Here is a 57,671-nt window from a genome sequence, read left to right on the forward strand (position 1 = left end):
AGCCGGGATGGCGGAACAGGCAGACGCAGCGGACTCAAAATCGTCCAAGACAGCGTCTGAGACCTACTCAAATTATTCAAAATAAACGTCTTATAGTGATTAGCGAAGCGCCATTTCCGTTACACAACTCTTCCACACTTTTGTAGTATTTTGGAAGTCGGGAGGTGCTACTGCATGTCCGAACATCACACCATCCTCGGTGGTAAGGTTCACGTCTACAAACGTCCGAACAGTTCTAGCTGGCAGTGCGCGACCTATTTGGCAGGCAAGAACCGGCGCACAACGACCAAAGAAGACAGCCTCTCGAAAGCGAAGGAATTCGCGGAAGACTGGTACTTGCAGTTGCGGGGCAAGCTGCGCGACGGCGAGCTAAAGAGCGGCAAGCCATTCCGGGACGCGGCCAAGTTGTATCTGCGCGAGTTCGACATCATGACGCAGGGACAACGGAACGCAACCTACGCGCGCGGCCAGCACGCGCGTACGAATGGCCATCTCGTTCCTTTCTTTGGCAGCATGGTTCTCCCTGAGATCACTGCGGGCACGATTAACGAGTACCGCATCCATCGCCTTGAGGAGTCGAAGGCGCTACGCGGCAAGCCGCCCGCGCATAACACCATGCACCAAGAGATCGTGACGTTGCGCCAGATATTCAAGACGGCGTTGCGTCACGGATGGATTGAACATCTCCCTGATATGTCCGCGCCCTATCGGGCGTCGGCCAAGATTTCTCACAGAGCATGGTTTTCGCCGGAAGAATACAAGCAGCTTTACGAAGCGACTCGCAAGCGGGCGCAGCACCCGAAGCAGCCGCGCTTTCGCTGGGAAGCGGAACAGCTTCACGACTATGTTCTGTTCTCCGCGAATACAGGGCTTCGCCCCGATGAAGCGATGCGTCTCCAGTTCCGCGATGTGAAGATCGTTGAAGACGAAGGCAGCGGCCAAACAATCCTAGAGATCGAAGTCCGAGGTAAGAGAGGCATTGGCTTCTGCAAGAGCACGGTCGGAGCTGTGCGACCGTTCCAGCGTCTGAAGGCTCGTCTGCGTCCTGATGGCGGTCCGGGGCGTGCGGGCAGTCGCAAGGATTCGTTAGAGAGCGGAGAGTGGCAGCAGCCGGGAACAACCGAGTTGCTGTTTCCAAAGTGGTCGCGCGATCTGTTCAACGCGATTCTTGAGGAAGAGAAGCTTCGGGTTGACCGCGATGGCAGACCGCGCACTGCCTATAGCCTTCGTCACACGTACATCTGTTTGCGGCTTCTCGAAGGGGCTGACATCTACCAGATCGCAAAGAATTGCCGGACCAGTGTGGAGATGATCGAGAAATACTACGCTGCCCACCTGAAGACTCAGCTCGATGCTTCTGCGATCAATGTGATGAAACCTCGTCCCAAGAAGGACTTAGCCAAGAAGGAGCCTCGTAGAGTTGAGTCTCATTCGCTGGCGGAGGCGATGTAAGCTGCTCTGCCCGGATGGAAGCATCCGGGTTTCTTTGGCACCGGATCAGGGCCGCTCCGGCCCGCTTTGATCCGGTGCTGCCTCTGCACACGAGCGTGTGCTTGAAGTCAAAGCCGCCACAGCCTTATATACTAGGCAACATGCTTGCTTTTCACTGCCATTGCCTTGTATATTAGGCAATCATGCTGCCTATATCCGCCATCGCAGAGCAGATAGCCCACAAGCGTAAAGCGTTGGGACTAAGCCAGGCCGCGCTTGCGAAGAAAGCACACATTGGTCGTTCCACATTGGATGCTCTCGAAAATGGCCGCATGGGAGAGTTGGGATACACCAAGATCAGCAACATTCTTTCCGCGCTGGGCCTTGAGATGAGGATTCAGCAGGCCAGCTCCAGCAGGCCGACCCTAGAAGAGCTGATGAGTGAGCAAAGCCATGATTAAGGTCTGGACCGATTCGCAGGAAGCTGGAATGCTTGATCGATCAGGAGACCGGGGCAGCAGCTTCGCCTACGCTCCAGATGCTCTTGCCTCGCGCGCTGTCTCGGCGACGATGCCGGTTCGCCTTTCATCCTGGGACATTCGTTTCGGATTGCTGCCAATCTTCGAAATGAATCTTCCCGAAGGCGTGCTTCGTGAGCGTTTGCGCTTATCGTTTGCTAAAGCTACAGGAAGCTTCGACGAGTTTGATCTCTTAGGTGTTGTGGGGCGTTCGCAAGTGGGACGCATTCGATACACCGGTCAGCGTGAGCAGCTTCAGGAAGACGTTCCCTTCCAATCGGTAGACGAAATTCTGGAGCATCGACGCGGTGGCGATCTCTTTCGTTATCTCATTGAGAAGTTCGCGGCCTTCTCCGGTATTAGTGGAGTCCAGCCTAAGGTCCTCGTGAGAGACGAAGCCGCATTCTCTGCGCTCGACGGTTCCGGCCAACGCTTTTCTGAAAGCTACCGAGGTGCAACGCACATTGTGAAGTTCTGGGAGCCGAACGAGTATCCACAGCTCGCGGCGAATGAATACTTCTGCCTCGAAGTTGCCAAAGCGTGCGGGCTCGAGGTGCCTTCCTATCGGCTTTCGGAAGACGCGAATGCCCTGGTGATCGATCGCTTCGATTTACGTCAAGATGGCGCGTATAGAGGTTTCGAGGATTTTTGCGTGCTGAACGCCAGACGCACCGATGAGAAGTATCGCGGCAGCTACGAAACGTCGATCATGAAGCGTTTTACGCAGTTTGCGAATTCATCGCATCTCGTCGAGGATACGGAGCGTCTCTTCACTCTTATCGCTCTCAACTGCGCCTTGCGGAATGGAGATGCGCACCTGAAAAACTTCGGCATTGTCTATGACGATGTTCAAGGCGAGGCACGACTCGCTCCTGTCTATGATCTGGTGACAACGGCAGTCTATCTGCCGAAAGACAGCATGGCGCTCACCTTGAACGGATCGACCCGCTGGCCAAGCGTCAAAGACCTTCAGCGTCTTGGTGAAACTCGCATGGGTGGCTCACCCGCCAGGATCACCGCGATCCTCGAACGCATCAATGATGCGATGTCCGAAGTTGTGTCGACAATGAAGCGATACATTAGGGCCAATCCCAAATTCGAGCAGATAGGCTCTCAGATGCTGTTGCAGTGGCAGGTCGGAGTTAAGTTCTCGCTGAGATCGAGTGATTAGGATGTTTAGCTAAGAATGTCATCGAGGCAGATACGCGTAGGACGAGGCAAAGATATACTCGACTCTTCCCAATCGTATAGTTGCTCATAAACCATTACTTGACGCGGAGTACGTGAAAGCATGACGAGCGGTCTCAATCTGACAGGTTCCTTCTTCCCGAGCTATAAGACTGCCAACCCAGGCTTCAGCTCCGACACGTTTCATTGCGCCGAAGAGACAGTAGCGGAGCTCTTGCAAAAAGCAACCAGCTCTGATCATCCCGGAATGCTGCTAGGTAAGGTTCAGAGTGGCAAGACTCGAACGTTCATTAGCATCTTGGCGTTCGCGTTCGATAACGGCTTCGATATCGCAATCGTTCTCAGCAAAAACTCCAAGGCTTTGATCGAGCAAACTGCAAAACGTTTGAATAGCGAATTCAAAATGTTCGTGGATGATGGCGAATTGGACATCTACGACATCATGCACGCGCCAGATTCCTTCGGCGTCTTCGAGCTAGATTCCAAGCTCATCTTCGTTGCCAAGAAACAAGACGACAACTTGCGTCGACTCATTGATCTTTTCAAAAAGAACAAGCTGATGGCCGAGAAGCGCACGCTCATCATTGATGATGAGGCCGATAATGCATCTATCGGTTACACAAAGAAGGCAGGACTCATCGAGGCGAACAAGATTGCCAGCAAGATCAATGATCTTCGTTCCGTCATTCAAAGCTCTTCATTCCTGCAAGTCACGGCGACACCCTATTCGCTTTACTTGCAGCCGAATGAGATTGAGGTAGCCAACGTCCTCACGTTCAAACCGACCCGTCCGGCTTTCACGAAGTTGGTTCCGGTACCGGCCGAGTATGTCGGCGGTGAAACCTACTTTGGCGAGTCGGCCAAGAGCGAAGCTGACACCCTCGAAAGCCTCATCCACCACACCGTCGATCACCGAGAGTTTGAACGACTGAAGAAGCCAGACGCCCGATCTCTGAAGATCGATCAGGTTCTCACGTCGCCCGCCATCAACGGTTTTCGGACAGCGATCATCAACTTCATCGTCGGGGGATGCATACAACGGATCAACCGAACGAACGCTGGCGAAAAGAGCAAGAAGCTTCGGTTTTCATTCCTTCTACATTCCGAGGCCGGAAAGGAAGCTCATTCCTGGCAAGAGAAGCTCACGAAGGCGATCATCAAGAAGTTGCAGGAAGCTGCCGAGTCCAAGCACGATGAGTTCATCAGCCTGGTTACAGAGGCACATGGTGACTTCGCAAGATCGTTAGCGCTCGCACTGGAGCCGATTCCCGAAGTGGACGCAGTGATTGCCGCAGTCTCGGAGGCTCTTGAGGACGAGCACATAACCGTAGCGAAAGTGAACTCTGATGATGACGTGGCCGCGCTGCTCGACAGCTCAGGTCAGCTCAAGCTGAGAAGTCCACTGAACATCTTTATCGGTGGTCAGGTGCTTGATCGTGGAGTTACTCTTGCGGGTCTGATTGGGTTCTACTATGGCCGCCGTCCAAACAAATATCAGCAAGACACGGTCTTGCAGCACTCGCGTATGTATGGCTACCGTCGTATGGACTTGGCAGTCACGCGCTTTTACACCTCAAACGTGATCCGGTATGCCATGAGCCAGATGGAGGAATTTGACTCTTCCTTACGGGCTGCTATTGAGTCAGGCGGGGATCACGCCGTTCAGTTCATCCGAAAGGCTGCCGACGGAACTGTGGTGCCTTGCAGCCCGAATAAGATTCTGGTGGCCACGACACAGACACTTCGCCCTTATAAACGCATCCTGCCTATCGGATTTCAGACGGGATACCGGACCGGAGCGAATGGCATTGGTCAAGCGATCAAAGTTCTGGACGAGCAGATCACCGCCCTTTGTGGGTTCAATGCGGCGGCTCCCAAACTCATTCCTGTTAGCGATGCGATTGATCTGATTCGAGCCATTGCGCCGACCATGGAGTTCCCGGAGGACGATGCGCCTGACTTTGACTGGGACGGGGCTGTTGCAGCTCTCGCTCATCTTTGCCAACAGCACCCGGTTCCCGCCGAACGGGGTCATGTCTTGATCTGGGCCGCCGATGGCCGCGATTCAGCGCGGCTCGCGAGCGCCGGTTCTCACGCCACCTATATTGAGACGCCAGACTCGGAACGAACCGAAGGCAAGCTGGCGAAACAGTATGCGATCAATCATCCGATCCTGTTTTTGCTTCGCCAGGAGGGCTCGGAGGCGAAAGGTTGGCGTGGAACGCCGTTCTATTGGCCGGTCATTCGTGCTCAGGCGAATACGCCTACGGCCATTTATACGGCAGAGATTATCGATTGAGCGCGGCCAGAGCAAAAGCGCAAATCGCTTGCTCCATCCGTGCTCGGATGCACAGCAACAAAATACCCTAAAATGCCCCATACCCCAAATGAGATTCAAGATGGGACTTTAGATGGCTGGAAAGAAGAAACAGGCTAATAATCACGTCAGCGGGGCTCAGGGCGGCCTCGGCAATGTAACCGATTATCGGCACGACGAAGCGACCCGAAAGAATAATCCGCCCGCAAAGATCGCTGCGGAGGGCACGGTGCCGCTTATGCCGAAGATTCGGTACGAGTACAGCCCGCGCCTCGCCCCGGCGCTGCGGTTCGATTCCGCAGGCGCAGCGGATCAGCTCCCGGAGTTGCTACAAAAGGCTCAAAGACAGCCGCTGACTGCCGCCGAGGCGGAACAACTAGGCGCGGCGCTTCGCAATCAAGAACCGTGGCTGGAGTGGGCGAATAAGCGCGAAAAGCGTTGGTTTGATGTGGACCCGGTTGCGCTACACATACACGAGCGCGTTAGTCCCCAGGCAATACTTCGTGTCGCCGCACGCCAGGACATTGAGCCGTCGCTCTTTGGCGACCCTCAGCAGTCTTACCAAGAGGCCGTTCAGTTCTACCGGCATGAGATCCCGTGGACGAACCGGTTGATTCTTGGCGATAGCCTCCAAGTGATGACTTCACTCTCGCGTCGTGAAGATCTGGCTGCGAAGGTTCAAATGATTTACATGGACCCGCCGTACGGAATTCGCTTTGGAAGCAATTTTCAAGTCTCTATAGATAACAGGGACATGACGGACCGCGAGAGCGACCTGACCCGTGAACCGGAAATGATAAAGGCCTTCCGAGACACATGGTCGCTTGGTCTGCACTCCTACCTGTCATATCTTCGCGACCGCCTCCAAGTCGCGAAGGAGCTGCTCTGTGATTCGGGGAGCATTTTTTTACAGATTGGGGATGAAAATTTGCCCGCCGTTTCTCTGGTTATGGATGAAGTATTCGGCGGCTCGAATCGAGTCCAAGTGATCACCGTAAAGAAGAAGTCGAGCACTCAAAAGGGGCAGTCAGTTGTTGACTACTTGCTGTGGTACGCACGAGACAAGAGCAAGGTAAAAATGCCGAATCTGTACACTGATCCGGGATTGCCAGAAGACGCAGAGAAATACAGACGAGTGGAGTTGCCCTCTGGAGAGAGACGCAGCGGGTCGCTTCTGTCTGCGAAAGAATTGGAGCAGTTCGCGCCTTTTTTCGTGCGCGATGATTACCCCGTAGTGAGTCAGCATTTCAGCCCGACCCGTACCAAGAAGATCAGCGTCGAGGGTAAGACTGTTTTCTGTGGCTCCGATAAGCAGTGGCGATATGACATTGAAACTGGTATGCGTCGACTTGAGCTTGCAGGGCGCTTACGTGCAGGCGACAAATCCGCCTTCGGTGTGGTCTTTTGGGGTGACAGTCGGTTGGCAGCGATCCATAACGTGTGGACGGACATGCACGGTGAATCAGACCCGGTATATGTCGTCCAGACAAACCGAAAGATTGTAGAACGGTGCATCCTGATGAGTACCGAACCAGGTGATCTTGTCCTCGATCCAACTTGCGGAAGCGGGACCACTGCGTTTGTTGCGGAGGAATGGGCACGTCGATGGATTACGACAGATACGAGTCGAGTCGCCATTGCGATCGCCCGTCAACGTCTGATGACCGCAAAATACTCGTTCTTCCGGTTTAAGAATCCTAGTCTTGGGCCGAAGGGCGGGTTTATCTGCAAGTCTGTTGGACACATCACTCTCAAGTCTATTGCCCACAACGAGAACTTAGATCCTATCTTCGCTCGACACCAGCCCGTCCTAGATGAAGCTCTCCAACTCTGTAACCAAGCGCTCAAGAAAGTCCCGAGTCTCACAGCGGGAAAGCTGTACTCCAAATACATCATCAAGCAGAAAACTGAAGGTCGCAGTGCAATGACAGAGGGGGATCGCCGTCGCTGGCTGCTTCCCGAAGCTGGTGAACCTTGGGAACATTGGCAGGTACCGTTTGATACAGACTCTGACTGGCCCCCAGAGCTCGCCGATACCGTGAAACGCTATAGAGATGTTTGGCGATCCAAGATGGATGAGGTGAACGCATGCATTGCGGCGAATGCAGAGCAAGAAGAGCTAATTGACCAGCCGAAGATAGAAAGCGGAGTTGTACGCGTGAGCGGCCCCTTTACTGTCGAAGCTGTGCAGCCCCCAGAAATGTCGCTTGGCGATGCGGAGGTATTAACGGTTGGCGAGTTCGCAGGCGCTCCCAATGAATTGGAGACGTTCGAAATACGCATGGTCGAGAGCCGCGTAGATCAGGAGGCACAGAATCTGGATGCGTACCTGGACCAAATGATCCGCTATCTCAAGTTGGATGGCGTTATGTTCCCCAACAACAGAACTATGAAGTTTCATCGACTCGAACAAGTGATGGATGGAACCGTCATCCACGCCGAGGGGCGTTGGCAAAACGGCGGTCCGGACGCAGACCCTGAGGGCAAATCCAACATCGGTGTCGTTTTCGGGCCGCAGTACGGACCCATCACTGCAATGCAGGTCGAGGAAGCTATTCGACAATCGAGCCGTCGGGGCTATGACCATCTCGTGCTTGCGGGATTCAGCTTTGATGGTACGGCGCAGGCTGTTATTGCAGAAGGTTCGCATCCAAAATTGAAAGTTCACTCAGCGCACATTCGACCGGACGTAAATCCTGCCATGGCTGGACTACTGAAAGAGCAGCCCGGAAGCCAGCTCTTTAGTGTATTCGGACAGCCAAGAACTCGGCTCGACGGACCGGACGCTCAAGGTGAGTACACCGTCACGATGGAAGGCGTCGATATCTACAATCCCGTGAATAACACGGTGACGCCAACCAAGTCGGATAAGGTTGCAGCATGGTTCGTGGACGGCGACTACGACGGGCGCACCTTCTGCATTACCCAGGCATTCTTTCCTGATAAGAGTGCATGGGAGAAGTTGAGTAAGGCGTTAAACGGTGTTGTAGATGCCGAGCGTTTTGATGCACTTAGTGGAACGAAGTCGCTACCGTTTCCAGCCGGAAAACATAGCTGCGTTGGAATCAAAGTTATTGATCCGCGCGGTAATGAGGTGATGCGGATTCACAAGCTGGAGGCCGGTCGTGGCCGATAAGTCCGGACAAGTTCCGATCCAGCCGGTAAAACGCCCCATCCTGTGCAGTCCTTATGAGGTGCCGGACGCGCATTGGCTGTATGACACCAAGACCGGCGAGCCAAGGGAGCAACCTGGCCGACGCGATGCGGGCTACTGGTACAAGACCGACAAGGTGGGCAGCGCTCAGGGGAAGATGTTCGTCGAAGAAGAGCGAGACGACATCGAGCTGGTGAATGCTCTGCGGAAAGACGTTGATCGTTGGCGTGAGTCCAAATACAGAGGTGCGTCCAACGTCACAAAGGATCTCCTGAGCCATTGGACGAGCAAAGACCGTGGTCGCCGCTTGTTTTTCTGTCAGTTGGAAGCAGTCGAGACGCTCATTTATTTGGCTGAGATTCGGATTCCGGGTCGGAGCAGCCGGACGCAATTCAAAGACTTTGCCGTTACAGACGGGGACATTCAGCAACTGCTAAAGGGAGACCGGCCAAGCTTTTATCAGACTCCCACGGACTACTTCCCGACATTGGTGGATCGTTCGACTGACCCCGATATACTGCCGTTGCAACGACTGGGCTGCAAGATGGCAACGGGCTCAGGCAAAACGGTTGTGATGTCGATGCTGATCTCGTGGGCCTTCTGCAATCGAGGCGTCAATCCAAACAGCATTGAATATCCCAATGCTGTTCTCGTTGTATGTCCGAACCTGACGGTGAAGGAACGCTTGGAGGTGCTGCGTCCCGAGAATGCTAACAACTACTATGTTGAGTTCGACATTGTTCCGACAAAGTACCGCCCTTTGATGCAACGAGGGAAGGTGCTCGTGACGAACTGGCATTCATTCAGCCCACAATCAGAGCACGAAGAAGGCGGCAAGACATACGCCGTCGTCAATAAGGGTCCAGACACTCCTGAGACATTCGCTCGGCACCTACTCGGTGACGACCTCTATGACCGAATGCCGATCATGGTTCTGAACGACGAAGGTCATCATTGCTGGCGTCCCTTGGCCGATGGCAATAGAGATGCCCCTAATCCCGGCGAGGCCAAAGAGCTTGAGGAAGAGGAGGAAGAGGCCACAGTCTGGGTCGGTGGGTTGGACAAACTCAATAACTCCAATCCTCAGGGTCCGAACGTCAAGGGTATCGCGCTGTGTGTGGATCTGTCGGCGACCCCCTTCTATATCAAAGGAAGCGGCCATCCGGAGGGTCGTCCGTTTCCGTGGCTGGTTAGTGATTTTGGTCTTGTCGATGCAATCGAGAGCGGCATCGTGAAGATTCCGCGTATGCCGGTCATGGATGTGACAGGCCTCCCCGACCCTAAATACTTCAAGCTCTGGGAAACGATTCGAGAAAACCTTCAACCGGCAGACTTTCAGCCCGGGAAAGCTCGAAAGCCTAAACCACAGGTCGTGTATCGCGATGCTGAGGGCGCACTGCAACAACTCGCAGGTCAGTGGAAGGAACGGTTCGAGTATGTCGAGCAAGCCACGCCAGGACAGGAACACGTTCCCCCTGTGATGATTGTTGTCTGCGATAACACGGACCTTGCAGAAGTTGTGTACCAGAAGATCAGCGGAGAGACCCAGGTTGAAGTCGTAACGCAAGCCGACGTTGAGGCAGATGAGGACGAAGAGGACAGGCCTACTAAGGCTAAGTCAAAGATCAAATGGGCGACCAGCTATGGTCAAAGTGAAGTCCTGCCGCAATTCCAAAACACCGCTGAGAGAAAATACACCATCCGAATCGATTCGAAGCTGTTAGCCGAAGCCGAGAGCGGCGATCCTAAAAAGGGAAAGAAGGACTTCGCCGAAGATCTTCGGCAGGTTGTCGCAACGGTGGGAAAAGTTGGGCAACCAGGAGAACATGTCCGCTGCGTGGTGTCAGTGGGGATGTTGACGGAGGGCTGGGATGCGAACAACGTGACCCATATCCTCGGTATCCGTGCATTCGGGAGTCAGCTACTTTGCGAGCAGGTGGTTGGACGAGGTCTTCGCAGGATGAACTACACTCCGACCATTGCCGAGAACGGCAAGGAGCTTTTGACTGAAGAGTACGTTGATGTTTACGGTATCCCGTTCTCTGTCATCCCATTCAAAGGCAGGCCTCTAACTGCGAGCGCTGCCGAGGATAAACCGAAGCAACTTGTCATGGCGTTGCCGGAGCGGAAAGCTATGGAGATTCAATTTCCAGTTGTCGACGGCTACGCATTTGCCCTTCGGAAAAACCTTATCAAGTGCGACGTTGCCTCCATGGAGACGCTTGTTGTGGAGCCTCACAAGGAACCTACAGCGACGTTTCTCACGGCGACCGTTGGCTACAAAGAAGGCCACGCGGCCTCGGGTTCACTCGTGCTCCCCTTAATCCAACAGGACCGGCACACCTATTACGAACAGAATCACATAGAAACAATCAAGTTCAACTTGGCCCGGATCATAGTTGAGCTGTTGTCCGACGCGTCACACCAGGGTAGCGACAGGAAGGCGCGAGTGTTCCGCCTACAATCCAAGCATCAACTGTTCCCACAAGTGTTTGCGGTTGTGGACGAGTACGTTCGGACCAAGGTCAACTTTCAAGACGAACATCACTCTGAACTTGGCCTGGGTATCTATGTCCAGCGCATCATCGAACGATTGCTATCTCGGATTGAGCCGGATGACAACAGCGGAGAAATGCCGCTCATGCCAATCCTTGACCGCTACAAGTCCATAGGGTCTACCGCCGACGTTAAGTTCCCAACAACCAAGCCGTGCTTCGCCACAGCGATGAGCCACATCAATCAGGTTGTTGCGGACACACTACAGTGGGAGCAGAGCGCGGCATTCAGACTGGAAATGGCGGCTAAGCATGGCATCGTCCAGTACTACGCAAAAAACGACCACCTCGACCTGATGATTCCATATGAATATCTTGGAGTTGAGCACAACTATCTCCCAGACTATCTTGTGAGACTTGTGAATGGTGTCACCCTACTGCTGGAGATCAAGGGGTATGAAGACAACCAAGCAAAGGCAAAACATGATTCCGCGAGAAGGTGGGTTTCCGCAGTCAACAATTGGGGGAAGCTAGGAACATGGGATCTGCACGTCTGCCGTAATCCTCAGGTTCTAGAACGAGAGCTTAGGCACCTAATTACGAGTAGAAATAGCGCAACGATGTAATTGCGATTGACGGACAGACAGAAGGCATTTGATGGATGGATTGGCGATATTACTTGAATCCCGAAGTACCGAAGGAGAAGTGCGTTTTGTGAGACGCGTTCGACCAAACTACTCTGGGACGCTAGTGACTGTATTGAACTGGAACTCTTTCGTTTCCACGTCAGACCTAAAGTGGAACGTATATCATCACTGAAATGAACGAGATCTTAGACCTGGCAACGCAACGCTTTTCCAACTTATCTGAAGCAGAGAAGCGCGTACTGCGGGCTGCGGCAACAGGTGATGCTGCCATCTGCGGATCGAATGGCAATGACAATGACTCTACGAACGAACCGCGTGACAGTGATGGCTGGCATTCCGAAAGAACGATTCAAGCGGAATTCCTGGAATGGCTCTGTACGACGGAAAGTATTTCGGGAAAGGTCAACAGGCAAGGTATTCACATTTATGCGGCAAGAATTGCTGGAGTTCTGAGTTTTTCCTATAGCTCTATACCCTTCCCCTTAATGTTCCAGTTGTGCGCTTTTACGCAAGACGTTTCATTCAAAAATGCACGCCTTCCATCGCTAATTTTCACATCATGCGTTATGCACTCCATCCTTGCGGATGGCGTGGATGTAGCGAACAACGTGCTCATGAATGGCCGATTTGAAGCAGTCGGACAAGTCCTATTTCGCAACGCAAAGGTAGGTGGTGATTTTCGCACAGACGGCGCGACTTTTAGGTACGCGCCAGCAACATCGTTCAATCTCCAAACCGGTAACGCGCTTGGATGCGACAGAATAAAAATCAGCGGCAGCGTATTCCTCTCTCAGTCAGCATGCCAGAGTAGTTTTTACGGGGAAGTTGGGTTTGCTAGTGCATGGATTGGGAGCAATTTCGAGTGCGATGGCGGGACTTTTAGCAATTCGGGTAAAGATAAATTTGCCATCAGAGCGGACCGGATCACGGTAGCAGGAAGTGTATTTTTGCGTAAGGGATTTTCAGCGGTAGGCGCCGTCCGTCTCCTGAACGCAAATATCGGGGTGCTTGACTGTACACGCGGAAATTTTTCCGGGAACGGCCTTACGGCACTGAATGCAGAGGGCGCAAGAGTTGCGGGGGCCGCTGTGCTCGATTTGACCAAGACATCTTCGGGCGGCACACAGCTCCGAGGTTTGGAGGCAATGGATGTGAGCTGTCTCCACGGAGAATTCGATTCAGTGGACCTTCGCCATGCGACTATCCGCCGAGTCTTTCGGTGGAAGGAAGTCATTGGAGCAAATGAAACCCAGCTGGACTTGAGAGATGCAACGATTGGCGGTATTGAAGATGACCAAGCAAGCTGGCCAGATTCTGGATTCCTTCTATTGGAGGGGCTCTCATTCGAGGGATTTACCAATTGCACTAGAGACATTGATGCACGCCTGAAGTGGATTCAACGCGACGCGTCGCCTTCCCCCAGAATTTATAAGCAGTTGGCAGGTGTCTATTCGAAGACTGGAGAAACGCGGAATTCGCGCGAAGCGCTTTTCTATCTTGAGGAACTGCTCCACCGAAAGCAAGAGATGGCCGCTCGGCCCAGGATGCTGAAGCCGTTCGTATATCTCTGGAGGCAATGTCTGAAATGGACAATTGGTTATGGCTACAAATTGGATAGAGCTTTCATCGGGATGCTTCTTCTGACGTCAATCGGCATTGTGGCTTCAGCTTGGGGTTACCAGGAGCGAGTAATCGTTCCGACTGATAAGGATGCCTACGTCTATTTCGAGGCGCATCAGCAGCCACCAGGTTCATATCAACGGTTCAGCTCGATCATGTTTTCCATCGAGCACTCTTTACCGGCAATCAACCTTGGGGTTTCCGGCAGCTGGACATCGAATCCGTCGTTTGAACTTCCGGGTCGAGCACCGTATTCCTATCAACTACGTTGGTGGTTTTGGATCCAAACAATGCTTGGTTGGGGCCTGTCGATATTTTTCATTGCGGGACTCACAGGGCTCGTGAAAAGCGACAAGTAGCAGACTCTAAGTCGTCTGCCAGATTCTGCAGAGGTTCTCGGAGGTCGACTTGTCTTCACTAAACACCTTATGGATTGGTGATAACAGGCGAATGCCTTCATTTCGGGCATACATGATGGTTTTGCACGCTTGTATAGCGAATATCCCTAGGCGGCGCGGTTCGCTGCAACCATGCCCCGTTTGTTTTGTAAAGCATGTCCCCAGGACACTCAGGGGTGAGTGTACCGGGACATGCGTTACGCTGTGGACCTGAGACATCCGTTACAAGCCCCTTGCGGTGTCGATAATTCGGGATTTCGGGGGGGCGCGAGAATAATATCCAGTCTTCGTGGCCGTGGGAATGTGGGAATCCCGAAGGGATTTCCAAAGAGTGTGGGAAGGGTGGGAAGCTGGCATCATGGCTTTCCAAGCTTTCCATACTCTGTCATTTCCATGGCCTTGTTTCCGTGCGCAAGATGCCAGATAAACCGATATGCTGCCACCCAGCGCAACGTGCTGCACTTGCCGTGAGGGGCTCATCGGTCTTCATCGATCGTAATTGATTGGATCTGCGATTACGCAAGCGCTGAGAATCGGTAGGCCTGACGCGCGAATACTCCGATCATTCATGCGCACGAGATTATTTAGGGCAGTATTGGAGAACGAGCCACTCTAGAAGCTGTGCACCCAGCTACAGGTCGCACAAGAACCTCAGCACAACGAAGCTCTACAACAGCCCCGTCTGACGGGAAGGTCAACCTGTTTTTTGTGCGCTATTGGCGGAGAATGTGGCAATAGGTGAGCGAGTGGCAACCGTGACTCATTACGAGTGATGACGGAAGTGTAAATAAGCCGATCAAAAGTGCTTAGACACGCGGTCCTCCGGAGGTCAACAATGCGAGCAGTTCGACCTGCCTGTAGTACAGGTCGTCAACCAATAAGCGGAGCGAATCTATGGTAGAAGAAGTCGACGAGCAGTTCGTGGCTCGGAGAACTCTCTGATGTCGGCTTAACGGAGCTAAAGTGATCGGTATCGCGGAGAGCTACCGGTGCGCCAAAATATCGACCCGCACTCTCAGCAGTTACGACTTGAGACAAAGGTGGCAGCAGCTTACGCTTAATTATGAAATGTGATTCATAAGCTTCTATTCCCGTGAATCGTTTAATAGTCCTGCTATCCACTAAGTCTTTAAATCGCGCATCAAGGTCTCGTACACTCCAATGCCCCCATTGCAATTGTTTGCCGACGCTATGATTAAAAAATGCAGTCAGCAGGCTGAGATGGTCTGCGTATCGAGACCCATAACTCGGGGAAGCTATAAGTATCAGGCCGACATTCTTATTCTTTAATTCAGTCTTATGGCTCTCGATTAAATAACGTGCAACAATGCCTCCCGTACTGTGGCCAAGAAAGATGATGTTTTCATACTTCAGTGGAGCTGGGGAGCCATCAGCCTGCGGTCTCACGAGTGCACTGTAAAGCTCTTCGGCGCAATTTCTGATTTCATAGTCATTACTCTCTAGTTCCGTATAGTATCCTCCCAGATAGACTGATAAGGCCGCAAGGCGCCGATCTTGCGCTATTAGTTCTGGCCAGTATGCTATTGGTTTGTCATCACTATCTGTGGCCAACCAGCATCCCCGGCTGTCGGATAGCACTCCATGAACCATCACTAAGACCGTGTTGCCGTGCCCCTTGTGGTACCAAAGATTGTTGGTACCAGGTTCGGGAAGTCTGGCAAGCCAATTGCTTTCTGGATGCGAGCTTGTAGTCTCATTGTCGGTGAACGAGGCGGCAAGTCCGTCGGAAGTAGCTTCTTTCAGTAGCTCTGCGTCAAAGTCCTGTTCTGCAAGAACTATGCGCAAGTTCCGAGAGCCAGGCACCGAGATAATTTCGGGAACTAAGAACGGGAATCCTGAGCTGCTTTCAAATATTTCTATATCCGAGTTGTCCTTTATAAGCCTTCCACGTTGTCCAGCTGCCACAAACAGGGATATCAAGAGGTTGGTTCTACGGCCGCATGGAAGAATGTCACAGTTCAAGTTTCGCGCGAGCAGCAAAAGCCGAACGGCATAACCAAGCAGTTCTTCTGTCGACCTCGTAGGTGATGCGTCACATTCGGCAAGCGCTTTTATGATAATCGGAATTTTCGCGGCCCGCTGCACACTTGCGACTAAAGCGTTTTGTTCTTCTTCAGACTCAACCAGGTCAGGGGCGGCCGGCAGGCTGACCAGTTTGGTGCCGGACACTCGCCGCGATAGAACTCTCGTGAGTTCGCTCATCCCCCCAGCCTCATAGTAAATTCTGTTATAGCTCGCAAAGAGGAGTGGTAGATCGTACCGATACCCGAGATCGCCACTATCCACGGCGATTCGTATAATTGCTGCTCGGTCTAGGAATAGATTTCGTTTCATTTGGTCGCGTCGTCAATCAAACCCCAGGTCTTGTATGTTTCCTCTACTGTGCCTAGACATTTCCAGTCGACAGAGCCATTATTATTTTGCGCATGTTTCACAAATGCACCTACTTGTTCTAACTCCTTGGTCAGCGAATATAGATGAGCATCATTGCGCTCGATTGATTGCTTCTCGACGTGCTGCTCCCATTGAGCGACCTCGAAGGCAAAACTGGTACAAAGGGTATACAAACAGCGATACTGCTGCATTGATACTGCGGTTGCAGCAACTTCGAGGTTCCTAGTATCGTCTCTACTGTGACGGGCATTGGCGAAATGCTTCAGGGTAATTAGCGAGCGCCGATTGATCGTCATTGCCCTCCAAAGCCAAGTCCATAACGTGTTGGAGGCATTTTCGGCGGCAGATTTTGCAAACGCATTGTGATAAATGCTTGCAATCGAATTTTGTAGGCCGATCATTTGTAAAGAACCCGAAAGCTCCCCTCCTTCAACTCCTGGATCTAATTGTGGCACTCTCCAACCCATAGCGTAATCATCTGCAGCAATCGTAAGGCAAAGACTTTCATCACTTTGTGACGTCAAGCCGATCAATGCTTTACGGAGTAGAACGGAAAATTGTAATAGCTGACACGAAAATGTTTCATCGCTCACCACTGACTTGTGGTTCGCTGCCAGAAAAGCGAGCCCGTCGCAGAACAATTCGATGAAGCGTCTGGCTTGGACATTGTCGCCCGGATTCGGAATGGTCGCGCGAAGACATGACAGCGACTCCGCGGTCAAACCTCTTTCTTCAGTTCGCAATCCCCGCAGTGCCTGTCCGAGGGATATGGTGAAACCAACAAGAACTGAGATTTCATCTGGATTGCTTCGAGCCTTATTATTTGGCGCCAGGCTGATCGTTGGATCGCAACCGCAGAACGCGATTGCGGCAGGAAGAACTGCGGCCTCCGGAGTAGAGGGAGCCAAGTGTTTGCCGCGTGGTCCGAATTCAACATCAATGCCTTTGAGGTGAGGTCGAATCGTTGCATCAATCTCATCGACAGCCGCGATCCAAAGATCTGGTCGTCTGCTAATGGGAGGCAGATGAAGTCGGCCACCCAACTGTCTGAGCAGATCAGCGGTGAATCCCGGAACGATCTTGTCGATCGTCAGTCGTGAGTACTGTATATATCCACAAAGCAGCGAGATGAACTCAGGACGATCGAAACTGAGGAAAGGGGTAAGAAAATCCTCGCTCATTCGCTGTGCAGAGATATCACCCATCGTGCCACTGGCAAAGTCTATAAATTGAGTTTTACCTGACGCAAAGTTGAAGAAAACATGATCTGGGTGGAGATCCAAATGCACGAAGCCCAAGCCATGCATTTTCCCCAGAGTCCATCCAGCTGAACACTTGGCAAACGCGTCGGGATGTAGGTCGAGCTCGCTTAAGCTGTAGATCTCGTCGGCTGCGAAGAGCCGACGGTGTTCGATGTTTGACGGGACATCCCAGGGATTAGGCATGTTGGCCAGGATTATAAATCAGGTAGAGAGGCTTCGTGCATTTAAATAGGAACGACGCGTTACGACCCTGCTTGGCAAACTTAAACCACTCGCCTTGCGGCTCTAAAGCGAAGCTCTTCCACGTTGAGTTCTCCGAGCTCCATGTCTCAAAAGAAGACTCTATAGAGCCCGGGTGTGATCAGCTCGAAAGGCAGTCTGTTCAAATCGAAACACTTCACTGATGAAGACTCTGCTTTTGTGCCAGCTGATATCCTCGCTGTTGTTCACTCGTCTCAGAACGAGTCCCTTGGGGTGCGTGAACTCCGGCAACGTGCGTGGTAGTGGGGTAGAGCTGGGGATGTAGAGACTTGCGGGAACTTGGTTGTTCAGGCCTTCGTGCGGGCGCTCGTTGTTGAATACTTGGCGAAAGTTATCGAAGCGGCTCTGCTGTGCGCGAAGGGTGGGCGCAGGCGGTTTCGTCGTGTCCTCCTTCAGCGTGCGATGCATCCGCTCATGGCGACCGTTTTGTTGCGGTCGGCCTGCTTGAATGCGCTCATGCACGATCCCGAGCTTCATCCAGCCGAGTGAGAGCTTGGACAGCCCCAGTAGCCCCGTACCAGCAAATGGTGCGCCGTTGTCTGTCCTGATCCGTGCTGGCACTCCGTACTCCCGCATGGCTGCTTCGCAGATTGCTCGGACTTGGCTGAGATCCATACGCGAGACAATCTGGCAACGAATCAAATAACGGCTATGCGCGTCGGTGATCGTGAACGGATCGCAGCGTTTACCGTCACCGGTGACAAAGTAGCCCTTAAAATCCATGCACCATAGCTGATTCGGACCCGTGACCATAGAGAACGGCTCTGAGCATGGCATAGTGCGTTTTCTCTTCCTCTGCGGACTAGTTAAGCCCGCACGGCTCAGGATGTTGCCAAAAGTACTAGCTGCAGGCCACACCATGTCTGGCTGTAGCATCTCCAGCCTCGCCTTGAGCTTCCGTGCGCCCCAGGACGGATGCTTGGCCCGAAGCGCAAAGATTGCGTTCTCGACCGGCTCTAGCGTCGCGTGGGAACAACCATGCGGGCGGCGACTGCGATCTACGAGTCCTTCCGGCCCCGTTTCGTTGTAGCGGTTGATCCAACGGTAGCCCGTTGGGCGGGAGATCCCGTATTCACGGCATAGGTCCGCTACTGACATCTCCTCTTTCTGATAACTCGATAAAAACTGAAGACGTTGATCCATGATCCGACTCTCTTTCCAGGGCATACAACATCGTCGTGCGTAGCCCAAAGCTGAGGAATTGTCGCCGTCGCGCTCCGCTGTAAACCATGTCTCCGGTCTGTTTTGTAACGGAAGTGCTAAGTACGCTCAGTCTGTATGTCTCTGCTCGAGTCGAAGCCCGGCTTCGGTTCTCCTGTAGAGAGGAGGACTTGAGACATGCAGACAGTCAGATCATTCGTTGGGATGGACGTCCATAAGGAGACCATCTCGATCAGCGTCGCCGAAGACGGGCGGAACGGCCCCGTGCGGTTCATCGGCGTCATCCCGAACCAGCCGGACGACATCGCGAAGATGGCCAAGCGGCTTGCGAAGCACGGCGAGCTCGACTTCTGCTATGAGGCCGGCGGTTGCGGGTACAACATCTACCGCCAGCTCACAGCGCTAGGCCATAGTTGCACAGTGGCGGCGACCTCGCTCATTCCTCGCAAGCCAGGTGAGCGGATCAAGACCGACCGGCGGGACTCGCAGAAGTTGGCTATCCTGCACCGATCCGGCGATCTGACGAAGGTATGGGTGCCGGATGCGACGCACGAAGCTCTTCGCGATCTGGTTCGTGCGCGTGTGGATGCATCCATGCACCTGATGCGGGCTCGCCAGCAGTTGCTCGCCTTCCTCTTGCGGCATGGCCGCTCCTACGCGGTCACGAGCCATAGCAGCCAGGGCCAAACAGCGGACCGTGTTCTGATCCATGTGGACTCGGCAGAGGGGCACGGCGAATTGCTCAACAGCCGCATGGCTTATGTTTCGGTTTCGCGTGCTCAGTACGACGTAAAAATGTATACAAACGATGCGAAGACCCTTGGGTTTGAATTGAGTCGAGATGTCACGAAGACGACAGCCCTTGATCATCCCGAGGCGGGAGAAAGGATCAAACCGCAATCTGTAGGTTTGGACATTTCATTGGGCTTAAGCCTCGGATGAAGCCTTCACCGTACTGCCCATACTGGGATACAATCTAGGTAATGGCCGAGTGGTGAAATTGGCAGACACAGCAGACTCAAAATCTGCCGAGGGCAACCTCATGTCGGTTCAAGTCCGACCTCGGCCACCATATCTACACCTCATCCCAAGAGCATTTCCCTCACAATTGATGATGTATTTCTCGCTTGGGATACTGAGCAAGTGGAAATACTTCGGCTTTCATGCGGTGCTTGGCTTGCGTGAATCTGCATCAGGTAAGCAATGCGACTTGTAGTTCTTTCCGACACACACGGTCAACACGACAAGATCACAGATGTCCCTGAAGGGGACATCTTGATCCATGCCGGGGATTTCATGAACTCTGGCACAGACCTGTTGGAGATCATCTCTTTTAATCGTTGGTTAGGAGAGCAGCCGTTCAGGCATCGTGTGGTGTGCGCGGGAAATCACGACAAGTATTTCGAGTCTGATCCGGGAACGGCGAGAGCGCTGCTCATGAATGCGCACTATTTGGAGAACTCGGAAATCACGATTGAGGGGATCCGACTCTGGGGTTCACCGTACACTCCAGAGTTCTTTCATTGGGCCTTCATGTATCCTCGCGGAACTGCTGCTGCGAGGTATTGGGACAGCATTCCCGAACATCTCGACGTGCTGATAACCCACGGGCCGCCGTTAGGAATTCTCGATCAGACCGCGCCTCAAACGTTACATCTCGGATGCGCCGAGCTGCTCGATGCCGTTTGGAGCAAGAAGCCAAAGGTCCACCTATTTGGGCATATTCATGGTGGCGCAGGCGAGTTAGAACGCGATGGCATCCGTTTCGTAAACGCGGCATACCTGAATGAGCGCTATAAGCCCAGTCATCCCGGGGGCAAGATTCACTTGATCGACCTTTAGCCCAAGCGGAACCAGCGGAAGCGGCATCAGTACCAGTTTGGGTGCGGGTTGGTACTTCTGATCTAGGCGTCTAAGCGAAGGGGTGGCGTATGAGGCAGTGTGTAAGACCTCCCGGTTTGTCTCGGCACTGCTGAGAAAATTGCAATGGATCGATCTGTCGCCTGATCACCCTCGGCCATTGCAAGCGGTTGGAAGAGCACGCTTGGTTGAGGATTTTGGGCGAAAAACGTCGCCGGGGACCGTGCTTGCCCAGCACTTTTGTCTCCTGACTGATCTAGTGACGTGTTGAAGGTAGAAAAATGACGGCACGTTCTGTCGGGTGGAGAGATCGCCCGAAGACCTGGATAAGGACTTGGGGGCAATCCATCGAAAGATTCCAGGTGGCGGGACTCGTCGCTATGAAAGGCTGCCGTTAGCCGCCTTTTAGTATAACAAGCAATATCGCAAGCAAAATCAGTATATTTTGTGTATTATATTGCTTGTTATGGGGAAGACGACACCATCGCTTGTACCACGGGTTGCCCGCTTGCTTGATGGGGTCGGCGCTCATCTAAAGCTCGCGCGGCTCCGACGCAAATACTCGGCGGAGATCGTAGCGCAACGCGCAGGAATCACTAGGCGCACCCTATCCAAAGTAGAGCAGGGAGACCCGGCGGTTGCGCTGGGGGTCTATGCGCGGGTGATGCAGGTGTTGAGGTTGGAAGACGATTTGGCACTGCTGGCCAAGGACGATGAACTGGGTCGAAAACTGCAAGATGCCGGAATCACCGCCAAACTTAGAGCCCCTAAACGCCTCGCCGCTGCGAAGAATGAGATCGCACTAAATCAAGCAGAAGGACGTGGCTGATGGCGGCTATAGAGACGGTCGAGGTCTATCTGGATGCCGACCAAACAGCCGAGCCAAATCTTATGGGAACGCTCCACTGTCAGCGGAGCGGTAAGGGGGAACTCTTTTCTTTCAAGTACGCTAAGGCCTGGCTTGATCAGGCGGAGGCCTTTGCCTTTGACCCTGACCTCACACTAGGCGAAGGTCATCAGTATCCGTCTGCGGATCGATCGAACTTCGGCATCTTCACCGATTCGTCCCCGGACCGCTGGGGACGCGTACTTATGCAGCGCCGGGAAAATGCCCGTGCGCGTCATGAAGGAGTTCGTCCACGGACGCTGACGGAGTGGGATTTCCTGTTGGGCGTCCACGACGAAACGCGACTCGGCGCACTGCGATTCAAACGGCCAGGCGGGCCTTACGTGGATAGCGATACAAGATTCGCCGCGCCGCCTCTGACATCGTTGCGGGAGTTGCAAGCGGCGAGCCTTCAGTTTGAGCGGCACTTGAACGACGAGGAACATCCCGACTACGCGAAGTGGCTCGCTCAGCTTATAGCCCCTGGCAGCTCTCTCGGAGGAGCGCGTCCCAAAGCTTCCGTCCGAGATGAAAAGGGAGCCCTCTGCATAGCCAAGTTCCCGAGCCGCCAAGACACGCGAGATATCGGAGCTTGGGAGCTGGTGGCCCATTCACTTGCGCGTAAATCAGGTATCCAAGTTCCAGACGCCAGAGCACTCCATTACGCAGAGAGTGCATTCACGACCTTTCTTGTTGAACGGTTTGATCGCACGGCGAGAGGGGGGCGTATTGCTTTCGTTTCAGCGATGACTCTCACACAGCGCAAGGATGGAGAAGCAGGAGCGAGCTATCTTGAGCTCGTTGATCTTCTCCAATCCAGAGGTGCCGATACCCTGGCTGATTGCGAGCAACTGTTCCGTCGAGTTCTGCTGAACATACGCATTCACAATACAGACGACCATCTACGCAATCACGGCTTTTTCGTTGATGCGCAGGGGATTCGTCTTTCGCCGGCTTACGACATCAATCCTTCGGTCGATCGCAATCAGCTTTCACTTGCCATTGACGAAACAGAGAGCGTATGTGAAACTTCCGTGGCTATGGCTGCCTACAAGGCCTACGGAATCTCCTCCGCACAAGCGAATGCAGCGCTAGAGTCTGTCGAAGCGGCTGTGGCGGAATGGAGAACAGAGGCGACCAGGTTCCGAATCCCTAGAGCCGAGCAGGAGCTTATGGCAGCCGCGTTCGAATAGAGCTGCTTTCGCGCCACGTGATCTCATAGGGTTGTTCCATCTGCCGTGGGGGTAGCTCATCACGTTCGCAGGTTGGAAGCTGGAAAGAAAAACTTAAATTTACACATTTTCTTACACACTATTTCGCCGATGCAGGCCAAATAATTGATTATAAGAGCGTTATTGGTGTCCCGGAAGGACTCAAATCTGGGGGTTCGGCCGATGGCGGTTGAAGGTTGGTTGAAAAAGCTCGATATGGCTCCCAAGTCCAAGGCCCATATCGCGGTGTCATGCATTTGCTCTTTGAGTGCGTGGCACTGGCGAACTAGGAGGATTCTCAGCAAAATGGTGAGTCATTCAATCCAACTCAGCCAGTTCAATGAGGAGTTCGACCAGCACATGGACGCGAGTTGATGGATTTTCCCGCTCGGGGGATGGACAGTTCGTCTCGTTCCAGTACCGCTCCAATTTCTTGGCGTTTCTGATCGCGATCTCTTGACGGTTTTTAATCTTTTCGTAGAAAGCTCCATCAGCTTTTTCGTAGACAAGACCTCGATCTGCGAGCATTTTTGCATAGTCTTTTCGGCTGATTGCTGCGTCGATGTAATCGAAGTGAAGAAGATACCAGAGTTCGAATGCTTCGTTTGTCCAAGCAAGCTCAATATTATTGGCTTTGGCAAGGGAGAATGCGGCAGCATAATTTTTGAGAGGAAAACTATCTCGGTCAAAGACACACCACACTTCGCTATAGGATTCTTTGGCGGTAATGGCTTTTTGTTTTGCCTTGACGGCAGCTTTGATCAAGCTGTCGGTATTCATTCCCGTTCCAACGACTTTAACTTCTACGCGCTGACCGTTCGTTGGAAAACAATTCAGATAATCCGCCGAACTCTTACTGTCTTCGCAATAAATGAGCACACGACGCCGCTTTCGCGTGCCTTCTGCAGCCCGCTTCTTAGGGCCACGTGTCCATGGCTTACTTTTCGCCATTGAAAATGACCTTCGGAAATCCGGCGAGATTCGGAACGCCTCCGAATTGCCCGAGCAGATATTCCTTCTCAAAATTGGAATCTTTCCTAACGCCCGGTATTTGCGCTAGGCTGAACAGCTCAGAAGCTCCCAGAGAATTCTTCTCAGCAAACCATATCTGGTCCCGCCGGATTCTTCGTTGATTGAGAAGCCCCTGGTCGTGCGTCGCAAAGATTAGCTGAGCATTCTTCTGATTCGCGGAACTGTTAAATAAACTGACGAGGCGTTTGGTTAAATTGGGGTGCAGACGTGCATCGAGTTCGTCTACTACCAGTACGGAACCTTCGCGGAGGGTATGCAAGAACGGACCAGCTAATGCGAGGAATTGACGAGTACCGGCAGACTCTTCCTCCCCGGCGAAATCAAATTCAACTGTCCCGACAGCCTTTCCTTTCGCATTGAACTTCTGATGCACAGCGAGGATGGTGGTCGCACCTGAAGAGTCATGTGCGAGCATATCGCGGACGGGTTGCGGCAGACTCTTGGGGATCGATGCCAGATATGTTTCACGATCTATATCCTGCCGCTTCACGTTCTCTATACCGAAATCTGCATTCCGAACGAGGTCACGAATCTGCCTACCATATACGTTGTCATCGAGTAACCCTGCTGTGAAGCTCATGTACCCGGCATCCTCGAGCCCCGTAATTACTCGACAGTTCGCTATGTGCTCAACAACTTCGCCAGAGATTTCCCCGTTGAATTGAGCCACTACGGATAGAAAGAGCGCATTCGAACGAGTCCGTTGTTCTAGACCCTTTCCTTCTCGAAATGCCTCTTTAGAAGTAATTGTCTTTGCTTCACGCGTAAACAAGCAAGTTTCACGTATGGAATCCTTCTGCCGAAATAACCATTCGGAGATCACTGCGTTCGCTGTCGCCTCAAAGCCGTACCGGTAGCGTGTTTCATCTTTCAGAAAGATGGCTTCAAAGAAGGTCGGCTCCTTCTCAGTTTTTGCGCTAAGGCGGAATGGCACGACTGGGAGAGATTCGCCTTGCTGCGAGTCCTTTGATGACCCGAGCACTAAACTACGGAACGTCGTAAGGGCGTCGATGAGATTCGATTTTCCACCAGCGTTTGGGCCGTAGATGGCTGCAGCTCGAACGAGTCGAAGATCTGGCTTCTTGAGATGGACAACATTGTCTTCTTCCAGCCAGTCGTCGCTCGTAGCCTCAAGGGAGAGCGTTGTCCGCTCCATAAAAGACTTGAAATTCGCCACAGTGAACTGCAGAAGCATGAGATTCCCTCTAAGAATCAGATTCTACGGTCGAAAGCGAGGATTTTGCAAATTTTCTTCAAAACACCGCTTTTCCGGAATGATATGGAGTCGTCTTGACGGTCATCACGCACTTTTGGAAGGCAGAACGGATCGCTGGACAGCTTGAAGTGCTTTGTGCGGTGACCCGGCGTTGCGCTGGTGGTAACCACGGCTTCTTTGTTGATAAGCCGGGGATTGGTCGTTCGCCGGCTTACGACATCAACCCTCCGGTTGATCGCAATGAGCTTTCACTTGCCATCGACGAAACAGAAACCACATGTGATATTCCGGTGGCCATGAACGCCTACAAGACCTACGGTATCTCCTCCGCTCAAGCGGACGCAGCGCTAGAGTCTGTTCAAGCAGCCGTGGCGGGATGGAGAACAGAGGCGACCAGGTTCCGAATCCCCAAAGCCGAGCAGGAGCTTATGGCAGCCGCGTTCGAATAGAGCGACTCTCTCGCCATGTGCTCTCACAGCTTGAACCCCGTAATTCTGCCCCGACAAGGCAGAATTACAGGCTTGTTCATCGTCGGGCGGGGGCATCTCACCACGTTGCCACGTCCGGGGGATGGAGTGAAAAAAGTGGAAATTTACACATTTTCTTACACACTCACACGTTAGCGATCGGTAACTATAACATTACAAATCGCTTACTTTCTGTCATGAAGGACTCAAAATCCGCCGACCGCAAGGTCGTGGGGGTTCGACCCCCCCTCCCGGCACCATAAATCAACAACTTAAATCGTCGCCGGCTCTATGCCAAGCGTCGGCTTGGTCTATTGTTTGTCCAAGCTTTCGAACCGAGCTGAACGGCCCACGGGACCACCCATCGTTCGCCCCTCACTTCGGAAGTGTCTTCGATGATAGACGCATCGGATGAACTCTGTGGCGACGCGATTTCAGCGGACACACCGAACGGCAGTTCTGTTACGGCGTGGTTAATAGGTCGGGGAGTCTTTTCAGCATGCGTTCGAAGCATGCCGTATCTCCCAGGACCCTCGCGAGGATGAGGGAACCTTCAAGGCGAACGATGGCGTCCTCAGCTTTCGACCGCGCCGCCGCCAAACCGTGTCCGCTCTCCTTTGCGATCTGCGTAAAAGCGTTCCCCAAAGCTTGCATCGCCTCCTTGAGAGCGAGCTGCAACTCCTCGGAACCTCCCCGAATCGAAAGAGCTTCCATCACACAGGACTTTGATCCCCCAACATAAAACTCTCGCAGTCTCTCCGCGACGAACGACACGCGCTTGCGTGGTGATCCGCTTCCAACCAGTGGGTCGAAGACGTTGACCTGAAGCCACGTCACGACGCCACCCGCGATCGCCATCGCGATCGCATCCTTACCGCCGGGATAGCGGTAGTACAGGCTCGCCTTCTCCAGCCCGGTCGCGTCCGCAAGTTGCTTCAGGCTCACGCCTTCAAATCCGTAGGTGCGAAACAGATCTAGCGCCGTTGCAAGAAAGACTTCGTCACTGACGATACGGTGTGCCATGGGACCCTCTACACCTAATAACCTAATATATGCCGAACATTCGGTTGGGAAACAGCATTTAAATTTCGGAAAGATACGTGAATATTTACCGAACGGTCGGCAGTCATATGAGGGCAGCAAGGGAGCCGAGCTCAGACGGGCCGGTCGAAAGCTCAAAGGAGAAACAACATGTCACGTTTGAAATCGATAGACCCCGCAGCCGCTACCGGCAAAGCCAAGAAACTGCTGGACGCAGTGAAAGGCAAACTCGGCATGGTGCCGAACATGACCAGAGTCATGGCCAGCTCGCCGGCAGTGTTGGAATCGTACCTCAACTTCAGCGGAGCGCTCGCCGGTGGACTCCTGGACGCCAAAACGCGCGAGAAGCTTGCGTTGCTGACGGCACAGGAAAACAGTTGCGACTACTGCTTGTCCGCGCATACGGCTATCGGCAAGATGATCGGACTCAAGGCTGAAGAGATCGTCGCCAGCCGCCAGGGAAAGAGCAGCGATCCCAAGACGACTGCCGCGCTGACCTTCGCAACGCAGGTCCTGGACGCGAAGGGCCAGATCAACGACGCCGAGCTCGCCGCGGTGCGTGACGCAGGTCTCACTGACGGTGAGATCGCCGAGATCATTGCCCATGTCGCACTCAACGTCTTCACCAACTACTTCAACATCGCGGCTGGTGTGGACATCGACTTCCCGAAGGTATCGCACGCGGAAGCCGCCTGATACGAACTCGAAAGCAACGGGGCGGCGGTTCGATGCGCCCCGGCTAAGGCTTGTTCAATATCCGGCGTGGTCTGCGTAGTTCTGCCCGTCGCTCAGGACTCTATGACGGTAGCGATTCCATATGGGCGCGCATGGAACGCGCCACGTGCTCATAGGGCACCTCCAATGATGATGAATGGGATGATCCACCCGGAGTTCGTACTCATGAGGCTCTCCCTTGTGTTTAGTGCTGTCCAACCAGCATGTTCATCAGGATCGCTCCGCCCAGAGCCGCAAATAGAGCCACAGGCATTGCGACTGCACCCATTTTCAAAAACTTCCAAAAGCTCACATCGACCTTCTCCACGCTTGCGTCTTCGGCAGAGTCTCCGCGAAGTGCAAGCAGCCAGAGAATCGTAGCCAGCGACCCGGTGACCGAAAGGTTTGGTCCCAGATCCACGCCGATCAGAACGGCATTGGCCATCAATCCCTTCGTATGAGCGGCATCGATCGTACCGCCCGCAATCAGCCCCAGGGGCAGGTTGTTCACCAGGTTGTTCGCTACGCCCACTACGAACCCGACGACCAATGCACCGACGTTCTGTTCCAGGTGTGACGCCCAGGTAAGCCAATGTTGGGTCAGGATCAATGCTCCCTGACTCTCGACAGCATCGACCATGACAAACAGGCCAGCGACAAGGAGTAAGGTAGCCCAGCTAATCTCGCTTGCCAGCTTGAGGGGGTTGCTTCTTGCCTTCATGGAGACCACTGCAGCAATCACAAACGCTGCGAGGCAAGTGGGCAGTCCCAGATCTCTTTTGAACGCGGACGCAGTCAAGAGGACGCAGATCATAACGGCCAGGCCCGCAAGAACCAGCTTGCCGTTGCCGCTCAGTTCCACATCCTCAACTTCGCAATCGATGCTCTTGCAAAGGTCATCTCGAAAGAGAACACGCATGACGAAAAACGTTGCAACGATCGAGAGCAGCGATGGGACTGCAAAATCGGCCAACCAAGTGCCAAGCGCGGGCATGCCGGTATGAAAGACCACCAGATTTGCAGGGTTTGAGATCGGCAGTACAAAGCTCGCGGCGTTCGCAATCAACGCACATACAAACAGGTAAGGAAGTGGAGAAACCTTTGCCTTTCGCACCGCCGTCAGAATCGCAGGAGTCAGGACGACTGCGGTGGCATCGTTCGACATGAATATGGTCACCAGCGTTCCCGCTCCATAGACAAGCAGGAACAGACGCGAGCAGCTACCGTTGGCCCCGCGGACCGCTGCGGATGCGACCCAGTCGAAGACTCCCTGCTCCCTTGCAAGAGCACTCAGGAGCATCATGCCGATCAGGAACAGGTAGACGTCGGTGCCTTTGGCGACGGCCTGTCCAGTTGACTCCAGCGATTCCAGCCGAAGCACAATCAAGAGCAATACTCCGCCCGAGATCCACCAGACTTCCGGAATTCCACGCGGGCGAGTCAACATCAGAGCGATGCTGACGGCGACAATCAGAGGCAGCACAACGTGCGCAATTTCTATCGGGATCATTACCACCTTTTTTCGTTCTTGTTCGGGCCGAGTTGGGTTCCGAGCAGCGAACGCAACCGAGCTTTAGGGACCGTAAGGTGATTTGATGCCGGGATCGTACTGGTTGCCGAACTTGTTGCTGTGAGTTTCGATCCCGTTTGGGATGTTGGGAACCACCAGTGCCCCAAGATCGACACTTGCGCCCGACAGGCGCACCCGACGCGAAAGCTGCTCTGTGACCGTCTGCGGCACGCCTTCTATCCAGATATGAAGAGTGTAATCGCCGGCCGGAATTCTGGGGAGAACGAAGGCGTCCCTCTGGTCCGCGAGAGCGTAAAACGGCGTTGAAAGTGACAGTATGACCGCGCTCATCTCCGGATGAATATTGCAGAAGATGTAGGAGACGCCCTCACGCGAGAAGGTCACTGACTTACTCGAGCCGGCCTCGTAGAGGCCTAGATCAAAGCGCTTGCCATTAAAGAGCGAGAAGACATTGTGGAAAAAGGGATCGGCGTTAGGAAACTGGACGACTGTGCCCACGGGAATGACCTGCAGATGCGGCACGAACATGCGGTTCTTCTGCAACAACGTGGCGTGGCCATGGGGCGGTGCGCTAAGCGATGGGTTCGGTGTCAAAGGTTCCAGCCAGGCGACCGCTGGCACCGGGCGATGCGTGGCAGACTGAGGCGAGACGAGATGCAGTCGGAGCTCTCCTTGCGAGTTTGGCGAAAAATTGGATTGGGCGGTAGCCAACCCGGATGCCAGGCTCATGCTGAAAAGGATCCATTTACTGAAAGATGCCATCTTCATCAGAACCTATACCCCGCCGCAAGCCCAATGACGTTGCTTCCAACCGGCGAGCCGATAATCGGTGAGCTCCCAAGATGACGGTATTCGAGGGAAAAGAGCAGGTACGCGCTTGGGCTATAGATGACATTGCCGGTATACGTCCGATTTCTTGCGAGGTTCTGGTAGCTTGTGCCGCCGGGGACGGCGTAGGGACGAAGCTGGCTCGCGAAGACGTTGTCGAGTCCGAATGCGGCGTTCAGCTCCAGCCTTTGACTGAGCTTTTCTTTCAGTTGTGCCCATCCGCCCGCGTCGTCATACGGACGGAAGTAGTAGTTGCCGGTGCCAGGGTCCGCGACAAACCCGAAGTCCTTGAATCCCCCGGCTCCCAGGCCGCCAAGCGCCGCTCCGCGATAGAAGCTTCCGGTGAATGAGAGACGCCAAGGCAGTGCCAGCCTGGCGTCGAGCGTTCCAGCCCAGGCATCGAAGCGCCGTCCTACTGGATTCAAGTGAGGCGAAAAGTAGCCGCCAACGCCGAGGTGGCTTCCCTCGTCGCTCTTCGATCCAAGCAGCGCGATTCGTGCCTCAGCGCCCGGCCAGCGGCTCTGTTCCGCGCCGGTCGCAGGAGTTCCACCCGTAGCCGCTGAAGTCGTCACGACCGACCAGGGAGCGTCGCCAACATCGATCAATGCGCTCTGCAGCCGAACGGAGTGGGAACCGATGGGCAGGTCATGCGTCAGGCCAAACTGCGGGTTCCACGTCCACAGGTTGCCCGACCACGCGAGAGCCGGTTCAGCCACCGCCGTCAGAGAGGTTGGCGAGTCCGGGCTGAGAATGGGGTGGTCCAGGGAGAAATAGGCTTGCGTGTGCTGCCATTGCAGGCCCGCATGGGCCGTTCGCAGGCGCAGCAGCGTCGCGTTCGATGCGTTGTACCCGGTGTAGTTGGTCGTGGTAGCAGGAGATTGCGGATTGCCGTCAAAGTCTATATTGAGGTCCGCATAGCTGGCAGCCCCGAAGAGATGCGCTCCCCGCGCGCTGAATCCAAGCACTGTCTGCCGCACCGACGCACCCGTGTTGCCGGGACCACCAACCGCCAGCGTGGGCGTGGCCGCGGCGTCTACGCCCTTTGTATTGACAAACCCGTTGAGCAGCAATAGCCCGGTTATCTTGACCGGATACTTCGACTCGCTCTCCACCTTGGTCTGCTCGTGGGTTTTGATCTCCGACTCGATCACCGCCTGTCGTTCGCGGATGTCGTCGATCTCGGCATGGGTAACGGGTTCCGCCGCGGGTGCGGAAGAAGAAGACGAAGCCGTCTCTGGAGCCGTAGCGGAAGCGCCGCTTTGGGCAGCTAGAGCTTGCAAGGCGTTGAGTTGCTTTCGCATCTCTTCGAGCTCATGCTGCGACTGCTCGACCTGGGCCTGAGTCCGCGCCATGGCCTCAGTCAGCTTCTGAAGTTGCTCCGACAAAGTGGGGTGAGCCGTTTCCTGAGCATATACGCTGCGCAGGGGCGTTCCGCAGAATATAGCCAGCAAGGGCATCGCCCGCCAAAGATTCCGAAGGACTCGGGAAGAACGTCGAATTTTCTTAGGACCGTATCTTCTCATGTTCGATAAGCCCGCTCTGAGGATTTGCTTGCTGTGCAATCTTTTCGTCCCAGGGCCGGAGAGCGCGCGACAGGATCATCTGAAAGACGGTCTCACCCGGGCGAGTGCTTAGAAGGACGACCTCTCCTCCATGCTCATTCGCGATGCAATGAGCGAGCGTCAATCCCAGGCCGGTTCCTTTCTGTTTGCCTTCGCTGACAAAAGGATCAAAGAGACTATCCCGAATGACCTCCGGAACTCCCTCGCCATTGTCGATCACGCTGACGATCATCTCCGTCTCCCGGACTTCAAGAGCCAACGTAACAGTCAATGCAGCCTCCGCCGGACGTGTTGCCTGGCATGCGTTGAGCAGGAGGTTGCAGAGGGCGCGTTCGACCTGTTTCCCGTCGGCAAGAATGCTGGTTTCCGCCGGGTCGCCATACCGCACGGTGAGCGAGACGCGCTCCGCATCAGGGTGGGCGCGGACCACAGCGACGGCCCGCTCCAGCAGAGTCGTCATCAACTCGGGCGAGCGCTTGATGCTGGCACCGGTCCGGCTGAAGATCAGCAGCGACTCGATCATATCGGTGGTGCCATTCACCGCCGTGCGAACGTCGGCGAAGATCTCCGCGCGCTCCTGATCGGAGAGCCGATGGGAGGCGAGGAACTCCGAGTTGGCGTAGATCGCAGCTAGATAGTGCCGCAGATCGTGTGAGACGGAACTCGCCATGCGGCCGATCGTCGCCAGACGCTCCGATTCAAGGAGCGCCCTGTTCTTTTGCTGGATCTCTTCCCGCATTCCCGCGAAGGCAGTGCTTAGCTGACGCACCTCCTGCGTGCCGTATCTCGGGATCTCAAACTCCCCATCGCCCACACCGAATGCGACGACACTCCGCGAGAGCTCTTCGAGCGGACGAGTTACCAGGCGGGAGAGAGCGATCATCAGTGCCGTCCCTGAGAGAAGCGCGAGCAGCCCTGCACTCAACACGACCCGGTCAATCCGATGGATAGACCGCTCCGCCGGCTCGAAGGATTTCAGCACGACGAGCCTGAGCGGAGACGTCGCCGCAGCCGACAGGTCTTCTACGTCCGCGAGAAAACGCGTCTTCCCCAACATGACCGTGGAAGACTCACGCTGTGCTCCGGGCAAGAGCATGGGCTCGGCGGACAGGCTTGCCTGGTCCGAAGCACTCAGCGTGCTGGCGACCACCTCGTTGCCGCTCAGAAACGTGGCCTCGGCTCCTGTGGGCTGGCTGATCTGCCGCACTGTGCGCTCGATGGAGATCCCACTGACGACATAGCCAAGCAGGGTGCCATCGTCATCGCTTCCGAAGTGCAGTGGCCGCAACGAACAGACATAAAGTCCCGGGCCATGAATCAGGTAGTGCTTATCCGGCGAAGCAACCAGAGTCTGAAGTCCGCGGCGAAGCGCAGCGTCAGGCACTCTGCTCTTCGTATAGACAGCGACAACCCGGCCACCGGGATCGATCAGGGCGAAGAGATCGTTTCCGCTCAGTTGCCAGAACTCGGTAGCGCCATCCTGAATCGTAAGGTCGTCACCGCTCGTCATCAGCGCCTTCAGCGTCGGAAGCTCAGCCAGCAGCGAGTTCTCGCGCTCGAGCGCGCCGATGCGTTCGGCCTGCAGGTTCTGGAAGGTGATGACGGAGTGGTTCAGGTCCTGCGACAGGTCGCCGGCGACCTCAGCGCGCAGACGATGACGGATGAGCAGCAGCGAGGCGCCCGTAACCACGGCGATCACGATCGCCATCGCGACGACCAGCAGGATGTGGGTCCGAACCCCTCGCCCTACGTTTGTCCCCTCTTGTTCGTTGGTCATACGGTCGTCCTGCCATCACCCCGGTGAATGCTCATGGGACAAATTTATAGCCTGCACCGTAGATCGTAAGCAGATGCTTTGGATTGGCAGGATCGGATTCCAGTTTTTGACGCAGCTTGAGGATCTGGTTATCGACCGTTCGCGTCGTGGGGTAGGAGTTATAACCCCACACCTCGTTCAAGAGCAGTTCCCGCGTAAGCACCCGATGAATGTTGTCAGTAAAGTACTTCAGCAGCTTGAACTCGTTTGCGGTCAGCGTCACAGGCAGGCCGTTCCGCCGGGCGGTCATGCTCTGGTAGTCGATCTCGCAGTCGGCAAAGCGAAAGATCGAGGCGCTGGCGGGTTTACGCTGTCTTCGGATCGCTGCCTGAATCCGGGCCGTGAGCTCACGCGGGCTGAAGGGCTTCGTGACGTAGTCGTCCGCGCCCAGCTCCAGCAGAAGCACCTTGTCCACGACTTCGCTGATGGCGCTGAGTACGATGACCGGAGTCTCCGCGGAGATCGACTTGAAGGTGTGGCAGAGTTCGCGACCGGAGATGCGGGGCAGGATGAGGTCAAGCACGACCGCCAGCGGACGAGTAGTCCGAAACAGATCCAGCCCGGTCTGCCCATCTCCTGCAACCACGACAGCATAGTGCTCTTCGAGGAAGATTCTGCGCAGCACCTTCTGCATCCGGGGATCATCTTCAATGATGAGAATGGTTCCGAGATTCGCTAAGGCCGCCGCATCAGACTCAATGTTGTCTCCCACAAAATCTGCGTCCATCACCATGATCCGCACACCTCTGTTACCTATTTTCGCCGAGCGGAGTCCGAAGAGAGGCGGTTGACCCCACAAATGACAATGGAATGACAATTGCCGGGGAACCAGCCCCAGGGATGGTCTCAAATCCGCCGCCGCGCAGATCGGACAGAGGCGTTTCCCCGAGCGCTGGCTGCGTGACCGCATCCCTCCTTCCGGTCAGCGAGGTGACCAGAACGATGGCCCACAACGGAAGCAGCAGATCGAAGGGTTCAGCCTCCGCCAGGCCGCGGACAATCACAAAGAGCAGCAACCCGATGAAGATCACTCTATGTGCATCGCCGGAACGTTTGCGAATCTTGCGGTACAGACTGCCGTAGAGCCCGCACAGCAATACAAGTCCCGCCATTCCGTAGCAATAGAGCTGCTCCAGAACTTCATTTTCCGCGTGCCGCGCTTCGAAGGTTCCGAAGACAGGTACGACCTTCCACATGGAGTCGAAGCCGTGTCCGAGCCACAGTCGGGAAGACGCAGCATCGACCACGTAGGCCCAGATCGCAGTGCGCCCAGTCAGGGTCTCCGATTGATTGCCATAGGTTGTGTAGAGGTCGTAGTACCCCTCAAACAGGCTCCAGAACGCGATGACGACGACGGTCACCCCGATCATCACGTACATCTTGGTTCGACGACTCATGATCCGGTCCTGGACGAGGAGGTACCCTTCACCGATCAGGAAAGCCACGATCGCCGTCTTGCTGAGACTGCGTACAAGCGTTAAAGCGAGAAAGAAGATCGCGAAACTCCAGCGGCCACTCTTGGCACGCATCAGGTACTGCGCGAAGAAGACGCCAAAGGCGCAAAGATTCCCGATTGTGTTCGCATTGAGATAGTCCTCATCTCCAAGACGCATATCGTACTGGGAAGGCATGACCCACGAGATGACGGCGACAAAACCTGCTCCCCATACAAAGCCTCTCATCAGGGATTCGGCAGTTCCCGGCGCAAGATAGCTGCGGAGCAGCAGAATCACGATCGCGACATCGGCAGCTGTCCCGCACCAGTACGCAGCCGAAACGATGGGCGATATAGTTTCGCTCCATAGCAGGCTGCACCCTGAAAATCCCAGGAAGAGAAGCACCCATCGAACTTCCGCGAGATGGAAGGCCGAGTCCGTCTCGCCCCGCGCTGCCCCCATCACCGATAAGCCAACGAAACCAAGCAGCAGGGAAGTTGAGACCAGCGTTGCTACGGCGCCCGCCTGCGGCTCCATCCCGGCGATGCGGACCAGGAATACTGTCGCGATCACGCGGGCAGCAAAGTAGAAGCCGACGCAGAACGCGAGAGCCGCTCCCCTCGACGTTTGCTGTTGCGGAACAGCCCTCGCGTTGTGATCGATCGTCATCGTTGATTCCGCAGCTTCGAAGAACTAATGCGTATACATCTCGGGAGTTCCCTGACTTCCTGCGGGCGGCAGATGGCGCATGAAGACCACGATCGACCAGAGTTCGTCGTCGCTCAGCGTGCCCTTCGAGCCCGGCATGCCGGACGGCCAGATCCCGTAGTCCAGGATCTCTTTGAGCTGGCCGTCTGTGTATCGTTGGACGTCTTCCGAGGCCAGCGACGGTATAGGCGGCGAGATGTGGTCCGTGAAGGGTACGCCGGTTTTCTGTCCATCCATGCCATGGCAAGCCACGCAGTAGTGCGAGAACGCTTCCTTCCCATCCGCCCAGGTCTCGGCATTGGGTGCGAGGGGATTCTTTTGGTTCTTGTTTCCGATAAGGATGTGGTGCTTGGCGAAGGTCACTGTTTTTGTCTCGATCTTGCCCGGACGACTGGCTTTGCAGCCGATCAATGTCCCCGCGAAGATTGCGACGATCAACGCACCCCGCAGACGCATGGCTATTCGACCACGTGCAGCATGAGAGTCATCTCTCCGTGACCGGAGCCGCAGAATACTGAGCAATGGCCGACGAAGTCGCCCGTCTTATCCGGCGTGAAGCTCAGCCGAGCAGTGCCGCCCTTGTCGATCTTCGCATCCAGGTTCAGCTCGCGAAAGCGAAGACCATGGGCGACGTCGGCGCTCTTAATGAGCAGCACCACGGGCTCTCCCTTTTTCAAAGTGATCTCGCCGGGAGCATAGGCGAAGCGCTTGGCGGTAACTTCGATCTGCCGCGGACTGCCCTGCGCATGGGCCGCGCGATTCCAAGTCCCGCTCGCCATCGCAAATACCAGCAACATCAGCATCAACTTCTTCTTCATCACTCTCTCCTTGGTATGCGGGCTTGCATTGAATTGCTCTCAATGGGAAATCGCTTTCAGCGCCTTGATCTGGTTAAGCCAAACCTTAGTAGCGATACCTACACTAGCGATCTCGGGTGCTCGAGTTGTCATGCCCCGGTTGGAAAATTGTCAAAGTCTTGTCTTGTTACGCAGCGAGATCCTGCGTCAGCGTATCTGGACTTGATGCGGCGTCTCGGGTTTCCTTGTCTCCCAGCTTGATTCGGTCTTCCGCTCTCTTAACAGCTGTCGCGTGATGTGCCATATGAAGGCAGGGTTGTTGCGCAGATAGCGTCTCCATAGGCGTCTCGGATCCTGTAGTAATCGATGCAGCCACTGCAGACCAGCGCGCTTGATCCAGTCGGCGCAATCGCGAATGTGGCCCGTGTGATAGTCGAATGCGGCCCCTACGCCGAACATCAGCTTCGTCTTTAACTCCGGCAGATGACGGGCCATGAAGACCTCCTGCCGAGGACAGCTGATACCGATCCATATGATGTCTGGCTGCAGCGCGGCTATCCTTGCAGTGAACTCCGCCGCTTCGGTCTGCGAGAGCTCCCGGAACGGAGGAGTGTAGGTGCCGACGATCCTGGTCCAGGGAAACTTCGCCCGCATCTTGTCGCGCAGCTCTTCTGCGATGCCTTCGCGCCCGCCGTAGAAGAAGTGGGTTACGTGCGCGAACTCCTTGCGCCGAAAGATCTCCAGCATCAGATCAGGGCCAGTTACGCGCTGCATGGCGTGGTGTCCCTGCATGTGGCCTACCCAGGTCAGCGGCATGCCATCCGGAATCGTCATCTCGGAACCGGCATAGGCGTCGCGCAGCTCTGCGCTTCTCTGTGCCTCCATCACTCCATGAACTCCTGCCACGCACACATAGCTTTTGCGAGAGCTCTTCAGCGAATTCGCAACCCGTTTGAGCGCTCCAGGCATATCGATTGCATCCACACTTACTCCGAGCACATGGGCCGCGGGCCTGCCTTTTCCTGACTTCATAGGGACTGCCTTCCTGCTGTTGCTAGTTGAATCGGAGCTGCCGATGCCGTGCTCTGTGCATCTGCGGCCTGTGGTATCAGGCCGCGATAGAGACCCGCGTATTCCATTGCGAGAGTCTCCGCGGAGAGATGTGGGAACGGCACGGGTTCTTTGGCCGGTTTATCCAGCGCGGCCCTGATTCCAGCGGCAAGGTCGATCTCCGCGTCTGCCCCCAGGGCAACGTATTCACAGTGCGTGCCGCCGATCTCCCGGAACGCCGGTATCGCCGAACAGACGACGCGGCAACCTGCCAAGAGAGCCTCTGCGGCCGGCAGTCCGAAGCCCTCGGTCACCGATGGCAGCACAACGGCCTCGCAATGCGAGTAGCACCACTGCAGCTCTGCCTGCGGCAGACCTTCGAGGAAGAGCACGCGGTTTCGCAGGCCTAATTGAGAGACCAGCGACTCGATCGTCTCCGTCTCAGGTCCCTTGACTCCCAGCACCACCAGCCTCGTCGACGCGTGTATTCGTCCCTGGCGCAGCAGGCGATGAAAGGTGCGGATGAGCAAAGGGATGTTCTTATTCCGACGATGTTGCGCGACCGTAAGCAGAAACGGTTCGCCCTCCCATTCCGGAAGAGGAGACCGCGTGGCGCATACGGGCTCCGGCTCAACGCAGTTATAGATACGTATGGCTTTGCCATACGACTTGCTCGAAGCGTATTGCTTCAACTTCGACATCGTCGTATCCGACACGCAGGCGATTGCGTCGACGCTGTGCATGCAGTGCCATAGGATCACGCGGTTGAAGAGAAACTGGTAGGGTCCGAAGTTCCTCGGGATCTCGTACGGATAGAGATCGTGCAAAGTTAGTACCGTCGGACAACCGATGGCCTTCGCGTCGATGGGCATCGGATAGGAGAGGTGAACGAGGTCGGGACGCAGGCGGAAGACTAGCTCCGGAAGTTCCCTGTAGTACCAGAGGTTTCTGGCGATCGATCCTCGGCCCATCTCCGGATAGTGGATCGCCAACCGGCTGTCAGAGCTTAGCCCCGACGCCTCGGCCATTCCACGCTGCCAGGGAGCGAGGATCAGGTCCACTCTCGAAATCTCAGGATTAAGTAGAAGGCAGCGCACCAGATTGAAGGCATGGCGTTGAACGCCTGAGATGTGCGCAGAGGATGAAGCGGCGGTAACGAGAATCTTCATAGCGTTGAGCCCTCGTTGAGTTCGCGACCGACGGTGAGTTCGTGGCCCGCAGCGAAAGACGATGCACCTGCTGTCTTGCTGCGTCCCATCCCCAGCGCATTGGCCAGGGGCAGGTAGACGATCAGAGCGACCGAGCCATAGAACACACGTGTAATGGCCAGGCCTTGAATCCCCATGTGGCGCAGGAGATAGATCATCAGGGACAGCACCGCCGATCTTCCGGCAAGACTGATGCAGGCTACTGTTCGGAACAGTCCCAGGGCCTGCATAGCGTAGGTTCCTGTTACTCCTAAGCCCATCAGCGCCGACCCGATCACGATCGGAGGCAGAATGGCGGTGGCGCTATGCGCGACTCCGGCCCCGGCCCATATGCGGATTAGTCGTGGCCCGAACGCAAGCAGCGCCGCCGCCCCCGCGGAGACCAGGAGCAGGTTGCAGGCGAACGACTTCAACACCATTCGCTTCAGCTCCGCCTGCGAAGCCGTAGCCGTGCGGCTGGAGAGGTAAGGGAAGAGGAAGTTCAGGCCGGATGCGGTAAGCCCGAAGATGGGCTGCGAAAACTGTATGCATAACGCATAGGGGGCCAGGGCGGCTGCGCCGAGATAGACACCCAGCATCACTCGGTCAAGCTGTCCGAAGACGATGCCCCACAGAGCTTGCGCCCAGGCGAAGACGCCGAAGCCAAGCAGCGCTCGTGTCTCGTCCGGATGGAAGACCGGCCACAGGGAGCGTTCCCCAAGTAGCCTCCAGAGCTGGCGAAACTGTAGATAGGTACCGCCGATCAGGAAGACCGACGTGGCCACCAGGATGGCGATGATGCCGCGATGAGATAGGACGATCAGCGCGGCTGAAGCTAGCGTCAGAAGCCGCACGGCGACGCTCACCCGGACTGCATCGCGATACTGCTCGAAGGCGCGCTGCGTGCTTACGCTCACGCTTTCAACGGCGCGCACCAGGATCAGTAGGCTCGCGATACGCAGGCAGATCAGGCACTCTCGAACCGGCGTAAGGGACGCGACCGTAATGTGGACCGCCGCGTAGGGGGCGGCAATCCACGCTGCGATTGCGAGCGCTACGCCCAGCACCAGGTTGATCCCCATCATGCTGCGAACAGCGTTCACCATGGAATCGAGTGAGCCTGTTCCGCGAAGCCTGGCGACACGCTGAATGTTCGCATCGCAGAAGCCCGAGGCGATGATGCCGCCGGCACTGACGACAGCGGTCGAGATCATCCACACCCCGTATTCGGCCGCTCCTAGTCGATGCAGCACGATTGGCGCTACCAGCAGCATCCCGAACGGATGGGCACCGTAGTCCAGCACACCGTAGAAGCCATTGACGAGGTGTCTCCTCATGCGACACCATCCCGCGTTCCGGCAAGCTGGCCCAGCCGCCTGCGTACAACCGAGAAGACCTCGACTGCGAAGGACTTGCGCGGATCGCGGGGGTCAACCGCGCGCCATTGCTCGCGGATCAGGATCAACGCCGCCGTAGCCGCAAACGTAAGTAAGGTAAGCAGTAAAGTCAGCAGCAGGCGTGGCGGAAAAAACTTCTTCTCCGGTATGCCAGGCGAGTCAATTACAGAGACGATGGGAATGTCCTTCGCTTCTTCAATGCGGGCCAACTCGAACTGCTGTGTAAGCAGTTCGAATACGGTCTCCTGAACACGCACGCGGCGATACAGATCTGCATACGGGACAGCGAGACGGGGAAGCTGTCTTAACGGTGGATAGAGAGCTGCCTTGTCTTCGGGGCCAGTCGCGGAGGAAGAAATGGCCGCATCCGTCGCAGGCAAAGGAGCAGACGTTCCCGCCATCTTTTGCAGATCCTGCCGCAGCGATGCGATGCGCGCCTCGGTCTCGCGAACCCGCACGTTTCCGTCGCCGTAGATCTGACGCAGCGATTGAAGCCCGGACTGCTCCACCAGCAACTCTCCCTGCACGCGCGCTCCTGCATCGACGAGACCGCGGGTCTGTTCCTTGAGATCGATGGTGCTGTTCCTGCTGGAGAACTCACTCAACGCAAGTTGAGCCTGTTCGAGGTCCGCGCTCACCGACTTAAGTCGGCTCTCGATGAAGATGCGCTCCTGCCGCGCGGAGGATGAGCTCGTTCGGGTGAGCAGATTGTTCAACTCATCCAGATAGGCTTGGGCCAGGTCGCGGGCCCGCACCGGATCGGTGTCCTCGACCGCGATGGTGATCACACCGCTCTTCTTGTCGTCCGTGATCTTTGTCATTCTGGCCAGATGCTTTGCCGTCGTGAATCTATAGCGCGAGTGGTAGACCCTCTGCAGATCGAACCGGTCGATAAGGCGGCCACCGATGGTGCCGCTCTCAAGCAGGCTCTCGTAAAGCGCCGTATTGGTATGGGTGCCGAGCAGGCCACCCGCCAAACTGCCAAGGCTGCCGAGCCCCCCGGAGCGCCCCGCGAGCGCTGCCAACAGCATCGCGCCGGAGCCCTGTTGGTCGGGTGGCATGATGCTTGCGACGGATTTGTACTGCTTGGGGATGACGAAGGCGATGCCGAGACTCACTATCATCGCGCCGGTAGTGACGCGCGTAAGCGTACGGCGATATTGCCAAAGCAGAACTCCGCGGCTCAGCCAGTCTGCGGGAGCGGTGGCCGCTACCTGCGCGGTGTACTCGGGGGTTGGTGTCATAACGCTGGGGCTCATGGTTTGGTTCTCGATAGGGGGCGGTAGGAGAGCTGAAGAGTGAAGGCATCGTTACGCTGGGGCGCGGCCGAAAGAGCCGGAAACCGCCACCACTCCGCCTGGTTCTCAAGTCGAAGATGCCACTCGGGCCGGAGCTGAAGATTGGCAGCCACCTTGAAGTCCCGCAGCGCTCCCCCTTGCAGGAACTCGTGGTTTACGTTCATGCCGCGAAAGCTGGCTTCGATGGAGGAGCGTGGCGAAAGACTCCATGTCGTCCACACCTGTTCGCCATCTCCTTCGCGGCCGATCCAGCTTCCCATCAACTGGCGATTGTTGGTGTATCCACTGAGGTAGTGAACGTTGAAGTAGAAGAAGCCGGGAAACGCGAGGTCGCGATGCGGCGATAACAGGCCTTCGGCGCGAACGGTCACGCGCGGCAAGCCTGGCACACAGCGCAGGTAGAAGCCGGATAGCCATGCACTCTCGGTGGGATAGACAACTGGAAACGGCTGGTCTTCCGAGAACCCATCGACGTATCCGGTCAGACAGTTGCGCAGGCCGGGTATTCGATACTGAGCGTCTACAGCGATGCGGCGATCGCCCGGATCGCGTTGTTCCTCTCCACCCGAAGTGGAAAAAAAGCTGCGCAGAAAAGTATGTGTCGTTACTGGAACACCGGCGCCACCGAACAGGACGGTACGCGAGACGCTGAACTCAAAGTTCTCCGTCGGCTTGAAGGAGACCTTCTGTCCGTGGATGAAGGGCTGATCGTTGAGTGCGGAGCCTGGCCGTCCTATGATGCGGTCTTCAGCCTGTACAAACTGCGCGCCGGAGAGCCGCCCGAAGAATGCCTGGGCCCGGATCTCACCCAGCAGTGAGAGAAACCCCGGAAGCACGAAAGGCTCAACGCGGTCGTAGCGCAACATCGTCAGTGGCTCTGCGTTGTTGCTGAACAAGGTCGAGCCACTGCGAGCAGGTCCCCACCACAGGCTCTGCTTGCCGAAGATGAACTGATTGTTCGCCCAGGTGTACGAAACATTCGCGTCGAGCAGTCTGCCACGCGTGAAGCCGGAGGCAGGGCCAAACGCACCTGCCGATGTAAAGTCGGCAGCGACAATCGCTGTCTGGGTCGCCGCGTTCGGGCTCGGCGCCGATGCAGCTTTCTGTACCTCTGCGTGGACATAAGCGGCGAAGGTCCGGGCGGTTGCGCGCAGGGAGACGCCTGTGTAGCTGTTGTCGCCCTGACCGAATGGTCTGCCATAGTCGTTCACAAGGGTCTCGGCAAAGTGGTATCCATCGGTCAAGGGCCGGCCGGCAATCGATGTGCTTCGCTGGTCCACTGACTCGATACGGAACTCAGCGTTGCGTGCTCCGTCCATGCGCTGCAGCTCCGGCAGAAACTCGTCTTCGAGACTGCGCGCGAGTGCCTCAGTGTCACCCTGAGACTGGAGATCGTGGCTGAGGTTCAGCTTCGCCTCGATCACCAGACGTGCGCAGGTCGTGCGGGTCCATGGACGCAGACCTGTAAATGCGCCGGGTAGATATCCTTCGGCCGCAAGCCGGTCGAAAGCCGGGTAGATCCAGCTTTCGATCGGCACATACGTCGACACGGAATCCGTGCTGTGGTGCGTCTGGGGACTGCTCGAGTTGGGAATGGCTTGAGGCATAGCGTTTCGATTAACGAAAGCAAGAACGAGTGCGGTAGTCAGGAATGCACGCATAGCGACCTAGAGATTCGCTACGGCTGCGGTAATGGCGATCGACGAGGCCAACTGTGCCGCGGTCAAGAGATTTCGCCAGAAGAGTGAAGCCCCGATCACCTTCTGCGGTACGACCACAACGTCGCCGGGATCGAGCTTCGTGGCGAGAACGGCTGGATCGAAGAGTCCGCCCGAGTGCCGCCCGATGACCGAGCCGTTCGCGCGGACAACGAAGATGTCCTTGCGGTTTGCCGTGTCGCTTGTTCCACCGGCATGTTGCAGATACCAGGCTGCGGTCTTGCCTGGGGTGAACGTAAGCGCGGTGGCGTTGTAGACCTGCCCGGTGACGAGAACAAATCCCGGACGCTTGGGAATGGTCAAGACGTCTCCCTGGCGCAACTCGATATCGGCAGGAGTGCTTTCCCAGCTGCTGATATCCGCGGTGATGTGCAGCACGAGACGGCCGGTGGGAGGTTCGCTCTTCAGGCGCGCCAGCACCTGGTCCTGCTGTGCCTGGATCAGCTTCAGCGTGGCTCCGGAGTCGCCCGATCCCAGGTTGGGCGCGAGGCGGGCCGAAGCCGAGCTCGTCTCAATCTGGCGTATCAGCTCCTCGCGGCTCTTCTGTTCAAGCTCGCGCACCTGGTCGCGCACCAGCACCGCGCCAGCGGGATAGGCTGTCTCGCGGAGCCCTCCGGCTCGGCGCAAAACGGAGCTGAGTCGCTCCCCTTCGCGAAAGCCATACGTGCCCGGATACGCTACTTGTCCTTCGAGCCGTACCGACTGGCCAATCTCGTTCCAGCCAGTGATCTGATGGATGGTGAGAATGTCCCCTGGCTTGAGCGGAACATCGGCTCCCGGCTCGGTCCCCGCCACCGCCGCACCGATATGCACCGTCGCGATGCTTCCCGTGACTCGGTCTCCATTCAGCACTCCATAGCTGGTGAGGTCTGCCGTGGCGAGCAGGGCGTCGCGCTTGAATCCACCCGCCATACGGACGAGCTGCGCGACCGTCATCCCCTTGGACATGGGATAGGAAGTCGGGCGCAGCACCTCGCCCTGGATCGTCACCTTGGGAGCATCGACCTGATATCGTCCCAGAACCCGGATCGTATCGAAGGGCTGAAGATCGACATTCCCATTCCCGATCAGCACATCCGGCACGCTGAAGTTGATCGTCTCTGCGTGAAGGTCCGGCGGTACCAGTCGGATGATCTCGCCATTCGACGCCGGCTCCGGCAGCAGGTCCTGATAGCTGCGCAAGACATCGCTCAGGCGCATGCCCTCGGTAAACGATCTCCGGCCGGGACGCAGGACGTGTCCTTCAAGATAGATGGCGCGCTGGCTATAAGGCAGGATCTGCGCAACTCGAATGCGGTCCCCGTCTTTCACCTGGAATTCGGCTATGGCGACGTGGTCTGCGGCTGCGTTCTCTATGCCGGATGTCTTCAGCGTCACCGTCTCGCGCTGCCGATTGGCGTCGATCCGCTCGATCGTGATGTTCGCAAGCGAGGCCGCGGCAGTAAATCCGCCAGCGTCGTCGATCACCGCATCGAGAGTGGTTTCGCCCGGCTTCACTTCGTAGATCGCCGGACGCCTGATCGCGCCGGAGACTGCAACCTGCGCTCCTGCGGGAGGCACCAGCAAGGTATCTCCACTCTCGAAGTGAGCATCCTTACTGCGAACTCCGTGAAGCAGGAAGTCGTAGAGGTCGATGTCCTCCACAAGCTTCTCTCCGCGAAGATGCCGTGCCACGCGCAGCGATCCAGCCCCTGTGGGGCCGCCCGCCGCAAACAGCGCGCTCAAAGGAGTAGCAAGCGAGCTGATGTCGTAGCCGCCTGGCCGTTGCACATCGCCAACGACATACACCCGCACCGTGCGCAGGCGAGACACGGTAACGGTGACCTTCACATCCCGATACTGCTTCTTCAGAGCGTCTTCGATCAGGCTCTGCGCGCGTTGCAGCGGAAGTCCCGACACGTCGAGCGAGCCCGCATCCGGCAGCAGGATACGGCCGTCGCGGTCAACCACGCGGTTGAGGCTTTGCGTCACGCCGCCCCACATATTGACGGTCAGCGTATCTCCCGCGCCCAAAACATAATCCGGACCCAATGGAACGTCCAGCGGTGTGTCGCGGCCCGCGCCGTTGCGAGATGCCGCCGAGACATCGCGGTTTACGAAGACGTCTGAACCAAATCGCTTGAGTGAGGCCGTCTGCTCCGGGACCTGCGTGTACAGATCGCGCATCGACTGCAGGTTGTAGGGCGCAGGCTGGCGAAGCACCTTAGGCGCATCGGTCGAGGCGTTCACCGCCTCGCGTCCTCGCGTCTGGTCGTTATCGGGTGCATTGCCAGTAGATCTGATCGACCGGATCGTGTCGGCCGATCCGTCTCCGCGCAGGGACGATGAAAGTCCCAATGCAGCAAGCTTGTCCGGGTCCGCTACGCCCGCCGTAGTACCTCGCCCAGCGAGCCCGGCAGCTGCCGGACCACCGCTCGGACTCGAACCCAGGCTCTGAAGATCGTCCTGCGAGACATATCCCCGTGCACGAAGAAACGTCGTGATGTTTGAGCGAAGATCGCTGTTCGTTGCGATCTGGCTGTAGAGCATCTGGTCAGAGATATCGTTGGCGTCGATCGGCGTGCCCTGCTGCTGCAGGCGATCCGCTACCTGCGACTTCAACTCCACAACCAGGTCGGGGTTCTGCTGCAGGATATGGATGATCTGGTCCGACGATAAAGAGGCCGGAGCCACGAGGCTCTCAGCGTTCGAGAGTCGGCTCCGATCGTCCTGAGGGCTGTCGCTCTGCGGCGCGTCCGTGGCTCCGAGCCCCGAACTTGAAGTTCCGAGTTCCGGACTCGAAGACGATTGAGATGTGCTCTGAGGAGACGAAGCAGGCAATTCTTCCTGCGCGTGGGCTGGTTGCGCCAGCATCCCCACAAATCCCAGAACGGTCGCCAATGCAAGACGCGGCAACTTGCCGAGGTGCTCAGCCTCGGGTGTGACCGAGCTTCGAATCTTCTTGCGGATAGTGAAGAAGGTGAACAATGTGGGCATACGCTTTCTCTTTTTCTCTTCGTCTCATACCGTAAGGACTGGGGAACGAGCGGGTGTCATGGGAACGTCTGGCAAATGTCATTCTTTTGTTGAGCGCTTTTCTCTTCACACGCCGATAGGTCATAGCGAATCACCCAAGGCAAATCGCAGCGTTCGGGAAGATCAGCTCCGGCTTAGCAAGCCATCGTCGACAGACGAAACGTTGGATCGCATCTCCGGTACTCGACCAGCTCCGAGATACTCAACGTGACCAGGTCGTACCGTCTCGCAAACCGGCTAACCTCCGTTCCCTTGGCCATGCTTCCATCCGGGTTCGTGATCTCACAGATCACAGCTGCCGGCTGAAGTCCCGAGAGCTGCGCTAAATCGACCGATCCTTCGGTGTGTCCTTCGCGTTCCAACACACCGCCAGGCGCTGCACGAAGAGGAAACACATGTCCGGGCCGGACCAGGTCGCGCGGCTGAGCATCCGCAGCGACGGCGGCACGTATCGTCGCAACCCTGTCCGCTGCGGAGACGCCCGTCGAAATGCCATCGCGCGCGTCGATCGTGATGGTGAAGGCAGTCTGGTGACAGCTTTCGTTCGTCGACACCATCTGGGGCAGATCCAAACGGTCTAGCGTCTCGGACGTCAGGCATAGGCATACGATCCCGCTGCCTTCCCGGATGAACTGGGCCATCGTCGGTACGGAGATCGTCTCGGCTGCCGTGACCAAATCAGCTTCGTTCTCGCGATCGAAGTCGTCGACAAGAATGATGGGACGCCCCAGGCGCATCTCTTCGATTGCGCGTGCGAGCCGCTCTTCAAAGGGAAAGAGCAGCGATGGAGACGTCATGACAACGGAAGAAAGCGGCGACATGAACAGACCTCGGCGGGGTGAGCGACAGCATCACCGCATTGACTCGACCTTGTGAGGACGAGATAGTCCGACTCTAGCCAGCCCTCGCGCGCCAGTTGTCACATGGGAGTAAAGCAAATGTCACTCTCCTGTTGCACCGGCTTGCAAAGAAAAAGCGAGAGAGCCGAGGCTTTGAAGACCGAGGCGTAGCTCCCTTTCGAGTGTTCGCAAATGCGCTCGCTGAATTGACAATGAAGTGACAATCCCCAGACGATCCCGAGACACGACGCGCCGGCGACCCCGCTACAGTTCGTGCTATGGCACACCCTTTCAACAAACTCCGCCCCCCAGGATTGGCGAGGCTCTTTCAGTTGGCCACTCTATCTTTGACCGCGCTGGCCCTCGCGCGATCCGGGGTCGCCCAGGATACGCCGCTGCTCTCCGGCGGTGTCGGCTTCTTCACAACAACCAACGCGGGTCAGACCAGCTACTCTCCGATGATCGAGCCCTTGATCGCAGCGCCCATCGGGTCGCACATCCTGGTGGAATCGCGTGCGATCCTTCTGGAGAACTTCGCACCCAACGGAGGCAATAACCCTGGCTATGACCACAGCCACTTCGTCAGTCTCACTTATCTTCAGGGCGACTATCTGGTTTCGCGTCGCCTGACGATCGTTGGCGGCAGCTTCCTCATCCCCTTCAACACCTATAACGATCGCCTCTCCGAGATATGGATCGGCAACTTCCAGGGTGGTCCCCTGACTGCCGGCCTCGGCACCGAAGGTACAGGTACAGGGACGGGCGGTATGCTGAGCGGGTCCGCCATATCCCGCCATAAATACTCCATCAGCTACAACGCCTACTTTTCCAGCCATGCGGGCAACCAATACTTCGCTTCCAACCGGTCCGTGGGAGGACGTTCGAGCCTCTACCTGCCCGATCATCGTCTTGAGATCGGGCTCTCTTACAACCGCGTCCTGCAGGGTACACACGAAAACTTCTACGGTGGACACCTCTGGTGGGAGCCAGCCAACTCCGGCTTCGAGCTCCGCTCAGAGTTCTCTCGCGGTCACCACGCCCAAGGCTTCTGGATTGAAACCGCCTATCGCACCCCGGCCTTTGGCGGATTCGATAGCATCGTCGGCCGCATCGAGCCGGTATTTCGAATGAACCAGAGCTTCCGCCGCGACACGTTGTTCAGTGACAGTCTGCCACTGGTCAACACGCAGCGCGCGGACTTCGGTATCGACTACAACCTTCCGCACAACACCCGCATACTCACCAGCTATTCGCGGCAATTTGCCTCGACTGGAAACTCCAATATCTGGCAGACCGGGATCGTCTATCGCTTCCTCTTCCCAGCTTGGAAAGGAAAGTAAGATGAACACGAAGCAGATGATTGTTGCCTTATGCCTCTTTGCATCCTCAGTCTCGTTTGCGGAGGCGGCATCGCAAGCCTCGCCCCCCTCTCGCCAGGCCGGAAAGAACAAGACAGCCGCGCCGTCTCAACCGCAACACGAAGAAGAAGGTGCCCGCATCTTCCATCAAAATTGCTCACGGTGCCACAACACTCCGGAAGGCTTTTCGCCGAGCATCTCTGGAACCGTGGTAAAGCACATGAGGGTCCGAGCATCGCTAAGCGCGGAAGATGAAAAGCAGCTCCTTCACTTTCTAAATCCGTAACAACGCGTTTCTCATCTATAACTCAAAGCCCTTCCGGCAAAGGTCGGCAGGGCTTTAATCCTGCGCCCGCACCTACTCCAGTTGGCTGATCATCCTGAGATACCTGGCGCGCTTAGCCGGTGCCGCGGCCGTATCCGCAAGGCTTGCCAACTCGGCCTTCGAAGGCTGAAGCGTCAGCGGCAACTTCTTCCAGTAGAACTTCAACTCGTCCGAGGTCCAGCCGGCATAGGTCTTCTCCCACGACTTACCCGATTCGCCAGCGAATACAAGATTGGCCGGATTGAGAGTTCGGCGGGCATCCTGAAACCTGCAATCGATCGAAAGTCGCATCTGGTCCGACAGGTTCAGCGAAGCTGCGTGGACTGTGAGGCTATGAAAGATCAGGACGTCGCCCGCATTCACCTGGCCACCAACCCACTCGATCCCAGCTGCCGCATCCTCCGGGATCTCAGGCACGTGAAGGTTGTCGCGCTCGTGATGTTGAATTCCGTGACGATGCGATCCCTCCAGTATCCGTAACGGACCGACTTCGACGGGACAGTCGTGCAGCGGAATCCACACCGTATAAAACTCTGGGTCACCTCCCATGAACTCATAGTCCTGGTGAGCATGCGTCACCAGGCGCTCGCACTTCGGGAAGATCAGTCTGCCGATCGGCTTGGGGTGAACCAGCACCTGATCGCCCGCAAGCATCTCCATTACGTTCCGCAGGGAAAGACCATGCGGCAACCGGTGCAGCGACTCAAGGTTGAAGACCTCCTGGTATACGCGTTTGAATCCCGGATCAGGATCGCCGCATGCCGCTCCTGCCGCCGAAAATCTCTCTCTTGGGTCATGCTCTGTATCTAGCCAACCTGCCCGCGAGAGCACTCGTGTTACGTCGTTCAGCGCGGTGTCGATGGCCTTTCTGTCGAGCAGATCGCGGACCAATAAATAGCCCCTCGTACCCACTTCATCTTGTAGAACCTCAGAGGTAAGCTCAGATCGGCTTACTTCGTGGAAAGCCTTCACGCCTGTCTCCTCCAGTCACCTCGATCTCAATCAAGGCCTACTGGCGACGATAGTGAATCGCATCTTCGGAGGTGTCTCTCGATGGTCTTGCGCTTGTCAATTGATTGTCACGGTCGATCGTCACCAGGAATTGCCGCGTGAAACACGTGACAATTCCGTGACGTCAAAATGACAAGCGCCGAGCGCTTTGTCGCTATCCTCGAAGAAGCCTTCAGAGCCTCTCAAGGCAACTAAAGGTTCATTGCAAAGGACGGCGGGATGGCAAAAATGGCGGCTCTACAGGGCCCACAACAGAGCGGCGTCCCGCCCGTACCGCACAGGCCTCAGGACGCTCTGCTCTACGATATGGAGCTTCCACTTCGCGCTACGTTCTACCCACTTGGCTTTGCGGTCGACGTCCTGACGAATGACCCCGCCGTCCTCCTCGCCGCTCAAGAGAGCTTTGGTCATCGCCGCCTGCGCCACGGCAACACTGCCTTGCAGATTCGCGTCGGAGTCAGCGCAACCGGCGGCGATGCCTGCCCGCCTGAACCTACGCGCCGCGAGTACAACCACCTCTACTCACTCACGGCCGATCCTCAAAACCACGCGATGCTCGATCTCAAGACATGCACCAGCTTCGTCTGGCTCAATCGTTCGGCGGTGAGCAACAGCCTCTACCTTCGCTATAACTTTCTCGAGAAAGTGGTCTATCTCCTGCTCGGCGCGTCGGTCGTTACGGATCTCCACGCCGCATGTGTCAGCAAGAAAGGGAAGGGAATTCTTCTTTGCGGTGAATCCGGTGCTGGCAAATCGACACTCGCCTATGCCTGCGCGCGAGCCGGATGGACCTATACCTCCGATGACACCAGCTACCTCATCAATGACTCTGCAACTCCTCGCGTCGTCGGACACGCGCATCGCATACGCTTTCGCCCCACAGCCAAGGACATCTTTCCGGAGCTGGCAAGCTACGAAGTGACGCCACGGATGGAGGGCAAGCCGTCGCTCGAGATTCCTTCCTCCGAGCTGCCCGTCCACTCGACGGCGGTTGAGGCAGGAATCTACTCCATTGTCTATCTGAAGCGAAGCCGATCCCCACGCACCAGGCTCATCCCGCTGCCCGCAGGAACCGCGACGGAACGCACTCGGAACGAACTCTTTTCGGCCGGAGAGATTCGCGCAAAGCACGAGAAGATCCTGGAGATACTCTCGCCCGTGCCCACCTTCGAACTCCAGTACAGCGTCCTCGATTATGCGATCTATGAACTGGACCGCCTGGTCCAGAAGTCATAGTGCGCGGAGTCAGGGAACAATTCTCCGCCGGGCCACTGCGGTAAACCACAAGCTCCGCCCGCAATCGGTGCTGTAGAGAACTGTCTTCGAATCCTCTTCCCATATGGGTTGAATCTGATTGCACGGCACATCTGCGATACGCCGCGTCATTCCGTTCTCCTGGTCGCGAAGCCATAGATTCCATCCGTTGCCATCGAACCGGCTGTATACCATCCAACGTCCGTCCGGAGAGATTGCAGGATAGCGGGATTCGCCGAGATGGAGCGGAATGTTGTCATGCATAGCATCCATCAGGTAGATCTCCGGCGCGCGTCCGTCCGCGACCGCAGAGAACGCATACTCGTTCTCTGAAAGAAACGATGCCTCATAGACATTCAGCGAAGGTTCTGTCAGTGCCAACTCGCGCACACCATCTTCCGCAAACGCTGCCCGCTCCATCAATCGTCCATGCCCATGGTCATCTCGAATGTAGGTAAGGTCTTTTCCATTCGCGGAGAGCATCGGTTCTCGCGCGTCATCGACGACAACCTTCCAACCACGCGGTGCATCGACGATCTGCGAGTGCGGACTCGTGGCGTGCTCCACCAGGAGGCTCTCCGGCCCGCTGCTGGCAAATGAAAGATCGTCCGGGAGTCCGGCAACCGCGGTCGGTGCCAAATCATTCTGAGCGTCTGGAACCAAGTGGTAACCTGCGAAGGTGAACGCGATATAGCGAACTCCCCGGCCTGCGGGATGTGGCTGCGCATTCAGAAGTCCCTCGCCCTGTAACGGCAATCGATAGGCGTACTCCGATCGCGCGGAACCTTCTCGCTGAAAAGTAGAGAAGACGCTGACGACTGCGACGGCTGCCATCGCGGCGGCCCATAGGTAGGTCTCCACTCCTTTCGGAGTCTTCTCGGCGTCCGGATCACGCCACAACAGCCAATAGTTCGCAGCCAGAAAAGCAAGCAGCAACGGAAGTCGCGCGAGCTGTAACAGCGCCAACGCTCCCGCCATCTTCTCTGGACTCGGCAATGGCAAGCCAATGCCAAGATAGAGCATCGCCAAACCAAGAGCCCAGCCGTAACGCCTCGCCTGTATCAGCACCGCAGTCAGCACGCAGAGAGGCAGCGCCATCAGAATGAAGTTGTAGAGCGCTGGCACAGTGGAGATCGTGAGCGATGCCGTGAGCAACGCCGACAGTTCAAGCTGGATGCGGCTCCGGCTGGTGTTTGCTCGACGGATGAGCAGAACAGCCGGTGCCAAAACGAGCATCTGCAGCACCGGCATCAGCAGTGCAAAGCACAGGAGCGAGTTATGCCACGGATGCGGATTCCACTGCGGCTCCGAGAGAAAGAGCCGATGAAGAATGCCCGAGATGGAAGCGCTCGGCACATACGGCGGCATCGCCTCGCCACGCAGAGTCCACGGCAAAATCTCATGAAGATAAGTCCGATGCACATTCCAGCCAAAGACCGCGATCGAAGCGCCAGCAGCTAGCAAAAGTGTTAGCAGGGCCGACCCCAGTAGCTGCCACTCTCTGCGCCGCAGAAAAAATAACAGAAATAAAACCGGAAATACCTTGCAAGCCGCAGCGACTGCTATAAGCGCGCCTGCCGCCACATGCCATCCTCGAAGATAGGACCAGCAAGCAGTAACGAGGAGCAGCAGCAGAATCACATAGTACTGCCCGAACTCCAAGTTTCTATGGAATGGAAAACACAGGGCGAAGGCGAGTCCGACACGCTGGATACTAAGCCCAGTCATCGACCTAAGCATCCAGACAATCGGGACCAGCGATGCCAAGCTCAGCAGAATCCACGCATGCTTAGCAGCCAGTGGTGCAAGTCCCGCGAACGGTAACATTGCCAGCGTAGAAAACGGTGTAATCGGCAAAAGGCCGATGACCCTTATGTTCACGGCGCGATGGTCCTTCTCACGCTCGATCCAGGACCAGTCATACATCCGCGCGGAATCATAACCTTCATGCACCAGCCGAGCCGACATGTAGTAGTTGGGGAAGTCCGTGTTCAGGGTCTTCCATGCTCTGGGGAGTGTATGGGCGGCAAGGTAAAGCAGCGCCAGCGTGATGACGATGCGTTCTAGCCACGAGGCCGCGCGTTGATTGCAGGTGAGAGTCATGATCGAGTTCCTTGCCGTCTCAACGACAACTCAATGACATCCGCCGCATGTGCGAGTCCATCCGAGGCGCAAACTGCTGCCTTCATCCGCATGGCCGCATCGCGATATCCGGGTTGACCAAGTAGAGTATGCAGTGCAGTGCGGATCGCTCCTGCGGAAAGATCCTTTGCCGGTAGAGCCAGAGCAACACCGCACCGCTCCAAACGTGCCGCCACCGCGGGCTGATCGAAGGCCCTCGGGATCACAATCGTTGGCTTGCCTTCCCTCAGTGTCTCGAGCGCCGTATTGAGGCCGCCGTGGCTGATGACGATGTCGGCCCTCTTCAAAATCTCAAGCTGTGGAAGGGCTTTCACTACGATCGCGTCTCCAGGAAGTCCGTGAAGACTCTCAGGCCCACGGCGCCCACCGAGCGAGATCACCAACTGCAGACAAAGTTCGTTACAGGCCTCTGCAATCAAATGGAAGAGCGCCAGGTCACTGCGGCGAGAGGTTCCAAAGGTCGCATAAACCATCGTTCGACCGTCGAGGCGGCCCCATGGAAAATCCATCGCTGGCCGCGTTGCCTCATCCACGAGTGGACCTGCATAGTGGAAGTTATAAGGAAGTGTGGTCCGCGGAAGATCCAGGCACTGTGGAAGCTGCGTGATGTGTGCAAGCTCCGGAAACTTCCGCTTCACCTGACCTATCGGACCCAGCCCCACGGTTCTCCGAAGTGCGTCCAGCCGACGCCGGACGGGGCCTCGCATGCGCAGCACCGACACCTGATGACACTCGCGTTGCACTCTTTCTATGAGAGTTTCCCTGGACGCAATACTCCGAGGTCCGTCCCATCCGAAGTTGTGCGGTACGGATGTCGAGATAACAACATAAGGCAGACGTAATATCTCCGCCACCGTAGGGCCCGCGAGCGCAATCTCATCCATGATGATCGCGTCGATCCCACGGCCTGCCATCGCCGGCGGCACCTGTCGCAGAAACAACTCCATGTCGAAGACGATCCGATCGATGCCGTCACGCAGCGCGACGATCTCCTGCATGAACTTCCATCTGTACGCGAGTCTGCTGCTCGTGGCAGGACGAGCGGCAGAGGAAGTGATGGAACAGAACTCCAACCCGTGCAGGCGTACGTGCTCCTCCAACTCTGCTGTCTGGAAGAACGTAACCCGATGCCCACGCGCGACCAACTCTCTGGCCAACGCAATCAACGGATTCAGATGGCCGGCTCCCTTGTAAGACAAGACCCCGAAGTGTGACATCTAGGCTCCAACCCAACGAAGGGCCGCACTTCTAAGTGGCCGACCACCTAGCCGCACGCTGTCCTCACCCAACACCGCTTCGGCCTGCCGCAATAACTCGTAGACAGGCGCACGCAGCCATCGAATTGTTCCATCAATCCATAGCGGTTCAAGTCCGTCTCGCGCCGTAGGTGGCAGCCTATGCCAGACACTCTCAGAGGCAAGTTGCACACAACCGCCGATCATCACAAACTCCACATCCTGCGTGGAGAGAGACGCCAGCGTCTCTGCCGGGCTGCGACCCTCATCGAGAACCGCAATCAAATCACCCACCCCATCCTTCTTCACCGCTCCCTCACCGTCACGCAGTCGCAGAGCCCTAGCCGGATTCTCGGTCACCATGGCGTACATCTTGGTAGGCGCTATCTCGCACTGTCGCATTCCAAATCTGATCTCATCCAACAGATCGCCTATGGCAGTCAGTGGAGAATCGTTTCCCAGCGAGAGATTCTCCATCCCATTCATAAGCTCCATGTCAGGCAGGCGATGGAACAGGAAATCATTCGACGAAGGGCAGACGATCAGCGACGCTTCCCGCTCCCGCAACAGATCGATCCCCGCTTCATCGAGCGCCAGCCCATGGACAAGGACGGTGTGCGTGCCCAGAACGCCGAGCCGATTTAGCTCAGCAAGCTCCTGCTCTGCTTGGGCGTCGATTCCTTCACAAGCATGCAGGATAAAGGGAGCGTCTGCTGTCGTGGCTTCATAAGCCTTGAGAAGGTCGCCTCCTAGCGCGACGGAGTGACTCCATCCGTATTGCTGCACCACTCTGACGGGAAATTTTTCTTTCTGCAACTCCGGCCAGAGAGTGTCGTGATGACATACCGTAGTCACACCGCAGAGAAGATTGCGAATCCCGCCCCACCACAATCGAACGCGCTTCGGAACAGAGTGATGGGTTGCGATGACATCCGCAAACTTGCGATGAATTTCCTCTCCCCACTCCACGTAATTTCCATAAGGTCGATCTCCGAGCCGCGGATAAAGTGCGAACTGCAGATGATCGTGCGCGTTCACCAGTCCCGGCAGAACCAGGTGCCCGGTCAAATCGATGTCGATTGATGAGCCTCGCGGGGAAGACAATAGAGACGCATCCGTTCCAACATGCACTATCCGGCCCGCGTCGATCTGGATCGAACCCCAATCACTATCCATCGACCCATTCGCATAGCGGACTCCACGAAGGACCGCATCGCCTTGCCTCGGTCTGTGGGCAAGCTCACGCATCTCTCTTCGCCACATAAACGCGAAACCGTGATGGCTCGCGACGACGGCGCAACATCGCAACGATCGGACGCATCTTCCACTTGAAGCCGTAGTTCGGCGAATGCGCGGTCCACTGAATCGACAATTGTGTCTCGAGCTTGCGCAACCGCTCGTCCGTCAGATATTCCAAGTTGGAGACGGAGTCGGAGGCAGTCCCGTAGCGCTGAATGAAAGCGGCCTGACGTTCCGCGATCATCTGCTGCCCGCTCTCCTCTCGCGAGTACCAGGGAGTATCGCTGATGATCACACGTCCGTCGTCCTTCAGGCATCGAAGCGCCTCGCGTAGCGTCGCCTCGTAGTCTTCCGAGTAATGAAACGATGCGTTGAACACAATCGCATCGAACTGTCCATCCCGAAAAGGCAGGCGCGTCATCTCCGCTTGAAACCGCGGTATGGATTGGGGCAGATGTCTGTCGTAGTGCGCACCCGCAGCCAACCCATCCTGCCTGTTCGTCAGCAGGTCCACCGCCACAGGTTGATAGCCAGCAAGGGCCAGGCGAAAACTCATCCAGCAATTTCCCGCGCCGAGGTCTAATACTTTAAGCCCGGACCCGGCAGGTCGGAGGACACCGTTCATAAGATGTTCGAAGCTTCTCGCACGAATCTCCCACTGCTTTTGATTCCGGCCCGATGCATCGTGATAAGGCAGGCCAAGGTAGTAGTCGTCGGTATCGCTGCCGCGGCCTTCAGCCGCGCGAATTCCCTCGTAGTCGTGGATGAAGTCCGCATAGTGCTCCGCTCGTCCCGGAGGCAGCGCCTGCACCACTCCGTCTGCGATCCTAATCTGAAATCCACACTTCGCGCAGTCCAGCATGTCAACATCAGCGAAGCAACGAGGACAACGAAGAGCAACTCCCACGGCATAGGCGTCACTGGCTGCGATGCTGTCTTGTAAGCCTGCCTCGATCACGCTATACCTCCCGGTGTAGGTACGAAGCTTTCAATCTGCACTAGCGCGGGCGATGACAGCGTCAACTCATCGAAGCCTTCCAGTGCCTCAAGGTCCCGGCACTCCGGCTCCAGCTCATTCACCGTCTTCCAGAGTTCATACACTCTGGCCGTGGTCGCGCTTGAAGTGGGCACCTGGCTCCACGAGTCCACCTCTGCATGCAGCGCATTGCGTACAGCGCGATAGAAGTCCGTCGTATACGCGGCCTTGAACATGATGCACAGATCGTCGCTGTGGCTCCAATTGCGCTTCTTCCCGAGCTGAGTCCGCACCTTCTCATAGAACGCGGTGCCGGGCAGCGGGTACGAGAACGAGATTCCGATATCGTCAGGCCGATTCTCCCGGACGAATTCGATGGTCTCCTGAATCTCGTTCCGGCCCTCCCCCGGATAGCCGAACTGCAGAAAGAAACACGCTCGTATGCCCGCCTCCTTCAACCGGCGGCGCGCGACGACGACCGCAGGCAGGCTGAGCCCTTTGTCCATCGCGTTCAGCACACTCTGTGATCCGGATTCCACGCCCATCCATACCTCCGCGCACCCTGCCGCTTTCAGATGCTGGACCGTATCCTTCGTCATCAGGTCCGCACGCGACTGGACCTTGAATGGCACGGCAGCGTCACGCCGGGTTACCTCTTCGGCAAACTCTTCCACCCAATGATGATTGAGTGCGAAGACGTCGTCGCCGAACCAGATGTGCTGCGCCCCCGCTCTCTTCAACACCGCCATCTCTTCAGCCACAGCCGCAGCCGCACGCAGGTGAAATTTATTGCCTGAGATCGGCTTGGCACACCAGTTACAACGATAGGGACATCCGCGGCTCGACACCATGTTCGTGGAGAAGTACCCATGGGCATCCATCCAAGCTTTGCGATAGGGCTCGAGGTCGATAAGATCGCGCGCGGGCACCGAGAGCTGCGACCATTCAGGATTCTTCGCCAGGTGATTCCCACTTCGCACTGGCTGACCAGTCTCATCTCTCCGCACCAGCCCATCGAGCATTGGAATTGGAATCGCGTCACCTTTCAGCACTGCGGCGCATAGCTGTGTCAGCGTCTCTTCGGCCTCGCCGCAGAGCACATAATCGAAACCGTTCTCCAGGAATAAGCCAGGGTTATCGGTCGAGTCCGACCCATGCACGACCGTCAGGATGCGCCGGTTATGCGCCACTCCCGCCATCTCCCACGCGACCTCGCGCATCCGCGTAAGACACATCTTCGAGAGGAAGTTGAAGTCGTCTTCGTAGACCGCCACGATCTTCGGTTGCTCTGCGTCTAGCATGGCGACAAACGCAGCCGAGGGCTCCTCAAGCATCGAGTCGAAGACCGCTACTGAGATGCCCATCTCGCGTAGCGCGGAAGCCGCATAGAGAGTGCCTATCGGAGCATAAGGCTGCATCTTGCGCAATTGCTTGGGGTCGTAGCCCAGATGATAGGAATGAGTAATCAGGACATCGGCCACAATTCACCTCGAAGGCTAGTGCGGCGGTGGCACTTTGGCTGGGACCGCCGCAGGTCATCCTTGCAGTGAAAACAGCCGGATGACCCTTTGATTGACTTAGCCTATTTGGGCGGGAGCAGAGAGTTGTCTCATGATTGTCAGCTACCTGTCATCTGTTTGCTGCTATCTGTTTGA

The 57,671-nt window shown here is 56.3% G+C and carries 41 protein-coding genes, 1 tRNA gene and 2 pseudogenes; 17 read left to right on the forward strand and 27 right to left on the reverse strand.

What is annotated here, in order from left to right:
- The first annotated feature begins 174 nt into the window (after positions 1-174).
- The 7 genes from OHL18_RS20245 (at position 175) to OHL18_RS20275 (ending at position 13,729) form a co-directional block, all read left to right on the forward strand.
- Positions 175-1,452: a tyrosine-type recombinase/integrase gene (locus tag OHL18_RS20245; protein WP_263376696.1), complete on the forward strand. Its 1,278-nt coding sequence runs from the start codon at positions 175-177 to the stop codon at positions 1,450-1,452.
- A 182-nt stretch (positions 1,453-1,634) separates the two neighbouring features.
- Positions 1,635-1,892, forward strand: a complete 258-nt coding sequence (locus tag OHL18_RS20250; protein WP_263376697.1) for a helix-turn-helix domain-containing protein — start codon at positions 1,635-1,637, stop codon at positions 1,890-1,892.
- Positions 1,885-3,120: a type II toxin-antitoxin system HipA family toxin gene (locus OHL18_RS20255; protein ID WP_263376698.1), complete on the forward strand. Its 1,236-nt coding sequence runs from the start codon at positions 1,885-1,887 to the stop codon at positions 3,118-3,120. Before OHL18_RS20250 ends, OHL18_RS20255 begins: the two co-directional genes overlap by 8 nt.
- A 120-nt stretch (positions 3,121-3,240) precedes the next feature.
- The gene (locus tag OHL18_RS20260; protein ID WP_263376699.1) at positions 3,241-5,436 is read left to right on the forward strand and encodes a Z1 domain-containing protein; all 2,196 of its coding nucleotides are present in this window, start codon (positions 3,241-3,243) and stop codon (positions 5,434-5,436) included.
- Positions 5,437-5,548: 112 nt separating this feature from the next.
- On the forward strand, positions 5,549-8,590 hold the full coding sequence (locus OHL18_RS20265) for a site-specific DNA-methyltransferase (protein ID WP_263376700.1): 3,042 nt from the start codon (positions 5,549-5,551) through the stop codon (positions 8,588-8,590).
- Positions 8,580-11,729, forward strand: a complete 3,150-nt coding sequence (locus OHL18_RS20270) for a DEAD/DEAH box helicase (protein ID WP_263376701.1) — start codon at positions 8,580-8,582, stop codon at positions 11,727-11,729. The genes OHL18_RS20265 and OHL18_RS20270 overlap by 11 nt, the downstream gene beginning before the upstream one ends.
- Positions 11,730-11,923: 194 nt before the next feature.
- Positions 11,924-13,729, forward strand: a complete 1,806-nt coding sequence (locus tag OHL18_RS20275) for a hypothetical protein (protein WP_263376702.1) — start codon at positions 11,924-11,926, stop codon at positions 13,727-13,729.
- Between the two features lie 909 nt (positions 13,730-14,638).
- On the opposite strand, the gene OHL18_RS20280 is transcribed toward OHL18_RS20275, so the two are convergent.
- The 3 genes and pseudogenes from OHL18_RS20280 to OHL18_RS20290 all read right to left on the reverse strand — a co-directional run bounded on the left by OHL18_RS20280 (position 14,639) and on the right by OHL18_RS20290 (position 18,873).
- Positions 14,639-15,991, reverse strand: coding sequence for an esterase/lipase family protein (locus tag OHL18_RS20280; protein ID WP_263376703.1), 1,353 nt, complete (start codon positions 15,989-15,991; stop codon positions 14,639-14,641).
- A 128-nt stretch (positions 15,992-16,119) separates the two neighbouring features.
- Entirely contained in the window at positions 16,120-17,628 is a 1,509-nt protein-coding gene (locus OHL18_RS20285; protein ID WP_263376704.1) for an aminoglycoside phosphotransferase family protein, read from the reverse strand.
- An 80-nt stretch (positions 17,629-17,708) separates the two neighbouring features.
- Positions 17,709-18,873, reverse strand: a pseudogene (locus OHL18_RS20290) (IS481 family transposase).
- A gap of 171 nt (positions 18,874-19,044) precedes the next feature.
- Between OHL18_RS20290 and OHL18_RS23370 the strand changes: the two are divergent.
- From OHL18_RS23370 to OHL18_RS20315, 6 genes and pseudogenes are all read left to right on the forward strand, one after another.
- A complete protein-coding gene (locus OHL18_RS23370) occupies positions 19,045-19,809 on the forward strand; it encodes an IS110 family transposase (protein WP_396274960.1) in 765 nt (254 codons plus the stop codon).
- 43 nt (positions 19,810-19,852) lie between these two features.
- Positions 19,853-19,939: transfer RNA gene (locus OHL18_RS20300), tRNA-Leu, on the forward strand.
- 131 nt (positions 19,940-20,070) lie between these two features.
- A complete protein-coding gene (locus OHL18_RS20305) occupies positions 20,071-20,709 on the forward strand; it encodes a metallophosphatase domain-containing protein (protein WP_263376706.1) in 639 nt (212 codons plus the stop codon).
- Between the two features lie 484 nt (positions 20,710-21,193).
- Positions 21,194-21,409: pseudogene (locus tag OHL18_RS23375) on the forward strand (helix-turn-helix domain-containing protein); the annotation flags it as partial.
- 9 nt (positions 21,410-21,418) lie between these two features.
- Positions 21,419-21,556, forward strand: coding sequence for a hypothetical protein (locus OHL18_RS20310; protein WP_263376707.1), 138 nt, complete (start codon positions 21,419-21,421; stop codon positions 21,554-21,556).
- Positions 21,556-22,806: a type II toxin-antitoxin system HipA family toxin gene (locus tag OHL18_RS20315; protein ID WP_263376708.1), complete on the forward strand. Its 1,251-nt coding sequence runs from the start codon at positions 21,556-21,558 to the stop codon at positions 22,804-22,806. The genes OHL18_RS20310 and OHL18_RS20315 overlap by 1 nt, the downstream gene beginning before the upstream one ends.
- Before the next feature lie 336 nt (positions 22,807-23,142).
- On the opposite strand, the gene OHL18_RS20320 is transcribed toward OHL18_RS20315, so the two are convergent.
- Together OHL18_RS20320 and OHL18_RS20325 are read right to left on the reverse strand one after the other, a co-directional pair.
- A complete protein-coding gene (locus OHL18_RS20320; RefSeq protein WP_263376709.1) occupies positions 23,143-23,775 on the reverse strand; it encodes an RloB family protein in 633 nt (210 codons plus the stop codon).
- Positions 23,762-25,051, reverse strand: a complete 1,290-nt coding sequence (locus OHL18_RS20325; protein ID WP_263376710.1) for an AAA family ATPase — start codon at positions 25,049-25,051, stop codon at positions 23,762-23,764. The genes OHL18_RS20320 and OHL18_RS20325 overlap by 14 nt, the downstream gene beginning before the upstream one ends.
- Positions 25,052-25,146: 95 nt before the next feature.
- Between OHL18_RS20325 and OHL18_RS20330 the strand changes: the two genes are divergently transcribed.
- On the forward strand, positions 25,147-25,521 hold the full coding sequence (locus tag OHL18_RS20330) for a HipA domain-containing protein (RefSeq protein ID WP_263376711.1): 375 nt from the start codon (positions 25,147-25,149) through the stop codon (positions 25,519-25,521).
- Positions 25,522-26,001: 480 nt separating this feature from the next.
- Here OHL18_RS20330 and OHL18_RS20335 read toward each other — a convergent pair whose 3' ends face one another.
- Positions 26,002-26,562, reverse strand: a complete 561-nt coding sequence (locus OHL18_RS20335) for a TetR/AcrR family transcriptional regulator (RefSeq protein WP_263376712.1) — start codon at positions 26,560-26,562, stop codon at positions 26,002-26,004.
- Positions 26,563-26,730: 168 nt separating this feature from the next.
- On the opposite strand from OHL18_RS20335, the gene OHL18_RS20340 reads away from it, so the two are divergent.
- Positions 26,731-27,276: a carboxymuconolactone decarboxylase family protein gene (locus tag OHL18_RS20340; RefSeq protein WP_263376713.1), complete on the forward strand. Its 546-nt coding sequence runs from the start codon at positions 26,731-26,733 to the stop codon at positions 27,274-27,276.
- 223 nt (positions 27,277-27,499) lie between these two features.
- On the opposite strand, the gene OHL18_RS20345 is transcribed toward OHL18_RS20340, so the two are convergent.
- The 15 genes from OHL18_RS20345 to ribB all read right to left on the reverse strand — a co-directional run bounded on the left by OHL18_RS20345 (position 27,500) and on the right by ribB (position 46,458).
- On the reverse strand, positions 27,500-28,804 hold the full coding sequence (locus OHL18_RS20345) for an arsenic transporter (RefSeq protein ID WP_263376714.1): 1,305 nt from the start codon (positions 28,802-28,804) through the stop codon (positions 27,500-27,502).
- Positions 28,805-28,867: 63 nt separating this feature from the next.
- Positions 28,868-29,554, reverse strand: coding sequence for a cupredoxin domain-containing protein (locus OHL18_RS20350; RefSeq protein ID WP_263376715.1), 687 nt, complete (start codon positions 29,552-29,554; stop codon positions 28,868-28,870).
- Between the two features lie 38 nt (positions 29,555-29,592).
- The gene (locus OHL18_RS20355) at positions 29,593-31,038 is read right to left on the reverse strand and encodes a hypothetical protein (RefSeq protein ID WP_263376716.1); all 1,446 of its coding nucleotides are present in this window, start codon (positions 31,036-31,038) and stop codon (positions 29,593-29,595) included.
- 118 nt (positions 31,039-31,156) lie between these two features.
- Positions 31,157-32,992, reverse strand: coding sequence for a HAMP domain-containing sensor histidine kinase (locus OHL18_RS20360; protein ID WP_263376717.1), 1,836 nt, complete (start codon positions 32,990-32,992; stop codon positions 31,157-31,159).
- A 31-nt stretch (positions 32,993-33,023) separates the two neighbouring features.
- A complete protein-coding gene (locus OHL18_RS20365; RefSeq protein WP_263376718.1) occupies positions 33,024-33,758 on the reverse strand; it encodes a response regulator transcription factor in 735 nt (244 codons plus the stop codon).
- Between the two features lie 22 nt (positions 33,759-33,780).
- On the reverse strand, positions 33,781-35,136 hold the full coding sequence (locus OHL18_RS20370) for an O-antigen ligase family protein (RefSeq protein ID WP_263376719.1): 1,356 nt from the start codon (positions 35,134-35,136) through the stop codon (positions 33,781-33,783).
- A gap of 24 nt (positions 35,137-35,160) precedes the next feature.
- The gene (locus tag OHL18_RS20375) at positions 35,161-35,631 is read right to left on the reverse strand and encodes a c-type cytochrome (RefSeq protein ID WP_263376720.1); all 471 of its coding nucleotides are present in this window, start codon (positions 35,629-35,631) and stop codon (positions 35,161-35,163) included.
- A gap of 2 nt (positions 35,632-35,633) precedes the next feature.
- A complete protein-coding gene (locus OHL18_RS20380; RefSeq protein WP_263376721.1) occupies positions 35,634-35,993 on the reverse strand; it encodes a cupredoxin domain-containing protein in 360 nt (119 codons plus the stop codon).
- Between the two features lie 186 nt (positions 35,994-36,179).
- The gene (locus OHL18_RS20385; protein WP_263376722.1) at positions 36,180-36,857 is read right to left on the reverse strand and encodes a WecB/TagA/CpsF family glycosyltransferase; all 678 of its coding nucleotides are present in this window, start codon (positions 36,855-36,857) and stop codon (positions 36,180-36,182) included.
- 143 nt (positions 36,858-37,000) lie between these two features.
- Positions 37,001-38,191: a glycosyltransferase family 4 protein gene (locus OHL18_RS20390; RefSeq protein ID WP_263376723.1), complete on the reverse strand. Its 1,191-nt coding sequence runs from the start codon at positions 38,189-38,191 to the stop codon at positions 37,001-37,003.
- Positions 38,188-39,546 carry an oligosaccharide flippase family protein gene (locus OHL18_RS20395; protein WP_263376724.1) on the reverse strand — a complete coding sequence of 453 codons (1,359 nt, stop codon included), beginning with the start codon at positions 39,544-39,546 and terminating at the stop codon, positions 38,188-38,190. The genes OHL18_RS20390 and OHL18_RS20395 overlap by 4 nt, the downstream gene beginning before the upstream one ends.
- Positions 39,543-40,865 carry a GumC family protein gene (locus OHL18_RS20400; protein WP_263376725.1) on the reverse strand — a complete coding sequence of 441 codons (1,323 nt, stop codon included), beginning with the start codon at positions 40,863-40,865 and terminating at the stop codon, positions 39,543-39,545. Before OHL18_RS20400 ends, OHL18_RS20395 begins: the two co-directional genes overlap by 4 nt.
- Positions 40,862-42,511 (reverse strand): capsule assembly Wzi family protein, encoded by a 1,650-nt coding sequence (locus tag OHL18_RS20405; RefSeq protein WP_263376726.1) that lies wholly within the window; start codon positions 42,509-42,511, stop codon positions 40,862-40,864. The genes OHL18_RS20400 and OHL18_RS20405 overlap by 4 nt, the downstream gene beginning before the upstream one ends.
- A gap of 60 nt (positions 42,512-42,571) precedes the next feature.
- Positions 42,572-45,598 carry an SLBB domain-containing protein gene (locus OHL18_RS20410; protein WP_263376727.1) on the reverse strand — a complete coding sequence of 1,009 codons (3,027 nt, stop codon included), beginning with the start codon at positions 45,596-45,598 and terminating at the stop codon, positions 42,572-42,574.
- Positions 45,599-45,771: 173 nt separating this feature from the next.
- A complete protein-coding gene (gene ribB, locus OHL18_RS20415) occupies positions 45,772-46,458 on the reverse strand; it encodes a 3,4-dihydroxy-2-butanone-4-phosphate synthase (RefSeq protein ID WP_263376728.1) in 687 nt (228 codons plus the stop codon).
- Positions 46,459-46,808: 350 nt separating this feature from the next.
- On the opposite strand from ribB, the gene OHL18_RS20420 reads away from it, so the two are divergent.
- Entirely contained in the window at positions 46,809-47,816 is a 1,008-nt protein-coding gene (locus OHL18_RS20420; protein WP_263376729.1) for a hypothetical protein, read from the forward strand.
- A 376-nt stretch (positions 47,817-48,192) separates the two neighbouring features.
- On the opposite strand, the gene OHL18_RS20425 is transcribed toward OHL18_RS20420, so the two are convergent.
- Positions 48,193-49,131, reverse strand: coding sequence for a phytanoyl-CoA dioxygenase family protein (locus tag OHL18_RS20425; protein ID WP_263376730.1), 939 nt, complete (start codon positions 49,129-49,131; stop codon positions 48,193-48,195).
- Between the two features lie 267 nt (positions 49,132-49,398).
- Between OHL18_RS20425 and OHL18_RS20430 the strand changes: the two genes are divergently transcribed.
- Positions 49,399-50,406 carry a phosphoenolpyruvate carboxykinase (ATP) gene (locus OHL18_RS20430; RefSeq protein ID WP_263376731.1) on the forward strand — a complete coding sequence of 336 codons (1,008 nt, stop codon included), beginning with the start codon at positions 49,399-49,401 and terminating at the stop codon, positions 50,404-50,406.
- Positions 50,407-50,415: 9 nt separating this feature from the next.
- Here the strand turns inward: OHL18_RS20430 and OHL18_RS20435 are convergent, their stop codons facing one another.
- The 5 genes from OHL18_RS20435 to OHL18_RS20455 form a co-directional block, all read right to left on the reverse strand.
- Complete coding sequence (locus tag OHL18_RS20435; protein WP_263376732.1) at positions 50,416-52,527, reverse strand: glycosyltransferase 87 family protein; 2,112 nt, start codon at positions 52,525-52,527, stop codon at positions 50,416-50,418.
- Entirely contained in the window at positions 52,524-53,783 is a 1,260-nt protein-coding gene (locus OHL18_RS20440) for a glycosyltransferase (RefSeq protein ID WP_263376733.1), read from the reverse strand. The genes OHL18_RS20435 and OHL18_RS20440 overlap by 4 nt, the downstream gene beginning before the upstream one ends.
- Positions 53,784-55,049 carry an amidohydrolase family protein gene (locus tag OHL18_RS20445; protein ID WP_263376734.1) on the reverse strand — a complete coding sequence of 422 codons (1,266 nt, stop codon included), beginning with the start codon at positions 55,047-55,049 and terminating at the stop codon, positions 53,784-53,786.
- Positions 55,042-55,902 (reverse strand): class I SAM-dependent methyltransferase, encoded by an 861-nt coding sequence (locus OHL18_RS20450; protein ID WP_263376735.1) that lies wholly within the window; start codon positions 55,900-55,902, stop codon positions 55,042-55,044. The genes OHL18_RS20445 and OHL18_RS20450 overlap by 8 nt, the downstream gene beginning before the upstream one ends.
- Before the next feature lie 92 nt (positions 55,903-55,994).
- Positions 55,995-57,497: a B12-binding domain-containing radical SAM protein gene (locus OHL18_RS20455; protein WP_263376736.1), complete on the reverse strand. Its 1,503-nt coding sequence runs from the start codon at positions 57,495-57,497 to the stop codon at positions 55,995-55,997.
- Positions 57,498-57,671 lie beyond the last annotated feature (174 nt).

This window comes from Granulicella aggregans, from assembly GCF_025685565.1.
In the GTDB taxonomy this organism is placed as follows: Bacteria; Acidobacteriota; Terriglobia; order Terriglobales; family Acidobacteriaceae; genus Edaphobacter; species Edaphobacter aggregans_B.

Coding starts and splice junctions, on each gene's coding strand:
- OHL18_RS20390 (WP_263376723.1), bottom strand. CDS start 38,191: ATGAAGATTCTCGTTACCGCCGCTTCATCCTCTGCGCACATCTCAGGC.
- OHL18_RS20275 (WP_263376702.1), top strand. CDS start 11,924: ATGAACGAGATCTTAGACCTGGCAACGCAACGCTTTTCCAACTTATCT.
- OHL18_RS20365 (WP_263376718.1), bottom strand. CDS start 33,758: ATGGACGCAGATTTTGTGGGAGACAACATTGAGTCTGATGCGGCGGCC.
- OHL18_RS20385 (WP_263376722.1), bottom strand. CDS start 36,857: ATGGAGGCACAGAGAAGCGCAGAGCTGCGCGACGCCTATGCCGGTTCC.
- OHL18_RS20260 (WP_263376699.1), top strand. CDS start 3,241: ATGACGAGCGGTCTCAATCTGACAGGTTCCTTCTTCCCGAGCTATAAG.
- OHL18_RS20395 (WP_263376724.1), bottom strand. CDS start 39,546: ATGAGGAGACACCTCGTCAATGGCTTCTACGGTGTGCTGGACTACGGT.
- OHL18_RS20450 (WP_263376735.1), bottom strand. CDS start 55,902: ATGCTGGACTGCGCGAAGTGTGGATTTCAGATTAGGATCGCAGACGGA.
- OHL18_RS20285 (WP_263376704.1), bottom strand. CDS start 17,628: ATGCCTAATCCCTGGGATGTCCCGTCAAACATCGAACACCGTCGGCTC.
- OHL18_RS20410 (WP_263376727.1), bottom strand. CDS start 45,598: ATGCCCACATTGTTCACCTTCTTCACTATCCGCAAGAAGATTCGAAGC.
- OHL18_RS20375 (WP_263376720.1), bottom strand. CDS start 35,631: ATGCGTCTGCGGGGTGCGTTGATCGTCGCAATCTTCGCGGGGACATTG.
- OHL18_RS20340 (WP_263376713.1), top strand. CDS start 26,731: ATGTCACGTTTGAAATCGATAGACCCCGCAGCCGCTACCGGCAAAGCC.
- OHL18_RS20320 (WP_263376709.1), bottom strand. CDS start 23,775: ATGGCGAAAAGTAAGCCATGGACACGTGGCCCTAAGAAGCGGGCTGCA.
- OHL18_RS20430 (WP_263376731.1), top strand. CDS start 49,399: ATGGCGGCTCTACAGGGCCCACAACAGAGCGGCGTCCCGCCCGTACCG.
- ribB (WP_263376728.1), bottom strand. CDS start 46,458: ATGTCGCCGCTTTCTTCCGTTGTCATGACGTCTCCATCGCTGCTCTTT.
- OHL18_RS20360 (WP_263376717.1), bottom strand. CDS start 32,992: ATGACCAACGAACAAGAGGGGACAAACGTAGGGCGAGGGGTTCGGACC.
- OHL18_RS20265 (WP_263376700.1), top strand. CDS start 5,549: ATGGCTGGAAAGAAGAAACAGGCTAATAATCACGTCAGCGGGGCTCAG.
- OHL18_RS23370 (WP_396274960.1), top strand. CDS start 19,045: ATGCAGACAGTCAGATCATTCGTTGGGATGGACGTCCATAAGGAGACC.
- OHL18_RS20405 (WP_263376726.1), bottom strand. CDS start 42,511: ATGCCTCAAGCCATTCCCAACTCGAGCAGTCCCCAGACGCACCACAGC.
- OHL18_RS20370 (WP_263376719.1), bottom strand. CDS start 35,136: ATGACGATCGATCACAACGCGAGGGCTGTTCCGCAACAGCAAACGTCG.
- OHL18_RS20345 (WP_263376714.1), bottom strand. CDS start 28,804: ATGATCCCGATAGAAATTGCGCACGTTGTGCTGCCTCTGATTGTCGCC.
- OHL18_RS20245 (WP_263376696.1), top strand. CDS start 175: ATGTCCGAACATCACACCATCCTCGGTGGTAAGGTTCACGTCTACAAA.
- OHL18_RS20315 (WP_263376708.1), top strand. CDS start 21,556: ATGGCGGCTATAGAGACGGTCGAGGTCTATCTGGATGCCGACCAAACA.
- OHL18_RS20335 (WP_263376712.1), bottom strand. CDS start 26,562: ATGGCACACCGTATCGTCAGTGACGAAGTCTTTCTTGCAACGGCGCTA.
- OHL18_RS20440 (WP_263376733.1), bottom strand. CDS start 53,783: ATGTCACACTTCGGGGTCTTGTCTTACAAGGGAGCCGGCCATCTGAAT.
- OHL18_RS20400 (WP_263376725.1), bottom strand. CDS start 40,865: ATGAGCCCCAGCGTTATGACACCAACCCCCGAGTACACCGCGCAGGTA.
- OHL18_RS20325 (WP_263376710.1), bottom strand. CDS start 25,051: ATGCTTCTGCAGTTCACTGTGGCGAATTTCAAGTCTTTTATGGAGCGG.
- OHL18_RS20280 (WP_263376703.1), bottom strand. CDS start 15,991: ATGAGCGAACTCACGAGAGTTCTATCGCGGCGAGTGTCCGGCACCAAA.
- OHL18_RS20305 (WP_263376706.1), top strand. CDS start 20,071: ATGCGACTTGTAGTTCTTTCCGACACACACGGTCAACACGACAAGATC.
- OHL18_RS20255 (WP_263376698.1), top strand. CDS start 1,885: ATGATTAAGGTCTGGACCGATTCGCAGGAAGCTGGAATGCTTGATCGA.
- OHL18_RS20435 (WP_263376732.1), bottom strand. CDS start 52,527: ATGACTCTCACCTGCAATCAACGCGCGGCCTCGTGGCTAGAACGCATC.
- OHL18_RS20250 (WP_263376697.1), top strand. CDS start 1,635: ATGCTGCCTATATCCGCCATCGCAGAGCAGATAGCCCACAAGCGTAAA.
- OHL18_RS20445 (WP_263376734.1), bottom strand. CDS start 55,049: ATGCGTGAGCTTGCCCACAGACCGAGGCAAGGCGATGCGGTCCTTCGT.
- OHL18_RS20350 (WP_263376715.1), bottom strand. CDS start 29,554: ATGAGCCTGGCATCCGGGTTGGCTACCGCCCAATCCAATTTTTCGCCA.
- OHL18_RS20380 (WP_263376721.1), bottom strand. CDS start 35,993: ATGAAGAAGAAGTTGATGCTGATGTTGCTGGTATTTGCGATGGCGAGC.